57 protein-coding genes, 1 tRNA gene and 2 riboswitches (2 of these 60 cut by a window edge) are annotated in these 57,671 nt (G+C 43.6%); of the genes, 15 read left to right on the top strand and 43 right to left on the bottom strand.

The window, feature by feature from the left end:
• The 13 genes from mgtA to purC form a co-directional block, all read right to left on the bottom strand.
• A protein-coding gene (gene mgtA / locus AEQ18_RS13070) for a magnesium-translocating P-type ATPase (RefSeq protein ID WP_054116774.1) crosses the window boundary here: on the bottom strand, positions 1 to 1,748 show its 5' portion. The gene continues 844 nt to the left of window position 1, outside the view; the window shows 1,748 of its 2,592 coding nt (coding positions 1-1,748); its start codon is at positions 1,746 to 1,748; its stop codon lies off the left edge, out of view.
• Positions 1,749 to 1,934: 186 nt separating this feature from the next.
• A riboswitch (M-box (ykoK) riboswitch) is annotated at positions 1,935 to 2,105 on the bottom strand.
• Positions 2,106 to 2,249: 144 nt separating this feature from the next.
• Entirely contained in the window at positions 2,250 to 3,356 is a 1,107-nt protein-coding gene (gene wecB, locus AEQ18_RS13065) for a non-hydrolyzing UDP-N-acetylglucosamine 2-epimerase (RefSeq protein WP_054116848.1), read from the bottom strand.
• Between the two features lie 164 nt (positions 3,357 to 3,520).
• Complete coding sequence (guaC, locus tag AEQ18_RS13060) at positions 3,521 to 4,498, bottom strand: GMP reductase (protein ID WP_152911926.1); 978 nt, start codon at positions 4,496 to 4,498, stop codon at positions 3,521 to 3,523.
• Positions 4,499 to 4,704: 206 nt separating this feature from the next.
• On the bottom strand, positions 4,705 to 5,619 hold the full coding sequence (locus AEQ18_RS13055) for an aldo/keto reductase (protein WP_054116772.1): 915 nt from the start codon (positions 5,617 to 5,619) through the stop codon (positions 4,705 to 4,707).
• 129 nt (positions 5,620 to 5,748) lie between these two features.
• Positions 5,749 to 7,023, bottom strand: coding sequence for a phosphoribosylamine--glycine ligase (purD, locus tag AEQ18_RS13050; RefSeq protein WP_054116771.1), 1,275 nt, complete (start codon positions 7,021 to 7,023; stop codon positions 5,749 to 5,751).
• A gap of 15 nt (positions 7,024 to 7,038) precedes the next feature.
• Positions 7,039 to 8,574, bottom strand: a complete 1,536-nt coding sequence (purH, locus tag AEQ18_RS13045) for a bifunctional phosphoribosylaminoimidazolecarboxamide formyltransferase/IMP cyclohydrolase (RefSeq protein ID WP_054116770.1) — start codon at positions 8,572 to 8,574, stop codon at positions 7,039 to 7,041.
• A gap of 4 nt (positions 8,575 to 8,578) precedes the next feature.
• On the bottom strand, positions 8,579 to 9,148 hold the full coding sequence (purN, locus tag AEQ18_RS13040) for a phosphoribosylglycinamide formyltransferase (protein WP_054116769.1): 570 nt from the start codon (positions 9,146 to 9,148) through the stop codon (positions 8,579 to 8,581).
• Positions 9,145 to 10,200, bottom strand: a complete 1,056-nt coding sequence (gene purM / locus AEQ18_RS13035; RefSeq protein WP_054116768.1) for a phosphoribosylformylglycinamidine cyclo-ligase — start codon at positions 10,198 to 10,200, stop codon at positions 9,145 to 9,147. The genes purN and purM overlap by 4 nt, the downstream gene beginning before the upstream one ends.
• 100 nt (positions 10,201 to 10,300) lie before the next feature.
• Positions 10,301 to 11,722: an amidophosphoribosyltransferase gene (gene purF / locus AEQ18_RS13030; RefSeq protein ID WP_054116767.1), complete on the bottom strand. Its 1,422-nt coding sequence runs from the start codon at positions 11,720 to 11,722 to the stop codon at positions 10,301 to 10,303.
• Positions 11,707 to 13,935, bottom strand: coding sequence for a phosphoribosylformylglycinamidine synthase subunit PurL (purL, locus tag AEQ18_RS13025; RefSeq protein ID WP_054116766.1), 2,229 nt, complete (start codon positions 13,933 to 13,935; stop codon positions 11,707 to 11,709). The genes purF and purL overlap by 16 nt, the downstream gene beginning before the upstream one ends.
• Positions 13,928 to 14,605 carry a phosphoribosylformylglycinamidine synthase subunit PurQ gene (gene purQ / locus AEQ18_RS13020; protein ID WP_054116765.1) on the bottom strand — a complete coding sequence of 226 codons (678 nt, stop codon included), beginning with the start codon at positions 14,603 to 14,605 and terminating at the stop codon, positions 13,928 to 13,930. The genes purL and purQ overlap by 8 nt, the downstream gene beginning before the upstream one ends.
• Positions 14,602 to 14,874 (bottom strand): phosphoribosylformylglycinamidine synthase subunit PurS, encoded by a 273-nt coding sequence (purS, locus tag AEQ18_RS13015; protein WP_054116764.1) that lies wholly within the window; start codon positions 14,872 to 14,874, stop codon positions 14,602 to 14,604. The genes purQ and purS overlap by 4 nt, the downstream gene beginning before the upstream one ends.
• Positions 14,865 to 15,590, bottom strand: coding sequence for a phosphoribosylaminoimidazolesuccinocarboxamide synthase (gene purC, locus AEQ18_RS13010; RefSeq protein WP_054116763.1), 726 nt, complete (start codon positions 15,588 to 15,590; stop codon positions 14,865 to 14,867). Before purC ends, purS begins: the two co-directional genes overlap by 10 nt.
• Before the next feature lie 271 nt (positions 15,591 to 15,861).
• Here purC and AEQ18_RS13005 point away from each other — a divergent pair, with 271 nt between their 5' ends.
• The 4 genes from AEQ18_RS13005 to rsgA all read left to right on the top strand — a co-directional run bounded on the left by AEQ18_RS13005 (position 15,862) and on the right by rsgA (position 20,133).
• Positions 15,862 to 16,242: a hypothetical protein gene (locus tag AEQ18_RS13005; RefSeq protein WP_054116762.1), complete on the top strand. Its 381-nt coding sequence runs from the start codon at positions 15,862 to 15,864 to the stop codon at positions 16,240 to 16,242.
• 110 nt (positions 16,243 to 16,352) lie between these two features.
• Positions 16,353 to 16,967 carry a DUF1054 domain-containing protein gene (locus AEQ18_RS13000; protein WP_054116761.1) on the top strand — a complete coding sequence of 205 codons (615 nt, stop codon included), beginning with the start codon at positions 16,353 to 16,355 and terminating at the stop codon, positions 16,965 to 16,967.
• Entirely contained in the window at positions 16,964 to 19,003 is a 2,040-nt protein-coding gene (gene pbp4, locus AEQ18_RS12995) for a penicillin-binding protein PBP4(5) (RefSeq protein WP_054116760.1), read from the top strand. The genes AEQ18_RS13000 and pbp4 overlap by 4 nt, the downstream gene beginning before the upstream one ends.
• A 179-nt stretch (positions 19,004 to 19,182) precedes the next feature.
• Positions 19,183 to 20,133 carry a ribosome small subunit-dependent GTPase A gene (rsgA, locus tag AEQ18_RS12990; RefSeq protein WP_054116759.1) on the top strand — a complete coding sequence of 317 codons (951 nt, stop codon included), beginning with the start codon at positions 19,183 to 19,185 and terminating at the stop codon, positions 20,131 to 20,133.
• A 100-nt stretch (positions 20,134 to 20,233) separates the two neighbouring features.
• Here rsgA and purB read toward each other — a convergent pair whose 3' ends face one another.
• The 9 genes from purB to AEQ18_RS12945 all read right to left on the bottom strand — a co-directional run bounded on the left by purB (position 20,234) and on the right by AEQ18_RS12945 (position 28,260).
• Positions 20,234 to 21,532 carry an adenylosuccinate lyase gene (gene purB / locus AEQ18_RS12985; protein WP_054116758.1) on the bottom strand — a complete coding sequence of 433 codons (1,299 nt, stop codon included), beginning with the start codon at positions 21,530 to 21,532 and terminating at the stop codon, positions 20,234 to 20,236.
• 12 nt (positions 21,533 to 21,544) lie between these two features.
• Entirely contained in the window at positions 21,545 to 22,672 is a 1,128-nt protein-coding gene (purK, locus tag AEQ18_RS12980) for a 5-(carboxyamino)imidazole ribonucleotide synthase (RefSeq protein ID WP_054116757.1), read from the bottom strand.
• Positions 22,641 to 23,144 carry a 5-(carboxyamino)imidazole ribonucleotide mutase gene (gene purE, locus AEQ18_RS12975; RefSeq protein WP_054116756.1) on the bottom strand — a complete coding sequence of 168 codons (504 nt, stop codon included), beginning with the start codon at positions 23,142 to 23,144 and terminating at the stop codon, positions 22,641 to 22,643. Before purE ends, purK begins: the two co-directional genes overlap by 32 nt.
• A 315-nt stretch (positions 23,145 to 23,459) precedes the next feature.
• Positions 23,460 to 24,779 carry a nucleobase:cation symporter-2 family protein gene (locus AEQ18_RS12970; protein WP_054116755.1) on the bottom strand — a complete coding sequence of 440 codons (1,320 nt, stop codon included), beginning with the start codon at positions 24,777 to 24,779 and terminating at the stop codon, positions 23,460 to 23,462.
• A 1-nt stretch (position 24,780) separates the two neighbouring features.
• The gene (locus AEQ18_RS12965) at positions 24,781 to 25,362 is read right to left on the bottom strand and encodes a xanthine phosphoribosyltransferase (protein WP_054116754.1); all 582 of its coding nucleotides are present in this window, start codon (positions 25,360 to 25,362) and stop codon (positions 24,781 to 24,783) included.
• Between the two features lie 72 nt (positions 25,363 to 25,434).
• Positions 25,435 to 25,532, bottom strand: a riboswitch (purine riboswitch).
• Positions 25,533 to 25,599: 67 nt separating this feature from the next.
• Positions 25,600 to 26,280, bottom strand: coding sequence for a hydrolase (locus tag AEQ18_RS12960; protein WP_054116753.1), 681 nt, complete (start codon positions 26,278 to 26,280; stop codon positions 25,600 to 25,602).
• 23 nt (positions 26,281 to 26,303) lie between these two features.
• Positions 26,304 to 26,906, bottom strand: coding sequence for a glycoside hydrolase family 73 protein (locus AEQ18_RS12955; RefSeq protein WP_054116752.1), 603 nt, complete (start codon positions 26,904 to 26,906; stop codon positions 26,304 to 26,306).
• A 6-nt stretch (positions 26,907 to 26,912) separates the two neighbouring features.
• A complete protein-coding gene (locus AEQ18_RS12950) occupies positions 26,913 to 27,743 on the bottom strand; it encodes a M15 family metallopeptidase (protein ID WP_054116751.1) in 831 nt (276 codons plus the stop codon).
• 13 nt (positions 27,744 to 27,756) lie between these two features.
• The gene (locus AEQ18_RS12945; protein WP_054116750.1) at positions 27,757 to 28,260 is read right to left on the bottom strand and encodes a hypothetical protein; all 504 of its coding nucleotides are present in this window, start codon (positions 28,258 to 28,260) and stop codon (positions 27,757 to 27,759) included.
• 127 nt (positions 28,261 to 28,387) lie between these two features.
• On the opposite strand from AEQ18_RS12945, the gene AEQ18_RS12940 reads away from it, so the two are divergent.
• Positions 28,388 to 29,341, top strand: coding sequence for a Gfo/Idh/MocA family protein (locus AEQ18_RS12940; protein WP_054116749.1), 954 nt, complete (start codon positions 28,388 to 28,390; stop codon positions 29,339 to 29,341).
• A gap of 35 nt (positions 29,342 to 29,376) precedes the next feature.
• On the opposite strand, the gene AEQ18_RS12935 is transcribed toward AEQ18_RS12940, so the two are convergent.
• Positions 29,377 to 30,351, bottom strand: a complete 975-nt coding sequence (locus AEQ18_RS12935) for an aromatic acid exporter family protein (RefSeq protein ID WP_054116748.1) — start codon at positions 30,349 to 30,351, stop codon at positions 29,377 to 29,379.
• A 96-nt stretch (positions 30,352 to 30,447) separates the two neighbouring features.
• Here AEQ18_RS12935 and AEQ18_RS12930 point away from each other — a divergent pair, with 96 nt between their 5' ends.
• Positions 30,448 to 31,047: an FUSC family protein gene (locus AEQ18_RS12930; RefSeq protein ID WP_054116747.1), complete on the top strand. Its 600-nt coding sequence runs from the start codon at positions 30,448 to 30,450 to the stop codon at positions 31,045 to 31,047.
• 69 nt (positions 31,048 to 31,116) lie between these two features.
• Here the strand turns inward: AEQ18_RS12930 and AEQ18_RS12925 are convergent, their stop codons facing one another.
• The 3 genes from AEQ18_RS12925 to AEQ18_RS12915 all read right to left on the bottom strand — a co-directional run bounded on the left by AEQ18_RS12925 (position 31,117) and on the right by AEQ18_RS12915 (position 34,193).
• Positions 31,117 to 31,959 (bottom strand): SDR family oxidoreductase, encoded by an 843-nt coding sequence (locus AEQ18_RS12925; RefSeq protein WP_054116746.1) that lies wholly within the window; start codon positions 31,957 to 31,959, stop codon positions 31,117 to 31,119.
• A 176-nt stretch (positions 31,960 to 32,135) separates the two neighbouring features.
• On the bottom strand, positions 32,136 to 33,281 hold the full coding sequence (nagA, locus tag AEQ18_RS12920) for an N-acetylglucosamine-6-phosphate deacetylase (RefSeq protein WP_054116745.1): 1,146 nt from the start codon (positions 33,279 to 33,281) through the stop codon (positions 32,136 to 32,138).
• A gap of 66 nt (positions 33,282 to 33,347) precedes the next feature.
• Positions 33,348 to 34,193, bottom strand: a complete 846-nt coding sequence (locus AEQ18_RS12915) for a helix-turn-helix domain-containing protein (RefSeq protein WP_054116744.1) — start codon at positions 34,191 to 34,193, stop codon at positions 33,348 to 33,350.
• Between the two features lie 158 nt (positions 34,194 to 34,351).
• On the opposite strand from AEQ18_RS12915, the gene AEQ18_RS12910 reads away from it, so the two are divergent.
• Complete coding sequence (locus AEQ18_RS12910; RefSeq protein WP_054116743.1) at positions 34,352 to 34,531, top strand: hypothetical protein; 180 nt, start codon at positions 34,352 to 34,354, stop codon at positions 34,529 to 34,531.
• Positions 34,532 to 34,579: 48 nt separating this feature from the next.
• Here AEQ18_RS12910 and AEQ18_RS12905 read toward each other — a convergent pair whose 3' ends face one another.
• The 4 genes from AEQ18_RS12905 to AEQ18_RS12890 form a co-directional block, all read right to left on the bottom strand.
• Positions 34,580 to 35,797 carry a pyridoxal phosphate-dependent aminotransferase gene (locus AEQ18_RS12905; protein WP_054116742.1) on the bottom strand — a complete coding sequence of 406 codons (1,218 nt, stop codon included), beginning with the start codon at positions 35,795 to 35,797 and terminating at the stop codon, positions 34,580 to 34,582.
• 145 nt (positions 35,798 to 35,942) lie between these two features.
• On the bottom strand, positions 35,943 to 36,809 hold the full coding sequence (locus AEQ18_RS12900) for an ABC transporter ATP-binding protein (RefSeq protein WP_054116741.1): 867 nt from the start codon (positions 36,807 to 36,809) through the stop codon (positions 35,943 to 35,945).
• An 11-nt stretch (positions 36,810 to 36,820) separates the two neighbouring features.
• On the bottom strand, positions 36,821 to 38,038 hold the full coding sequence (locus AEQ18_RS12895) for an ABC transporter permease subunit (RefSeq protein WP_235505541.1): 1,218 nt from the start codon (positions 38,036 to 38,038) through the stop codon (positions 36,821 to 36,823).
• Positions 38,035 to 39,144: a hypothetical protein gene (locus AEQ18_RS12890; RefSeq protein WP_054116740.1), complete on the bottom strand. Its 1,110-nt coding sequence runs from the start codon at positions 39,142 to 39,144 to the stop codon at positions 38,035 to 38,037. Before AEQ18_RS12890 ends, AEQ18_RS12895 begins: the two co-directional genes overlap by 4 nt.
• A 181-nt stretch (positions 39,145 to 39,325) precedes the next feature.
• Here AEQ18_RS12890 and AEQ18_RS12885 point away from each other — a divergent pair.
• The 6 genes from AEQ18_RS12885 (at position 39,326) to AEQ18_RS12860 (ending at position 42,043) form a co-directional block, all read left to right on the top strand.
• Positions 39,326 to 39,407 (top strand) — tRNA-Leu (locus tag AEQ18_RS12885).
• Positions 39,408 to 39,659: 252 nt separating this feature from the next.
• On the top strand, positions 39,660 to 39,857 hold the full coding sequence (locus AEQ18_RS12880; protein WP_054116739.1) for a hypothetical protein: 198 nt from the start codon (positions 39,660 to 39,662) through the stop codon (positions 39,855 to 39,857).
• Positions 39,858 to 39,994: 137 nt separating this feature from the next.
• Positions 39,995 to 40,189, top strand: coding sequence for a hypothetical protein (locus AEQ18_RS12875; RefSeq protein WP_054116738.1), 195 nt, complete (start codon positions 39,995 to 39,997; stop codon positions 40,187 to 40,189).
• Positions 40,190 to 40,231: 42 nt separating this feature from the next.
• Positions 40,232 to 40,741, top strand: a complete 510-nt coding sequence (locus AEQ18_RS12870; protein ID WP_054116737.1) for a GNAT family N-acetyltransferase — start codon at positions 40,232 to 40,234, stop codon at positions 40,739 to 40,741.
• A 49-nt stretch (positions 40,742 to 40,790) separates the two neighbouring features.
• The gene (locus AEQ18_RS12865; protein WP_054116736.1) at positions 40,791 to 41,402 is read left to right on the top strand and encodes a Type 1 glutamine amidotransferase-like domain-containing protein; all 612 of its coding nucleotides are present in this window, start codon (positions 40,791 to 40,793) and stop codon (positions 41,400 to 41,402) included.
• A 38-nt stretch (positions 41,403 to 41,440) separates the two neighbouring features.
• Positions 41,441 to 42,043, top strand: a complete 603-nt coding sequence (locus AEQ18_RS12860) for a hypothetical protein (RefSeq protein ID WP_054116735.1) — start codon at positions 41,441 to 41,443, stop codon at positions 42,041 to 42,043.
• A gap of 121 nt (positions 42,044 to 42,164) precedes the next feature.
• Here the strand turns inward: AEQ18_RS12860 and AEQ18_RS12855 are convergent, their stop codons facing one another.
• The 12 genes from AEQ18_RS12855 to AEQ18_RS12800 form a co-directional block, all read right to left on the bottom strand.
• Positions 42,165 to 42,368, bottom strand: a complete 204-nt coding sequence (locus AEQ18_RS12855; protein ID WP_054116734.1) for a hypothetical protein — start codon at positions 42,366 to 42,368, stop codon at positions 42,165 to 42,167.
• A 100-nt stretch (positions 42,369 to 42,468) separates the two neighbouring features.
• Positions 42,469 to 43,338, bottom strand: coding sequence for a VOC family protein (locus tag AEQ18_RS12850; protein WP_054116733.1), 870 nt, complete (start codon positions 43,336 to 43,338; stop codon positions 42,469 to 42,471).
• Positions 43,339 to 43,468: 130 nt separating this feature from the next.
• Positions 43,469 to 44,302, bottom strand: coding sequence for a sugar phosphate isomerase/epimerase family protein (locus AEQ18_RS12845; RefSeq protein ID WP_054116732.1), 834 nt, complete (start codon positions 44,300 to 44,302; stop codon positions 43,469 to 43,471).
• A 117-nt stretch (positions 44,303 to 44,419) separates the two neighbouring features.
• Complete coding sequence (locus AEQ18_RS12840) at positions 44,420 to 45,922, bottom strand: extracellular solute-binding protein (RefSeq protein ID WP_054116731.1); 1,503 nt, start codon at positions 45,920 to 45,922, stop codon at positions 44,420 to 44,422.
• A gap of 41 nt (positions 45,923 to 45,963) precedes the next feature.
• Positions 45,964 to 47,502 (bottom strand): glycoside hydrolase family 43 protein, encoded by a 1,539-nt coding sequence (locus AEQ18_RS12835; protein WP_054116730.1) that lies wholly within the window; start codon positions 47,500 to 47,502, stop codon positions 45,964 to 45,966.
• Entirely contained in the window at positions 47,499 to 47,939 is a 441-nt protein-coding gene (locus AEQ18_RS12830) for a hypothetical protein (protein WP_054116729.1), read from the bottom strand. The genes AEQ18_RS12835 and AEQ18_RS12830 overlap by 4 nt, the downstream gene beginning before the upstream one ends.
• On the bottom strand, positions 47,936 to 48,820 hold the full coding sequence (locus tag AEQ18_RS12825) for a pectinesterase family protein (protein ID WP_054116846.1): 885 nt from the start codon (positions 48,818 to 48,820) through the stop codon (positions 47,936 to 47,938). The genes AEQ18_RS12830 and AEQ18_RS12825 overlap by 4 nt, the downstream gene beginning before the upstream one ends.
• Positions 48,820 to 49,704: a dienelactone hydrolase family protein gene (locus AEQ18_RS12820; RefSeq protein WP_442855708.1), complete on the bottom strand. Its 885-nt coding sequence runs from the start codon at positions 49,702 to 49,704 to the stop codon at positions 48,820 to 48,822. Before AEQ18_RS12820 ends, AEQ18_RS12825 begins: the two co-directional genes overlap by 1 nt.
• The gene (locus AEQ18_RS12815) at positions 49,682 to 51,013 is read right to left on the bottom strand and encodes a glycoside hydrolase family 28 protein (protein ID WP_054116727.1); all 1,332 of its coding nucleotides are present in this window, start codon (positions 51,011 to 51,013) and stop codon (positions 49,682 to 49,684) included. Before AEQ18_RS12815 ends, AEQ18_RS12820 begins: the two co-directional genes overlap by 23 nt.
• A 2-nt stretch (positions 51,014 to 51,015) precedes the next feature.
• Positions 51,016 to 52,125 carry a glycoside hydrolase family 88/105 protein gene (locus AEQ18_RS12810; protein WP_054116845.1) on the bottom strand — a complete coding sequence of 370 codons (1,110 nt, stop codon included), beginning with the start codon at positions 52,123 to 52,125 and terminating at the stop codon, positions 51,016 to 51,018.
• Positions 52,126 to 52,147: 22 nt separating this feature from the next.
• Complete coding sequence (locus AEQ18_RS12805) at positions 52,148 to 52,777, bottom strand: YesL family protein (RefSeq protein WP_054116726.1); 630 nt, start codon at positions 52,775 to 52,777, stop codon at positions 52,148 to 52,150.
• A 15-nt stretch (positions 52,778 to 52,792) separates the two neighbouring features.
• A complete protein-coding gene (locus tag AEQ18_RS12800; RefSeq protein WP_054116725.1) occupies positions 52,793 to 53,761 on the bottom strand; it encodes an ABC transporter permease in 969 nt (322 codons plus the stop codon).
• Positions 53,762 to 53,982: 221 nt separating this feature from the next.
• Here AEQ18_RS12800 and AEQ18_RS12795 point away from each other — a divergent pair, with 221 nt between their 5' ends.
• Positions 53,983 to 54,870 carry a carbohydrate ABC transporter permease gene (locus AEQ18_RS12795; RefSeq protein WP_054116724.1) on the top strand — a complete coding sequence of 296 codons (888 nt, stop codon included), beginning with the start codon at positions 53,983 to 53,985 and terminating at the stop codon, positions 54,868 to 54,870.
• A 41-nt stretch (positions 54,871 to 54,911) separates the two neighbouring features.
• Here the strand turns inward: AEQ18_RS12795 and AEQ18_RS12790 are convergent, their stop codons facing one another.
• Positions 54,912 to 57,074: a helix-turn-helix domain-containing protein gene (locus AEQ18_RS12790; RefSeq protein WP_054116844.1), complete on the bottom strand. Its 2,163-nt coding sequence runs from the start codon at positions 57,072 to 57,074 to the stop codon at positions 54,912 to 54,914.
• A 206-nt stretch (positions 57,075 to 57,280) separates the two neighbouring features.
• Between AEQ18_RS12790 and AEQ18_RS12785 the strand changes: the two genes are divergently transcribed.
• Positions 57,281 to 57,671: the beginning of a LacI family DNA-binding transcriptional regulator gene (locus tag AEQ18_RS12785; RefSeq protein ID WP_054116723.1), read on the top strand. It continues 590 nt past the right edge of the window; only the first 391 of its 981 coding nucleotides appear in the window; it begins with the start codon at positions 57,281 to 57,283; the stop codon falls past the right edge of the window.

Raw genomic sequence — 57,671 nt, 5'->3', positions numbered from 1 at the left:
GGATTGAGTTTCGCAAACAAATTGGTTGTGGCTGCTTTTTCAGCCAACTCTTCATCAGACAAGCGATCGATTTCCGTACCAAGCAAGTAACTGCCGGCTTCGATACCAACATCGTTACATACTTTTTGTGCAACGATGGCATTGTCACCAGTCAAGACTTTGACATTGATGCCATGGCCATGGAGGGAAGCAATCGCCGTTTTTGCTGATTCTTTGGCTGGATCTAAGAAGCCCATGAAACCAATCATGATCATGTCTTGCTCGTCTGAAACTGAATAGACAGCATCCGCATGGGCATCTCTTTTGACTGCGACTGTCAAGACCCGCATTCCTTGTTTATTTAATCGCAAATTGACTTGGCGCAATTTTTCCCGAATATCTTCGGTCAATTCCATGATTTGACCATCGATCTCAACATATTTGCAGACTTGTTCCATTTCTTCTGCTGCACCTTTGGTCACCATCAATTGATGGCCATCTGCATTGACAACAACGGTCAAGCGGCGACGAGAGAAATCAAAAGGAATTTCATCGACCTTCGTCACCTCTTGGAATGGTTCCGCCAGTTTGGCTTCTTCGTAGTAATTCAAGACAGCGATATCCATCAAATTTTTCCAGCCAGTTTGATAATAGGAATTCAAATACGTCATATCCAGTACCTGCTGATCCTCTTGACCAAATGGATTTAAATGTTGCACCAGCACGACCCGGTCTTCCGTGATCGTCCCTGTTTTGTCTGTACACAACACATCCATACTGCCCAAATTTTGGATCGAAGGCAATTCTTTAACGATGACTTTCTCTTTGGAAAGCGACATGGCGCCTTTGGCTAAATTACTGGTAACGATCATAGGCAGCATTTCTGGGGTCAAGCCAACAGCGACTGCAATTGCGAAGAACAATGCTTCACTCCAATCACCTTTGGTAAAACCATTGATCAAAAGAACGATTGGGAATAAGATCATCACCATTCTCAACAACAATTTGCTGACTTTGGTCAGCCCATCTTCAAAAGCAGTCTTTCCGCGTTTCGTCGTGGCATTGCGGGCAATATCCCCAAAAAAGGTGCTTTGTCCTGTCTTTAAAATAATGGCTTTTCCTTGACCACTTAACACATCGGTACCCATAAAGACCAAATCTTGCATGTCTAAGGCAGAAACATTGGTATCACTTTCTTTGATACCGGCATCGACAAATTTTTCAACGGGCATTGATTCGCCAGTCAATGAAGATTGATTGATAAATAAATCCTTGGTCCAGATCAAAATAGCATCGGCTGGTATCATATCTCCTGTTGCGAGTGTCACGATATCACCCGGAACCACTTCATCCATTGGAATTTCTCGGGTCACACCTGCCCGTGTCACAGAACAAGTATTCTCGATCAATTCTTTCAACGCTAAACTAGCTTTTTGCGAGCGGTATTCTTGGACGAATGTGATCGTCACACTTGCCAGGATCATGATACCCATCACGATCACCGCTTCGATATCTCCTGTCATAAAGGAAATCACCATCAACAAAGCCAACACCAACACAAATGGATCTTTAAATGCGCGCAAAATCATCAACCAGGCAGGTGTTGGTTTTTGGGCATCGACTTTGTTTGGTCCGTACTCTTCTAGTCGTTCTTGCGCATCCTTTTCAGACAATCCTTGGAAGGAAGTCCGCATTTCCATCAATAATTCACGTTCTGATAATTTTGCTAATAATTTCAATTCTTGGTCTTTTGATAATTTTTTCAACATACTCTTTTCCTCCTATAATTAGGAGTTGCTCGCGCCACCCCTAGTAATTCTTGGCGATGAACCTGGGTTCATCTGGGGACTGGGTGTATCCATATGAATCTTCCTTTCTGTTTGATAAGCAAGTCACTCTTGGATCACGCGCGTATGCAAAAAAATGCGCATGCTCCCAATAAGCATGCGCAAAAAACTCATGATCATTGTAGAGCTTTAGCACTATAGGGCGTAGATAGCGAATCGCTATCAGCTGCTTTGGGTTTAACCTTCACGATTAGACCTGTCCTACCAACTAAGTATCTCTCGATACTTTTGCGGCAGCAGCTTGTGTCCGTATAGGAGCCTCACCTAACAATTATTTCTTTCTATTGATACTATAAGCCAACATTTGGAGAAGGTCAACTGTTTTCAAATAAAAAATACGTTATTTTATATTCAGAACATTCAGAATAGCCATCACTTTTCAAAAACATTTGCTTATTTTCACTGTTGTTTCACCTTGATAAGTCAACGACTGCCAAAGGTTTCGGCAAGAATCTCTACGATCCGCTGACTGGTTTGTCCATCGCCATATGGGTTCTCAGCATGCGCCATTTTTTGATAAGCGGCGTGATCATCCAGCAAGCGTTTTGTTTCTATATATACACGCTCTTCTTGCGTGCCAATCAACTTCAAGGTTCCAGCTGCGACACCTTCTGGCCGTTCTGTCGTATCACGCAAAACCAACACCGGCACCCCCAAAGAAGGCGCTTCTTCTTGCACCCCTCCAGAGTCAGTCAAAATCAATGCGCTCTGATTGGCGACATTATGAAAGTCGATCACATCCAAGGGTTCTATCAAGGCAACGTTGTCGATGTTGCCTAATATCTCGCGGGCAATTTCCCGAACTTGCGGATTTTTATGCATGGGAAATACCACATGGATCTCAGGATACTCTGCTGCTATTCGTGCCAATGCCCGAAAAACTTGCGCCATTGGCTGCCCTAAATTTTCACGTCGATGCATGGTCAACAAGATTTGTTTCCCTTTGATACCAGACAATTCAGGGTGGCGATAATGGTCTTTGATCGTATAATTCATCGCATCGATCGCCGTATTCCCCGTCACAAAAATCGTCTGCGGATCGCGGTTTTCTTTCAACAAGTTCAGCTGACTTTCTTTCGTCGGTGCGAAATGCAGATCGGCTAGTACATCGATCAGTTGACGATTGGCTTCTTCTGGATAAGGGGATTGTTTGTTCCAAGTCCGCAAACCAGCTTCGACGTGTCCAACAGGGATCTGTTGATAAAAAGCCGCTGTGGCTGCTGCATAGGCTGTCGTGGTATCCCCGTGGACTAAGACGATATCCGGCCGCTCGTTTTGTAGAATGGGTTCAAGATCCAGCAATACTTTTGTCGTAATACCGGTCAAGGTTTGTCCCAATTTCATTATATCTAAATCATAATCTGCTTCGATCGCAAAGACACTTAACACTTGATCCAGCATTTCCCGATGCTGGGCTGTCACGGTCACGACCGATACAAAGCGGTCATCTGCTTGTAACGCTTTGACCAAAGGCGCCATTTTGATGGCTTCTGGTCTTGTACCAAATATGGACATTACTTTGATCGTCATCATTCACCTGCACTCTTTACAATAATTGTAATCATAGTTTACTCTGTCTATTATAGCGAAGATTGATGCAAAACAAAATCTTTCCGCTGCAAAAAAAAGCAGCACTGTCTAAAAACAGCACTGCTTGCAGTGGTCACGCGTGAGCATTCAGCAACTGAACTGAATCAAATCGTGTCGCCATTGAAAATTGAGTTTTTCACGATCACGTAGTCTACTTTGCGGATCGCTTCTAAATCTTTCCCACCGGCATACGAAATCGATGATTGCAAATCTTGCTGCATTTCTACTAAAGTATCTTTCAAAGAACCTTTGTATTGGATCCAGATTTTTTTGCCTTCTACGTTTTTCTTCTCGCCTTTTTGGAATTCTGATGCAGAACCAAAGTATTCTTTCATGACTACGCCATTTTCCACCTTCGTTTCCCCAGGTGATTCTTCGTGGCCGGCGAACAGTGAGCCGATCATGACCATCGTCGCACCGAAACGCACAGACTTCGCAATGTCGCCGTGGGTCCGAATCCCGCCATCGGCAATGATTGGTTTGCGGGCTGCTTTGGCGCACCAGCGTAACGCTGCCAACTGCCAGCCACCTGTACCAAAACCAGTTTTGATTTTCGTGATACACACTTTTCCTGGTCCGATCCCAACTTTCGTTGCATCTGCTCCAGCATTTTCTAATTCTCGGACTGCTTCAGGGGTACCCACATTACCGGCGATCACAAACGCCTCTGGCAAGTGTTTCTTGATATGTTGGATCATATTGATCACAGCATTTGAATGCCCGTGGGCGATATCGATCGTAATATAGTCAGGGACTAAGCCTTCTGCTGCCAAGTCTTCGACAAAGCGATATTCATTTTCTTTGACCCCGACACTGATTGACGCAATCAATCCGCGACTCTTCATTTTTTTGATAAAAGGAATACGCGCTTCCTCATCAAAGCGGTGCATAATGTAAAAATAGCCATTTTCAGCTAAAAATTCAGCAATCGTATCATCAATGATCGTTTGCATATTCGCAGGAACGACCGGCATTTTAAATGAATGCTTCCCTAGTGTCACAGTCGTGTCACATTCAGAACGACTATCCACAATGCATTTATTCGGGATCAATTGTATATCCTCGTAATCAAAAACTTTCATGTCAAACATAAAAATATCCTCCAAATCTTATTAAGAGTGAAGCAAGCGGTAAATGGCATCGCCTATTTTTAACGCCCACAACAATTTAAACCAGGGAACAACGAAATACAAGCATTATCAAAATATTTTTAAAAAAAAAGGGGTTAATGTTCGTTTATTACGAACATTAACCCCTTAAATTAGCCAAATTTGTGATTGTATCTGAATTAAGGCAGAATATTGCCAGCGGCTTTATACACGTCATACCACTCTTCTCTTGTTAAAACGATCTCAGAAGCTTGCGCAATCTCTTCGATACGATGCGGTGTCATCGTGCCGGCAATCACTTGAATGTTCGCAGGGTGACGCAAGATCCATGCCGAGGCGATCCCCGTTGGTGTCGTCTTGTATTTGTCTGCCAACGCAACAAGTTTTTCGTTCAATTCAGGGAACTTATCGTTATCGATAAAGACACCTTCGAAGAAGCCATATTGGTAAGGTGACCATGCCTGGATCGTCATATCATGCAAGCGGGAATATTCTAAGATTTCCCCATCGTGATCCACGCTGCCGCCATCTGTCATATTGACATGGATGCCTTGGTCGATCATACCGGTATGCATAATACCAAATTGTAATTGATTGGCCACCAATGGTTGCGACACATATTTTTTCAACAATTCAATTTGTCCTGGTTTTTGATTGCTGACACCAAAGTATTTGACTTTGCCATCTTTTTCAAGTTGATCAAACGCTGCCGCTACTTCTTCTGGTTCAAACAACGTATCTGGCCGATGTAGCAATAAAGCATCTAGATAATCCGTATTTAACCGTTTCAAACTGCCTTCAACAGATGAAATGATATGTTCTTTTGAAAAATCGAACATTTTTCCAGGAACGATCCCGCATTTGGATTGGATGAACAATGCTTCTCGTTTGGCATCTGTTTTTGCCAAAGCATCAGCAAAAATCGTTTCACATTCCCCGCCGCCATAAATATCAGCATGATCAAAGAACGTAATCTCATTATCAATGGCTGTCGTTAATACTTTGACTGGATCTTTGGCTTGATTGATGCGCATCAGACCTAAAATCACACTTGAAACCTCAATATCTGTTGGACCAAATTTTATTTTTTTCACTAAGTGTTCCTCCTTTTTACCGTACATCTCATTTTAGCACATTCTTTTGAAAACGCTATACGGATTGTGCGAAAAGCGTCAAAAAAACTGTCGATCCCAGGATCAACAGTTCTCTATTCATAGCCGCGGCTATGCTTCTCTAGATAAGCGCAGTGCTTTGTCCCCGATATCTCTGCGGTAAAACAATCCATCTAAAGACAAACGATCAATCACGCGATAGACTTCAGTTTGTGCACTGGCTAGGTCAGATGCTGTCACTTCCACCAGCATCACACGGCCACCGTTTGCACTCAAAAGTCCATTTTGATCATCATCTGCCACACCCGCATAATAGAGTTGCGCAGTTTTCGGCGCCTTTGTTGGGACCACTGATCCTGTTTGATACGCTTCAGGATAGCCTTCAGCGGCAAGGACAACACCGATAGAGGCACGATCATTCCACACAATGTCTGGTTCTTGGTTTGCCAATAACGCACTAATGATTGCTGGCAATGAGCTGTCCAATCGATTCAAAACCACCTGCGTTTCAGGATCACCAAATCGGGCATTGAATTCAATTACTTTAGGACCTTCATCGGTCGCGATCAATCCTGCATACAGAATGCCGACAAATGGCGTACCACGATCGATCATCCCTTGCGCTGCCGGGTGCAAAACTTCGCGGATTGCTTGGTCCACGATGTCTTGACTGATTTGCGGTACCGGAGAATACGCACCCATGCCGCCAGTGTTCGGACCTAAGTCATGGTCATAGGCGCGCTTATGATCTTGGGCAATGACCATCGGGTAGACCTTATCCTCTTTGACAAAGGCCAGCAGTGAAAACTCTTCTCCTGCCAAAAAATCTTCAACCACCACTTTCGCACCACTGTCACCAAACCTATTTTGTTCCAGCATCGCTGTCACAGCATCAAGGGCTTCTTCAACTGTCGTCGCTACAACGACCCCTTTACCAGCTGCTAATCCATCGGCCTTGATCACGATCGGCGCACCTTTTTCTGCAATATACGCTTTGGCCTCAAGACTATCAGTGAAGCTGCGGTAAGCAGCCGTCGGAATCTGATTCGTCTCCATGATTTCTTTGGCAAACGCCTTAGATCCTTCAATCATTGCCGCTTGTTTACTCGGACCAAATATTTGCAGGCCAGCCGCTTGAAAATCGTCGACAATGCCATTTAACAAGGGGACTTCAGGTCCGACAAAAGTCCAAGCAACTTGGTGCTCAATGGCAAATTCGATCAACAGCTGATGATCCGTTTCAGCAATGGCCACCAATTCGATACCATCTTGCTGCATCCCAGGATTGCCTGGGGCGCAGAAAACCCGCGTTACTTGCGGATCTGCTACACATTTCTTGGCAATCGCATGTTCACGGCCGCCACTACCGATAATCAATAATTTCATAAAGGTCCCTCACTTTTAATGTTTGAAATGACGGACGCCAGTGAAGACCATCGTGATACCATGTTTATCCGCCATTTCAATCGACGCTTGGTCTTTGATACTGCCGCCAGGTTGAATGATTGCTTTGATCCCATGTTCAGCTGCATAAGCAACACTATCGTCCATCGGGAAAAAGGCATCACTGGCTAGAACGGCACCTTCAATATTGCCGCTGGCTTCGGCTTGTTCGATCGCAATTTTCACAGAACCCACACGATTCATTTGGCCCGCACCGATCCCGACAGTTTGCTGTTGGTTTGCTAATACGATGGCATTCGATTTGACGTGCTTGACCGCTTTCCAAGCAAATGCCAGCGCCGCTGTTTCCTCGTCAGAAGGAACACGCTGCGTGACCACTTGCCAATCAGCCGCTGTTTCCATCTGATCATCTGGGTCTTGAACCAATAAGCCGCCTAAAACCGAAACGATCTCCGGTTCGTTGGTTGCTTCAGCAAATTCGACTGTCAACAAACGCAAGTTTTTCTTTTTCGCCAACAACGAAAAGGCATCGGCTGCAAAAGCTGGAGCGATCACGATTTCTAGAAAGATGCCTGAAAGTTGTTCGGCCGTAGCAAGATCAACCGGACGGTTCAACACAACGATGCCGCCAAAAATTGATACTGGGTCGGCCTCAAAGGCTTTTTGGAAAGCTGCGGCAATCGTATCTGCTGTGCCAATCCCGCAAGGATTCATATGTTTTAGGACCACTGCCGCCGGCGCTGTAAATTCTTGGGCAATCCGCAAAGCGGCATCCGCATCTTTGATATTGTTATAGGACAATTCTTTGCCATGAATTTGTTCAGCACTTGCGATGGAGTAGGGTACAGGCAGCGCTGATTGATAGAACAACGCACGCTGATGGCTATTTTCTCCGTAACGCAATGCTTGTTTTAATGTATATGTCTTGGTCAATGTTTCTGGCTGCTCTTCCTGGACAACGCTTGTCAGATAGTCACCGATCAACGCATCATAAGCGGCTGTATGACGAAAAACTTTGGCTGCTAAACGCTTGCGGGTCGTCAGAGTCGTTTCTCCGCTGGCCAACTCTTCTAACACAGTTGTATAATCTGCGGGATCAACGATCACGGTCACTGAGGCAAAGTTTTTGGCTGCTGATCGCAGCATGCTTGGGCCGCCAATATCGATATTCTCAATCGCTTCCGCTTCCGTGACACCTTCTTTGCTGATCGTTTCTTTAAAGGGATACAAATTGACCACAACCAAATCGATTGGTTGGATATCATGAGCTGCCATCGCTTCCATGTGACTAGCCAAATCACGGCGCCCCAATAACCCCCCATGGATCAAAGGATGCAGTGTTTTGACCCTACCATCCATCATTTCTGGAAAGCCAGTGACCTCTTCGATACCAATCGTTGGCAGGTTGGCCGCCTCTAACGCTGCTTTGGTGCCTCCTGTGGAAATGATGTCAATATCCATGTCATGCAACGCCTGTGCAAAAGCGATGATTCCTTTTTTATCTGATACACTGATCAATGCTCTTTTTTTCAAGATACTACCCCTTTTCAGTCAATTTAGCCAATACAGCTGGATATAATCGATGTTCGATTTGGTGCATTTTTTCAGTTACGGTCGCTAATGTATCGTCTTCTGTGATCCGAATCATCTCCTGTGCGATGATCGGCCCCGTATCTATGCCGGCATCGACATAATGAACGGTAGCTCCTGTGATCTTGACGCCATAAGCAAAGGCATCCGCAAGCCCATTTTTCCCGGGAAAACTAGGCAACAACGATGGATGAATATTAATGATTTTCCCACGATACGCATCCAGCAGTGTTTGGCCGATAATACGCATATAACCCGCCAAAACGATCAACTCAATCTGTTGTTCCTGTAAAAGCGCTAAAATATGCGTCTCAAAAGCCACCTTTGACGCATAAGCTTTCGGATCAACAAATGCTTGCGGTACTGCGTCTGCAGCTGCTTTAGCTAATACAGGTGCCGCTTCACGGTCTGACAACACCAAGGCTAGTTCCACATGGGGCAGTTGTCCTTTTGCCGCAGCTGCTGCGATCGCGCGATAATTGGTGCCCGTCCCGGATGCGAAAACAGCGATTCTCATAGTGCTTCCTCGATGATGCGCACAAGCGGCTGTTCTGCTGTATCCAGCGCCACCACTTGACCGATCACACGTGCCGCTTCACCTTGTTCTGCAAGCAAGGCAAGAATCAAAGGCGTGTTTTCCGGCGCTGCAGCAATCACCATGCCAATACCCATATTAAAGATCTCATACAATTCATGCTGAGGGATCTTGCCAAGTGACGCAATCAATTCAAAAATCGGCAAAACGTCCCAAGAACCTACCTGAATCTCCGCACCTAAGCCACTTGGCAGCATCCGGGGAATGTTTTCAATAAACCCGCCACCCGTGATATGAGAAAGCCCTGCAGCCAATTGATGTTGCAAAATTGGTTTCAGCGAATCTACGTATATTTTCGTAGGCTCAAGCAAGACATCGCCTAATTTTTCATCGCCCAACTCAGCAAAAACTTCATCGCCAGTTAGTCCAGCCTGCTCAAAAAGAACTTTTCTGACCAATGAATAGCCGTTGGAGTGGATGCCGGAAGATGGCAGACCTATCAAATCATAGCCTGCGTCGATTGATGCGCCAGTTACCAATTGCTGCTTCTCAACGATTCCCACCGCAAAGCCGGCTAAATCGTATTCTTCTGGTGCATACATGCCGGGCATTTCTGCTGTTTCTCCACCAATCAATGCCGCACCTGCTTGCACACATCCTTCTGCAACCCCTGCAACGATCTGTTCGATTTTGGTTGGGTCATTTTTCCCTACTGCGACATAATCCAAAAAATAGATGGGTTCCGCACCTTGCGCCACGATATCATTGACACACATGGCGACACAATCAATACCGATCGTTTGATGCTGATTGCGTTGGATGGCTAGCAACAACTTGGTGCCGACGCCATCCGTACCCGAAACCAACACTGGTTCTTTCAATTGATAAGCAGATAGATCGAAACAACCGCCGAACCCGCCTAAGGCCCCCATCACACCCAAACGTTCTGTCCGTTTGACATGCTTTTTGATTCGCTCCACTACTTCATAGCCCGCGTGAACATCTACGCCAGCTTTTGCATATGCGTTTGCCACTGATTTTCCTCCTTGCCTTCTATCCACGTGTCGATCATACCTGTTCCATACCAGATATACGACGTACGCTTCCTTGATTCACGATTCATTTATCTGATTTTCACTTGATAGATGCCAAATAACTCGCTTCATAGTCATACAAAGGTGTCGGATAGTCCCCGTTGAAATAGGCCATGCACAACCCTGAGTATGGTGCATCAAAATGCAAACCGATCGCTTCAATCAATCCAGTTTCACTCAAAAAAGCCAAGGAATCAGCTTCGATCTTTTGGCAAATCTCTGTTTCGCTGTATTGGGCAGCGATCAGTTCTTCCCGAGTTTGGATATCGATGCCGTAAAAACAAGGGTATTTTAACGGTGGTGAACCAATCCGGACATGGACTTCTTTTGCACCAGCTTCTTTCAACAGTTGGACGATCCTGCGTATGGTCGTACCACGAACGATCGAATCATCCACCAGAATCACGCGCTTGCCTTCCACCACTCCTCGAACAGCGGAAAGTTTCATCCGCACGCCTTGTTCCCGCAACTCTTGCGTCGGTTGAATGAACGTCCGCGCAATGTATTGATTTTTTACCAGGCCCAACTCATAGGGAATACCGGAAGCTTCCGCATAGCCGCTGGCAGCGGACAAGGAAGAGTTTGGTACACCAATCACCATATCCGCCTCAACGTCGGCCTCTTGCGCCAGCAGGCGACCCATATTTTTGCGGGCACGATGGACATTGACACCAGCAATATTCGAATCAGGTCGGGCAAAATAGATAAATTCCATCGCACAGATGGCTGGTTGGACATCATATGTGTACTGTTCGATCTGCACACCTTCATCATTGATGATCACCACTTCACCTGGTCGGACATCACGAATAAAGGAAGCACCAATCACTTCTAAAGCACAAGTTTCTGAAGCAATCACATATGCCCCATTGACCATTTGGCCAATCGATAATGGACGGAAACCATTTGGATCCAATGCTGCGATCATTGAATCTTCTGTGATCAACAAATACGCAAATCCGCCCTTGACCTGATTCAATGCCTCTTTGACCCGATCCATCAAATGTATATGGTTGCTTCGCCGAATCAAATGCATCAGAATCTCGGTATCAGAATTCGAGTGGAAGATCGCGCCATCAGATTCCAATGTTCTTCGCAATGTTTTAGCATTGGTCAGATTGCCGTTATGGGCCAATGCAATCTGCTGATCAAAAAATTTGAACAAAAAAGGTTGAATGTTATCCACACTGCCATTGCCAGCCGTTGCATAACGCACATGCCCGATCGCGGCCTCCCCCGTCAAACGATCCAATATACGCTCATCCGAGAACACCTCAGCCAATAAGCCAAGATCACGATGTCCAGATAGCTGCCCTTGGTGATTGGCTACTATCCCAGCACCTTCTTGCCCACGGTGCTGCAAACTATGCAAGCCGAAGTAAGTCACTCTAGCCGCGTCGGGATGACCCCAAACACCAAACACGCCGCATTCTTCATTTAAGCTTCTTACTTCATAAGACATGGTATTGCATCCTCCCATTTGGCTTTCGCCTCTTTCACAGGCACGGTCACAGTGTCATCTTGCATTCGAAATATCATGTCACCAGTCGTCGTCACTTGACCAACGTGTCGAGCAATGTTTCCTGCCAGCGTTTCAAAAGCTGCTCGGTTTTCTTTCGCTACTGATACGACAAAACGGGATTGCGTTTCGGCAAACAACCAGGTTGCCGGCATATCGAATGCTGCCTCAAATCCAAATTCACCATCGAAAGCGGCTTCAGCTAATGCGACTGCCAACCCGCCTTCTGCACAATCATGAGCACTATTGATGACACCCGCTTGAATCCCTCTTAATACACAGTCTTGATGTTTCTTTTCAATTGATAAGTCAAACGCCATTAACTTACCAGCAATATCATGGGTCAATAATTTTTGGACCTCACTGCCATTAAAATCAGGCTGCGTCTCACCGATCACATAAATCAGGTCTTCAGCCTGCTTGAACGCTTGGGTAGTGATATGCGCCAAGTCTTCGATCAAACCAACCATACCAATCACCGGTGTCGGATAAACAGACTGTCCATTTGTTTCGTTATACAATGACACATTTCCAGAAATCACTGGCGTCCCCAATGCAGTACACGCAGCTGAGATACCATCCGCAGCTGTCGCCAACTCCCAAAAGCCTTCCGGTTTATCTGGAGAACCAAAGTTCAAACAATCAGTGATTGCTAAGGGTTTACCCCCTGATGCAACAATATTTCTGGCCGCCTCTGCAACGGCGATCTGCCCACCAACCTCAGGGTCAAGATAAAGATAACGCGCATTGCAATCCGTGGTCATCGCCAACGCTTTGTTGGTCCCTTTGATCCGAACCACGGCTGCGTCACTCCCGGGACCAACCACAGTATTGGTACGCACTTGCGAATCATACGTTTCAAAAATGCTGCGTTTTGATGCGATCGTCGGTTGCTGCAGCAACTGTAATAACAATGCATCGGCAGAAACCGCTTCGGGTTCAAAGTCAGCCATCCCATGGAAGCGAGCGATCCGCTCAGGTTCTGCCATGTCTTTATAATAAGTTGGCGCATCTTCCGCTAAGGCATCAACAGGCAGGTTAGCCACTTCAACACCTTGATGGAACAGCCGGTAATTGCCATCATCAGTCACTTCACCAATGACTACGGCATCTAATTCGTATTGCAAAAACAAGGCTTCCACTTCAGCTTCATGGCCTTTTTTGACACAGATCAACATCCGCTCTTGTGATTCAGACAACATCATTTCATAGGGCGTCATATTGGTCTCCCGCTGCGGCACATCGTCCAGGTACAATATCAAACCAGAACCAGCCTTTGAAGCCATCTCGGCACTGGAAGATACCAGTCCAGCAGCCCCCATATCCTGGATGCCGACAAGAATCTCTGCATGGTCCACGATCAACGCCAAACACGCCTCCAATAACAGCTTTTCCATGAAAGGATCGCCAACTTGGACAGCTGACCGCTGCTGCTCTTCACCTTCTACAAATTCCTCGGAAGCGAATGTTGCCCCATGGATGCCATCGCGTCCTGTTTTCGCCCCAACATACATGATCGTATTACCTACGCCTTTGGCCTGTCCTTTTTGGATGTCTTTATGGTCGATAATCCCTACGCACATTGCATTGACCAACGGATTGCCTTCATAACAAGAATCAAAAGCGACTTCTCCGCCGACAGTTGGAATCCCTATACAGTTGCCGTACCCGCTAATGCCCGCCACGACTTCTTCCAATAAGTACTTCGTCCGTTGGTTGTCTAATTCGCCAAAGCGCAATGAATCTAAAATGGCGATCGGACGGGCACCCATACTGAAAATATCCCGAATAATGCCGCCAACACCGGTTGCTGCCCCTTCATAGGGTTCGACAGCTGAAGGGTGATTATGGCTTTCCGCTTTGAAAACGACAGCCAAATCATCGCCAATATCAACGATACCTGCGCCTTCTCCCGGGCCTTGCAGCACTTGCGGTCCAGTAGTAGGGAATTTTTTCAAGACTGGTTTCGAGTTTTTATAGGAACAATGTTCGCTCCACATAACTGAAAACAACCCCGTTTCCGTATAGTTAGGTAAACGCCCTAGAATATCTTCACTGATCATCCGGTATTCTTCTTCGGTCAATCCCCATTGTTCATACAGTTTGGTTTCTTTGATTGCTTGGGGTGTAGGTTCATTCGACAATAATTTATCCATTCACTGGCACCTTCCCAAAATTTTTTAAGATCGAGGCAAAGAATCGCTTGCCATCGTCAGAACCTAGCAGCGATTCCACCGCTCGTTCCGGATGCGGCATCATCCCTAAGACATTGCCTGCACGATTGCAAATACCCGCAATATTGTGGATACTGCCATTCACATTTTCCGTATAACGAAACACGATTTGCTGATTGGCCGCCAATTCGGCATATGTTTCTTCATCACAATAATAATTGCCTTCGCCATGGGCCACAGGGATCGTGATCACCTCGTCAGCTGTATATTCAGAGGTAAACGCCGTTTGATTGTTGACGGTCAATTGGACAGGTTTGCTGATAAAATGCAGTGACTCATTTCGCTGCAGTACACCAGGGAGCAAACCGGCTTCTGTCAAAATCTGAAATCCATTACAAGTACCGAAGACCGGCTTGCCTTCTTCTGCAAAACGAATCACTTCAGACATGATTGCCGAAAAACGAGCAATTGCCCCACAACGCAAATAGTCACCATAAGAAAATCCTCCAGGCAATAAGACACCGTCAAATCCTGCCAAACTATCGGCATCATGACGAACATATTCCGCTTCTGCCCCCATGATATCTTTGATTGCCCACATCAAATCGACATCACAGTTTGATCCTGGAAAGACGATAACCGCAAATTTCATACACTGACTTCCTCCAACCATGAGATTTCATACCGATACGTTTCCATATTGACATTGGCCAAAAGTTTGTCGCAGATAGCTTCGATTTCTTGTTGGACATCTGTCTCTGTTTTTCCTGCTGCAGCTGCTACCTTGATCTCAAAATATTTACCGATACGGATCGACGCAACATCTTGATAGCCCAAACGATGAACAGCGCCTTTTACCGCTTCTCCTTGGGGATCTAAAACAGAATCTTTATATGTCACATAGACTTTGACTAAATACATGATGAAAACTCCTTTTCTAATCGATTGTATACTTCTTGATACACAGGCAAGATATCACCTAGATCGCGACGATAAATATCTTTATCCAAATGATCATTGGTTACAGCGTCCCACAAACGGCAGGTATCCGGTGATATTTCATCAGCCAAAAGTAATCCCCCTTGCACTGTTTTGCCAATTTCAATCTTAAAATCGATCAAACGAATGTAGATTTGTGCAAAAATCTTTTGCAAAGTTTCATTGACTTGCAAAGCCAAATCCCGCATTCCTTCACGTTCTTCCACTGTTGCTACACCTAGATAAGCCATATGATCATCATTGATAAATGGATCATCTAGTGCATCGTCTTTGTAATAGAATTCCACGATCGGTCGAGGCAAAGGTGTGCCTTCTTCGATCCCCAATCGTTTTGAAAAACTCCCAGCCGCGACATTCCGCACAACGACTTCTAAAGGAATCATCTCCACCATTTCGATCAATTGTTCGTGTTTAGATAACTTTTTGATAAAATGACTATGAATGCCTTCCTTGGCCAACAATTGAAAAAGATAGCTGGTGATTTGATTGTTCAACGCACCTTTCCCTTGGATCGCATCTTTTTTTTGACCATTTAGGGCTGTTGCTTGGTCGAGATATTCCACTCTTAATTCGTTTGAATCAGGTTTCTTAAATAGTTTTTTCGCTTTCCCTTCGTAAAGAAGCACTTCCTTTTCCATACGCCACCTCGTTTAAGCTTTCAGATTCACACAGCAATGACACTTCTGTTGATTGATTCTATTCTAGCAACCACGCAAGAGGTGGTCAACGAATATATGGACATTTTACAGATGTTTTTCTACGAACGTTCGTATTTAACGAAATAGAAAAAATGGGGAAAATACCAGATATCCAACGCTAACGGCTGGCTTTCTCCATGAAGCGTTTACATCTGATTTTTTTCATGCTATCATTAGGTCGAGCAAGGACTATTCGAGGAGGCGTACATCTATGTGGTCGCTGAAGGAACGAGCCGATCATTTTTTGGCCCATTTGACAGATAAAGAAAGAGTGGCACTTCATAATGAATTGTTGGCTGTGAATCAAATCGTTGCACTGAATCAACAAACGAGCTTCTATGCTTTTGGTCTTTTGAAAAAAGACAGTCGTCCCCACTATCTCGAAGAACGAAAACGAGTATTGCAATACTGCAACGGGGTGAATGAAGAATTGATCATCCATCAGATCCATCGCCAGCATTTGTTTAAGCATACCTACTGTTTTCGTGTCTACTTTGACTTAGTGGAAATGGATGCATCTTTTATCGATATTTTACTGGAGCGCCTGCACAACGTACAGTCTGTCCAATCATGGACACCTAAATTTGCCTAAGTTGAAGAAAAGCTTGTCCACACAAAAATCAAAAGGTAAAGCACGGATATTTTCGTGCTTTTTTTGTTATACTAGATATACTATAGGTAGTGCAAAGAAAGGACAGAACGATGCTATTTACAAAAGAACATTTTACGATTTTTACGATCGACACGCTTGAAGAACGCATGGCGCAGATCCGCGCCCAGATCCAACCCATTTTCCAACAAATCAGCGATGCGGCACTTCCTTTATTCGAAGAACAGTGCCACGCCCCCTTTTATCTCCACATTGCCCAACACCGACGTCGAACTGTCTATCCACCCGCGGAAACATGGGCTGGAATCGGACCAAACAAACGTGGGTATAAAATGGATGCCCATTTTCAAATCGGTATCAATGCTGACTATGTCTTTGTCTGGTTGAGCGTGATCGATCAACCGAAAAATCAGCAAGAGATCGCTACTTCTTGGTTGGAAGCCCCCGATTTATTTTCGTCATTGCCTGCAGATTTTGTGATTTCCCCAGACCATACAAAATACGATGTTGTCCCGCTTAGCGAGTGGTCAACAACCCTGTTGCGGTTAAAAACAGTCAAAAAAAGTGAGTGTCAGATTGGGAAGATCTTTCCGAAAGCACAAATCGAAGACGTTACCCTGCCAGAAATTTTAGCTGTCTATGAAGCATTATTGCCTTTATACTTGCAACGATCTGGTATCAATGAAATGGAGAAGATTGAATCATGAATGAATCACGAAGAAACAAAGCCGTTGGCGTTTCCAAACGCAAATGGCTATGGCTGCTCCTCCCCCTTATGATCCTCTTGATCGGCGGCAGCTTCTATGGCTATCAAACGTACAAGACGAATCAACACTTGGCGGCGGCAAAAAAAACTTTGACCACATTCGTCAAAGCGTTGAATGAAAATGATTTTGATGCATTACCTCAATTGATGACTGAAAATAGTTTGACGGACAATGCGTACGACGACGCGCAATTGGTTGAAAAATACCAAGCAATCTATACTGGCATCGGCGCCGAGAATTATACCGCCGATGACCTGACAGTTACAAAAAGCACAGACAGTCAGACCTATGACTTTAGCTACACTGCTTCAATGTCGACTTCTTTAGGCGAGCTGACAGCATTGACCTATAAAGGTACGATTAGCGTAGATGGTACGGATGCACTGATTGAATGGTCACCTGAAATGATCTTCCCTTCCATGAGCGGACAAGATAAAGTGAGTATAACTGTTGATACCGCCACGCGTGGCGAGATCCTTGACCGCAACAATCAACCATTAGCTGAAAATGGCACCTTGTATCAGTTAGGGATCATTCCCGGAGAATTAGGTACAGGTGATGAAAAAACAGCCAACATCAAGGCGATCGCAGATCAATTCGATGTGACAGAAGAAACGATCAACACGGCACTATCACAATCGTGGGTCCAAGACGACTATTTCGTTCCATTGAGCATCGTTGACAATACAGCGGATCTGCCTACTGGCGCCTCGATCCAAGAGACAACCGGCAGGCGTTATCCCCTCGGAGAAGCCGCGGCGCAATTGATCGGCTACTTGGGAAATGTGACCGCTGAAGATATTGAAAGCAATCCTTCACTGTCCAGCAATAGCCAGATTGGCCGTGCTGGTTTGGAAGCCGCTTACGATGACACATTACGGGGCGAAAACGGTGGCCAAATCACGATCACCGATGAAGAAGGCACAGAAAAAGAAGTATTGTTAGAAAAAGACCGCCAAGATGGCGCGGACATCCAACTAACCATCGATCAAGAAGCGCAGCAAATCGCTTTTGATGCATTAGATGGCCAAGCTGGTGCAACTGTTGTTACTGAACCTAAGAGCGGTGATTTATTGGTATTGGCCAGCTCTCCTAGTTACGACCCGAATTTGATGACCAATGGTATCTCTCAAGAAGCTTACGATGCGTATGAAAATGACGAAAAACTGCCATTCATTAGTCGTTTCACTACGGCATACGCCCCTGGTTCCACTTTTAAAACCATCACAGCTGCCATCGGTCTAGAAAACAGCACCATTGATCCTGAACAATCTATGAATATTTCTGGTCTTAAATGGCAAAAAGACAGCTCTTGGGGCGATTACTATGTCACTCGAGTCACAGATGTGGCTTCTGTCAACTTGCAGCAAGCATTGGTTTATTCTGACAATATTTATATGGCGCAGCAAACCTTAGCTATGGGAGAAGATGCCTTTCGTGAAGGCTTGTCTTCCTTGATCTTCGGCGAAGATTTAGACTTGCCTTTTTCTATGAACGCAGCCCAAATCTCTAATGAGGATACCTTCAATTCTGAGATTTTGTTGGCCGATACAGGCTATGGCCAAGGTGAACTATTGATGAATCCGATCCAACAAGCGACGACCTATTCCGTTTTCGCCAATCAAGGAAAGCTTGTTTATCCCAAATTGCTATTAGACGCTGAAACAAAAGACAAAGAAGTCTTCAAGCCGGACACGATTGCACAGATCAACAATGATTTGCAGGCCGTGGTTTCGGACGCCAATGGGACTGCACATACGTTGGCCAGCTTAGGTATTCCGTTAGCTGCCAAAACCGGTACCGCTGAAATCAAAGATACACAAGATGAGCAAGGGCAAGAAAACAGCTTCCTCTTTGCTTTCGACAGCGAAGACCAAGGCTATCTCCTCTTATCAATGTTAGATAACCGGGAAGAAGGCCAATCAGCAACCAAATTGGGCCCTGATCTATTGACTTATTTGGCTGGGAAATACTAAGCCATTGTCAAGATCGTGTCAAATACCTTCAATTTTTGTATACATTCAAAAAAAACAGCGATCAATGCTGATTTTTAATTTTATTCAGAAAGGATGATGTCTTATGAAAACCATTCGTGTAATGAATCAAGTGGAGGTTTTCTGTTCATAGAACCTCCAAATATTTAGGAGGAAGATGAATGAAACAAACTGGAAGAGTAATTTTTCAAGCAAAAGATCTATCGAAGATATTGTTGGCTGACAACCAAATCGTGTTAGGCCAAGTGTCAGGAAAATTCAGAAATACACATCAAACGTTTCGTGCATTTCCGATCGTTGGCGATTTGGTCCAAGGAAGCACCCATGATACTGATCATTTTATTATCGAGGATGTACTGCCGCGACACAGTTTCTTACAAAGAAAAGTAGCTGGACAAAGACAAGACGAACAAGGAATCGCTGCAAATATCGACACAGTTTTTATAACCACTAGCGCCAATGAAGAATTTAATTTGGCGCGCTTGGAACGGTTGACCACCCTCGTTTGGGATAGTGGTGCAACACCAGTTTTTGTTTTAACAAAAACTGACTTGCGTTCAGAAAATGAAATTGCTGCGTACATTCAAAGCATGAACCAACATTTTATCGGCCTGTCAGTCATCACCAGCAATCACTGCCAAGACCCTTGTGCAACATTTATGCCTTATCTAGAAGCAGGTAAAATCGTCACTTTTATTGGCTCATCTGGTGTCGGCAAGTCTACTTTGATCAACCAATTAGTTAAATCAGCCAATCAATCGACAAAAGAGATCCGCGAAAATGATGCACGGGGAAAGCATACAACAACTAATCGCGAATTATTCGTTCTGCCGAACGGCAGCATGATCATCGATACACCCGGCATGCGAGAAGTTGGTTTAGCGACAGTATCTACCACGGCAGTGGAGCAGCATTTCCAAGAAATCCTCGACCTGGCACGCGCGTGTCGGTTCAATGATTGCCAGCATAAAAGTGAACCTAATTGTGCAGTGAAAGAGGCTCTTTTAGATGGATCCCTGGATCAAGACCTTTTCAAGCGCTATCGCAAAATGGAAAAAGAAATAGCGTATTTAAAACGAAAAGAACGATTTGATAAACTATTGAAGCATTAGAAAAAAGAGACAAACCTTGACATCTAGGTTTGTCTCTTTCATTTAATTCACAGGTGGATGTGACTCCTTCGACCTATTTAGAATCAGCGTCACTTTTGCTTTATTCCCCTAATCCCACACGCGCAAAAATCGTATCTACCTGTTTCAAATGATGACGATAATCAAAGGCATCATCAAGATCCTCCGATGATAAAATCGACATGATTTGTTGATCTGCTTCTAGTAAGGGTCTAAAATCCGTTTGCTCGTCCCAGGCTTCTGCCGTTTTAGGTTGGACCAAATCATAGGCTTCTTCTCGGGTCAAGCCATGATCGATCAATTTCAGCAACACACGTTGACTATAGATCAAACCGAACGTCGCGTTCATATTGCGTTTCATATTGTCGGGGAAGACAGTCAAGTTTTTGACGATATTGCCAAAACGATGCAGCATATAATCGATCAGAATCGTTGTATCCGGCACGATGATCCGCTCTGCCGAAGAGTGCGAAATATCTCTTTCATGCCACAAAGATACATTTTCATACGCCGTCAGCATATGGCCTCTCACCACGCGGGCCAAACCAGCCATATTTTCTGAACCGATTGGATTGCGTTTGTGAGGCATCGCTGAAGAGCCTTTTTGGCCTTTGGCAAAGAATTCTTCTACTTCGCGGGTCTCAGATTTTTGTAAGCCGCGAATCTCTGTGGCAAATTTTTCGATACTTGTCGCAATCAATGCCATAGCAGAAAAATATTCTGCATGAAGATCCCTTGGCAAGACTTGGGTGGAGATATCTTGTGGACGAATCCCTAACTTTTCGCAGACATAGGTTTCTACAAACGGCGGGATATTGGCAAATGTCCCAACTGCACCGCTGATTTTACCAGCTTCGACGCCAGCAGCAGCTCGCTCAAAACGATCCACGTTGCGTTTCATTTCTGAATACCATAAAGCAAGTTTTAGACCAAATGTAGTCGGCTCTGCATGGACACCATGGGTTCTGCCCATCATGACGGTATCTTTATACTCTTTGGCTTTGTTGCCCAATATCTCAACAAAACGCGCAAGATCTTCGCGAATCAGATCATTGGCTTGTTTCATTAAATACCCATAAGCAGTATCCACGACATCCGTTGACGTCAATCCATAATGGACCCACTTGCTTTCAGCACCTAAAGATTCTGAAACTGCACGGGTAAAGGCCACGACATCATGTCTGGTTTGGGCTTCAATCTCCAAGATTCGATCAATGTCAAATGTCGCTTTCTCACGAATCAAAGCGACATCTTCCTTAGGGATCTCCCCCAATTCGGCCCAAGCCTCATCCGCTAAGATTTCAACCTCAAGCCACGCTTGATAACGATTTTGATCTGTCCAGATCGCACCCATTTCTGGTCTTGTATAACGCTCTAACATGTCATTTCTCCTTTAATCCCAAATATTGGTTTGATATATTTCTTCCGATAAGCCGGCAATGTCATCTGACAAAATGGTGATATGTCCCATTTTGCGGCCTTTTTTGGCTTCTTCCTTGCCATAATAATGAAATTGCCAATCCGGTTTGACTGCAATCAAATCATACGTATCGGTCAAGGCTTCTCCCAGCACATTGACCATCAATGCTGGCGACAATAAGTCAACGTCTGGCAACGGCCAACTGCAAATACCGCGAATATGGGCATCAAATTGACTCATGGAACATGCCTCGATCGTATAGTGACCAGAATTATGCGGTCTTGGTGCCAATTCATTCACATATAGACCGCCACTTTTAGTCAAGAACATTTCAATCGCCAATACGCCTTGGAGATCCAATGATTTGGCAATAATATGCGCAATTCGTTTGGCTTCTTCGGCAACCTCAGGATCAATATTTGCTGGCGCGATCGTTTGATGCAAAATATTATTGCGATGGATATTTTCGACAACGGGAAATGTCGTAAATGTTTCACCGTTGCCCGCTACTAAGATCGATAATTCCTTTTCGAATGGGATCCAGGCCTCCAACTCGCAGGTTCCTTCTCGCAGCAGATTCATTGAGGGCGCTAGATCTGCTGTACTGTACAAGACATATTGGCCTTTGCCATCATAGCCGCCACGGGTGGTTTTCAATACACAAGGATAGCCAATGCTTTCGATCGCATCTTGGATATCGGTTGGGCTGATGATCGTCGCGTAAGGTGCGATCACGATATTGTTGGCTTCTAAGAAGGACTTTTCTAGTAAACGGTCTTGGGTGATGGCCAACAGGTCCGTACCTTGCGGAATGCTGGCATACGGCAAAATCGAGTTCAGCGCTTCAACACTCACATTTTCAAATTCATAGGTGATCACATCTGCACGGCGTGCCATCTCTTCTAAGGCAAAGACATCATCATAGGCAGCGACGATGTGCCAGTCTGCGACTTGTGCAGTGGGACAATTGGCTGCAGGGTCTAAAACACCTACACGAAAGCCCATTTTTTTGGCACTCATCGCCATCATCCGGCCTAATTGACCGCCTCCGACAATGCCGATCGTGCGATTAGGCATTAATGGTTTCATCAAGTTGATCACTACTTTCCATTACGATTTCTTTAAGTTTATTTCTTCGCGCGTCTAATTTCTCCGCTATCTTTAAATCATACATGGAAAGCATCTGTCCTGCAAGTAGTCCTGCATTAGAAGCCCCTGCTTTTCCGATGGCAGTGGTCGCTACGGGCACACCCGCCGGCATTTGAACGATCGATAACAAAGAATCCAAGCCATTCAGTGCTTTGGACTGAACAGGTACACCAATCACTGGTAATGTCGTTTTGGCCGCGACCATCCCTGGCAAATGAGCCGCTCCGCCAGCCCCTGCAATGATCACTTTTAAGCCATTTCCCCTGGCTTCTTCAGCAAAAGAAAACATCAAATCTGGTGTTCGATGTGCAGACACCACTTTTTTCAAATAGGAAATCTCCAACTCATCTAAGATAGCACAGCTTGCTTGCATCGTTTCCCAATCCGATGTACTACCCATGATCACAGCAACTAAAGGTTTCATTCTATCTCCTCCAAGGATCGATTTCATCTTATTCGGGTCCATCTATCGACTTCAGGTTGACCCTGACGATCATTTGACAATCGCATGTCACTTACAATCTAAATACTAGCAACCGACTGCGAAAAAGTCAAAATTTTTTCGAACTATTTTATAGATAAAATATATAATGTTCGTTTTAAACCGATACTTATGCGCAGGTCGTGGGATAAAAATAGTTTAAATCGAACTTTTTACGAAAAATAAAAAAACCAGAAGACCATTGTTGATCCCAACAACAGGTACATCTGGTTTTTTGACTGCACATAATCCAACGTGCTATATGTCTTTCGTTTCTTCAACAGCAAAAGCCAAATCGCTTTCTTTTGACGCTTTTGGCAGACCGTTAAAGACTAAATTCAGAACAATGGCTGTCAAACTACTCATGACAATCCCATTTCCAGTGAACATTTGCACTGTTTCAGGCATTTGACTGAATAATGTGGGCATCGTATTGAAACCTAAGCCAAAGCCGATCGACACGGCGATGATCAGCAGATTTTTGTCATTGGCAAAATCGACTTTACTCAACATTTTCATTCCTTGCACAGCCACCATCCCAAACATCACCAACATCCCACCGCCTAAAACAGCTTCAGGAATAATTTGTGCAATCGCACCAATTTTAGGAAACAAGCCCAAAATAATCAAAAAGAGTGCTGAAAAGAAAATCGGTTTCCGTGTTTTGATACCTGATAATTGAACCAGGCCGACATTTTGAGAGAAACCAGTATAAGGGAACGTATTAAAAATCCCACCTAAGATAACCGCCAAACCTTCTGCCCGATAGCCTCGTTTCAGATCATCCCCTGTGATGGGTTTTTCTGTGATATCTCCTAATGCAAAATAGACACCCGTTGATTCTACTAAGCTCACGATTGAAATAATGATCATCAAGACAATCGACCAAATATCAAACGTTGGTTTGCCAAAGTAAAACGGTTGGGGCAAGTGGAAAATTGGCGCATGGCTGATTGCCGACAAATCAACTAGCCCGAGGAACGCTGCCAAAATCGTTCCGCCTACAAGGCCCACCAACACGGCAATCGAACGCAAAAAGCCTCTGCCTAAAACTTGGACACCGATGATCAATGCAATGGTCACGAAACCAATCAGCAAATTGGTGCTGCTGCCAAAATCAGCGGCTGCAGCATCGCCACCGCCGATTTTCGTGATGGCGACGGGAATCAGCGTCAGTCCGATAACAGTGATCACAGTGCCAGTCACTAATGGGGGGAACAAAACTTTGATTTTTGAAAATACACCAGCGATCAACACAATAAAGATGCCTGCTGCGATCACTGCGCCATAGATGGCAGAGATGCCTGATTTGGTACCAATCAAAATTAGAGGAGAAACCGCTTGGATCGCACAGCCCAATACAACTGGCAAGCCAATCCCAAAGAAGCGGGTCACTACTAATTGCAGCAAAGTTGCCACGCCACACATAAAGATATCGATTGAAATCAAGTAGGTCATTTGGCTTTCATTGAATCCCAAACCTGTGCCGATCAACAAAGGGACAGCTACTGCGCCTGCGTACATCGCTAGCAAATGCTGCAAACCAAGGACAGCTGCCCGACTATTGGTTTCTTTCATTTTAAGCATCTCCTTCTAAAAAGGCTGCTTCTCCATGTGTCAAAGAAGCAATGCGTGCCAATGACACCACTGGAATATCCATATTCTCCAACAACGCACGGCCGGATTGGAAAGATTTTTCGATCACGATCCCAATACCAACAACTGTTGCACCAGCTTGTTGACAGAGTTCAATCAACCCTTTGGCTGCTTGGCCATTGGCTAAAAAGTCATCAATGATCAAGACTGTATCATCTTGGGACAAAAATTTCTTTGAAATCGATACCTGGCTCGTGACTTGCTTGGTAAAAGAATACACAGAAGCTGTCAAAAGTTCTTCATCCATAGTCAAGCTTTTGGCTTTTCTAGCAAAAATCATCGGTACTGCTAAGGCTTCAGCCGTATACAATGCCGGTGCGATCCCAGATGCTTCGATCGTGACAACTTTCGTGATGCCTTTGTCTTTAAACACGTCTGCGAACGTATGCCCAATCTCTTTCATCAATTGCGGATCAACTTGGTGGGTCAAGAAAGCATCTACTTTCAACACACCTTCATCCAGTACATTTCCTTGTTCTTTGATTCGTTCAACCAATTTTTCCATCCTAGCGTTCGTTCCTTTCTATTCTATCCTGAAAAAAAAGACACTTCTTTTGCAAAAGCAAAAAAAGTGTCTTCAGGCACGATTTTTACTTATAGTCCAATATTTAAGGTATTGGGTAGAAACTGTCGACCATATTTCGACGATATACAAGTAATTTTTTATGATAAAATCGATTATGCCTTGATTTGATTAAAATAGCAAGTTCAGAAACCCCGAAAAAAATAAGATTATTCTCATTTATTGTTCAGGTTTTTCCATATCACGGTAGTGATCCATTTTCTTACTGAACAACTCGCCATTTGAAGGTGGCGTATAGGTAATGGCATTGGCGCCAGCTTCGATCGTTTCCAAAATACTTTCTTCTGTGGGTCCCCCCGTTGCAATGATAGGCAGTTTGGGATATTTTTTACGGAAGAAAGCGACTGTTTCTGCTGTATCTTTCCCCGCACTGATATTGATAACTTTGACACCGGCTTCGAGTTTGGCGTCGATTTCCGTATATTTGCTGGTCACAGTGCTGATGACAGGGATGTCCACCACCTTGCAAACTTGCTCGACTGTCTTTAAAGGCGTCGGGCCATTGAGTACCACACCGATCGAACCTTGCGCTTCCGCAAACATGCTCATATAAGAAGAGCGAAACCCTTGGGTCAACCCACCCCCTACGCCAGAAAAAACTGGAATATCTGCGGCTTCAATGATGGCCTTCGTAATCGCTGGATGAGGGGTAAAAGGATAGACTGCAATCACTGCATCCGCATTGGTATTGCGAATGATCGCAATGTCAGTAGTAAAAATTATGGAACGAATTTGTTTACCGAAGATTTGAATGCCACTGGCTTCTCGGATCACCTTTGGTACTTTTACGATATCTTTGCGTAGATCCGTCGTGATTTTTGGCATAAATTTTTCTTCCATAGCCAACCAACTCTCTTTATCATTTATTGGTCAAAACGATCCAATTGATAGGTTTCGATCACAGAAATAATCTTGGCGGCATAATCAGGATCCGTCGCATATCCTGCATCTTGCAATGCCTGTGCAGCAGTCTGATAATCAGTTGCTGTCAATACATGCTCGTAAAGCGCCGGATTCCAATCAACACCATTCACAAATAGCATGGTGTGGTCATCCATTGACTCTTCCCATGAATCATAGACCCGGAAATCACCTTGAATCGTTACCCATTCTCCATTATAAAACTCTTGGGTATCTAATGTCACTTTTTTTGAATGGCCAAATGACTTAATTCCAAACAAATTATGGTATTCACTTGCTAATGTACTTTTGCCCCAATCCGATTCCAAGATAGCCTGCCCCAAAATAATGCTAGGCAAGATGCCATACCCCTTTTGCAATTCTTCAGCATGGGGTGCCAAATAATCGATGAATGCTTGCTGGGTCATTTCTGCAGCATTTTCTTGGTCGTTTTTTGGTACTGGGTCAGCCAAACTATTCAATGAGAAAATAAAGGCGATCCCAATCAGGATAACGCCTAAAAAGACCAAAGGAAAACGGCTATTCTTTTTCTTTTTTCTTGCCATTAACGATTACCGCTCCTTTACTTGGTCAATAAATTCTTCAAACGTCAATTGATTTTCTTCTATATAAGTGGCTGCTGCTACACCTACATAGCGTAAATGCCATGGTTCATAATCAATCTGTGTGATGTCATATTTACCTTCTGGGTAACGCACGATAAAGCCATATTCACGGGCATGGGCTTGAATCCATTTGCCGCCATCAGTGTCTCCAAATCGATGATCTAAGACATCCGTCGTATGGTCTTGATACCATGCTTGATCCACGACATCGATTGCCAAACCTGTATGGTGTTCACTATACCCTGGTTCAGTAAACGTCAATTTCGTTGTTTTTTCGGCAGCCTCTTTTGACTCTCCGCGAGCCATCAACGTATCAACATTGGCATCAAAGATTTTCCTTTGATAGGCCACTGATCGATAAGCCGAGACCATCACCAAAGGATAACCTGCTTTCTTAGCAGCAGCTGCCAAGTCATCATAAGCAGATACGATTCGCTTGTCAACCAAATAACCGTTACTTAGTTTTGATAACCCAGATTGTGAGATTTCTTGATCAATTTTATACTTTGGTCCAACTAAAACCATCGACCAATCACCCAAGGAAACATTTGGAAAATCATCGGTTTGACTCTCGCTTGTCCCCGTTGTGCTTTGTGTAGTTGCTTGTATAGTGGATTGTGTTGTAGATTGTGCTGCAGACGTGCTTGTTTGATTTTCTTCACGACTGTCTTGTGCAGACGCTGCCTCGTTCATCACAGCACCTTTGCCGATTTCTACCGACAAACATACCAATACGAAAAAGGACGTAGCTGCAATAATACCATAATACTTTTTCAAATAGATCCTACCTTTAATGATAAGTTTCTTCTAAATTTTCTTTCACCCAAGTCAACAGTTCAACTTTGTCATTTTTGATTTGTTGTTGCACGAATGCGGGCAAGCGAAAATTCAGAATATCGTCATAACCCCATTCATCATACGTAATACTCACCCGTAAATCAAGGTATTGGACGATTTCTTCAGATTGTGTTAATATTTCTACCTTTGCTAAATCGCTGCCAAGCCACTTTCGGGCAATCTGCGTCTTCATTTTTTTAAACTCTTGCACACCCAAATGGCGTTTTTCTGGATAAATGACTGTTTGACGAACCAATTTTTGAATCAGCATCCACTCATAATCAGAAAATAATAATTTGACTTTTTGATTCTCAGCAGGCGACAAACTGACTTTCCCAGCCTTCCATGCTTCCCATTGTGAAGCGTCGATCCCAAGTTGTTGTTCATAGAATTGGTTTTCAGATACGTATTGTTCAATGATCGTGTTTAAAATAATGGCAATTGATACGTGATGCATACTTATCCCCTCCTATCTCTTATTTTACTGAAAGCTGCAGGGAAAAGAAACTTTTTGCCTTGCTTTTTGATTATTTTAAACATTCTCAGAAGTTTGCTATACTATAAAATGAAGGAGATGATCATCTATGAAAACATACCGTTGGGGCATGATTGGTTTAGGCGATATCGCGCATCAATTTGCCGCAGGATTCCAAAGTCCAAACAGTGAATTGTATGGCGTCAGTGCCCGTAATTTGCAAAAAGTTGAAAAATTTGCTGAGCAATATAAGGTGCCAAAGGCTTACGCTACAACCGAGGATCTTTTGGCTGATCCTGCGATCGATATTGTATACATCGCGGTGCCAAATGATCTGCACCATGAATTTATTATGCAATCTTTGATAGCAGGCAAACACGTACTGTGTGAAAAAGCCATCACGACAAATGCTGATGAGTTGGCTGAAGAGTTGGCCTTGGCTAAAGAAAAGGGCTTGATCTTGGAAGAGGCCATGACGATTTTCAATATGCCTTTATATGCAGCCCTGAAAGAACAAATCAATGCAGGGCGACTTGGCAAGTTGAAAATGATCCAAGCACCTTTTGGCAGCTACAAAGATCCAGATCCAACCAATCGATTCTTCAACCCTGATCTAGGCGGCGGTGCCCTTTTAGACATCGGTACATACGCTGTATCCTTCGCCAGATTTTTTATGAGCGAAGCACCGGAAGTTATTTTTAGCGATATGAAACCATTTTCCACCGGTGTTGATGAACAGTCTGTCACGATTCTGCGCAATCCAGCGGATGAAATGGCCAATGTCACACTGACCTTCCAAGCGAAAATGCCTAAAACAGGGATCGTTGCCTTTGAAGAAGGCTATATCACCGTGGACGAATACCCCCGCGCCGATTTAGCCATGATCCATTTTCGGAATGGACAAACAGAGACGATCGCTGTTGGCGATACCAATCAAGCGTTGAATTATGAAATCGAGAATATGCTCAAAACGATTGAAGGAACGTCTGAGGGTTCCATCCACCTAACGACAGACGTGATCGAAGTCCTTGATCAAATGCAAGCTTTTTGGGCGCAACAATAAACAATACCCCCTGCATCTTGCCGGGGGCATTTTTTTTAAACTGAACGCTTATGATTTGGAGACGAATGGATTTGTTCTGAAAAATCAGCCTTCACTTCAATAAAACTTTTAAAGGTCTGTAAAAACTGAAACAATTGGGCACGATTTTCGAATTCACTGCGGGTTTTCGGCAATGGTTTTTGCCGATAATCTGCATGTAGTGCCTCTATTTTTGCCAAAATCAACTGCCCATCATTGTTTTCATGGAATGTGTCTGCTGTATAGCGCAACACGGATTGGAACGTGATCGAATAGGATTCTTCTACTTGGATATGTTGCAAGATCTCCGTCATATCCATCAACAGTCGGGCCTGTGTTAGCCGCATCGTAAAGTACGCTTCATAGTAGCCCGTGGAGGAAACCCATTGGTTTTCTTGATGTATTTTTGCTTGATACTGTCCTTCTTTGATTTGATCAAACAAGCGGACACACTGACTGGGCAATACGTCGGTGCCCGTCATAAATGATTGCGCCAAATCTTTTAAAAGACTTTTAAACGTCTGTTCTACAGCTAACTGGGCTTCGTGCAGTTTCTCTTCTCCATTCGGCATATAAAGATTAAATAGCAAGGCAAAGCCAATCCCGATGATCATCAGTAAAAAAGCATTGCCAATCAGCGGCAGTGCAAAGGTGCCTTCCATCATATAATGCGTGACCAAAACAGAATTGACCACGATACCATCTGTGAGTCCGAAGTAAACAGCCACTGGAATGAACAAGAATAGAAACAAGACAAAACCGACTGGGCCATAGCCTAAGAGATGAAAACTGATGAAAGCCAGCGCGGTGGCGATTGCCAAAGAAATCAAGCGGCCAACAGCAGTAAATAATGATGTTTTTTTCGTATTGCCAACACTCAAAACTGCAATAATACCGGCTGCTGGTGCATAGAGCAAGCCTAGACTTTGCGCTAGGTACATTGACAATCCGGCTGCGATTGCTGTTTTAGTTGTTCTTAAACCAATTTTCATTTTATCACCTCCAAAAAAGTATACTAAACATCAAGGGATAAGACTAGAATTTCTATCAACCTTTGGTTATGATAAGGTAAAGGAGGAATCACCATCATGAAATTAGGGCGGTTTCGCTTAGGGATGAGAACGATCAAAACAGCGATCGCTGTGATGCTCTGTATTCTTTTGTTTCATTTTTTGGATCGCGGTCAGCCATTGATCGCAGCTTTATCTGCTGTGTTTTCATTGCGTCAAGATCTGACCACGACTTTGTCATTCGGCCGTTCTCGAATATTAGGCAATTCGATCGGCGGTGGTACTGCTATCTTTTATTTTTTGACCAAGCAATATTTCCATCATGATTTTTTGATCGAGCTCTTGGTTTTGCCAGCATTGGTGATGTTCATCATTGTTTTATCCGACGGTATCAATAATAACTCCGGCATTATTTCGGGGATCGCCACGATGTTGTTGATCACACTAAGTGTGCCACAGGGAGAGTCGATCATATTTGCACTCGATCGGGTACTGGATACATTTATTGGTACCTTGATTGCTTTAATGATCAATTTTGTGATTCGTCCACCAGAGATTGAGAAAGAAGAAGAAATCATTGAGGATCTGGCTGTCTTGAAACAAAAAGAAGCCGATCTGCAAGCAATGCTCCACGATGTTCAGGGCGCAATCTCAGAACAAGAAAAAGACAAGCAGTAACTTGCCGCTATACGTGAAGCGCCCAAAGGAACTAGTGGCTCCTCTGGGCGCTTTTTTTTCGCTGATTGACTACTGATTCAAGTGGTCTGCGATCTCTCTTTGGGTTTGTACCCATAACGCTTGTGCTTGTTGTTTTTTATTTGGTATATCTAGTGCTGTGATCTGCCGATCCACAAAATATTGCCCCGAGATTGCCGCTACTTCTGGGCTGGTCGCCAAGTACACAGCCGTATCGGCTCCTTGTGCCGGTGTTTTGAAAAATGGTGTCAACACTTTATAAACTGCCTTGCCAAAACCAGTTTTGCGACTGACACCTAAGCTGGTTGCGACTGCACCTGGATGCAGCGCATTTACCGTGATGTCCGTATTACGCAACTGGTCTGCGAAAGCTTCTGCCATTAAGATCATCGCTTTCTTTGAACGCCCATATTCTCGCCATGGCAAGAACCCCGCCACATCAAAAAAGTCCTGGTCCTGATCTGGAACGAATTGATATGCACCAGAAGCCACGATGACGATCCTCGCATGATCTGCCCGTTTGAGCAACGGCAGCAGCAAACGGGTCAACTCATAGTGGCCAACATAGTTGACCCCCAGCATTTTTTCAAAACCATCTTTGGTGCTTTCTTTTTTTAATGTGACAACACCTGCATTGTCGATCAAGACATCGATTTTATCAAACCGACGCCGCATCTCCGTTGCCGAATGTTGGACGCTCTCTAGAGAACCTAGATCACCAATCACCAAATCAATTGCGTGATTTCCAGTACTTTCTTGTAATGCTTTTTGCGCAGCCGCCCCTCTTTCTTGCGAACGGCAGTACATAATAACATGGGCACCCTCTCTGGCCAATGCTTCCGCTGTTGCATAGCCCATGCCAGCGTTGGCACCTGTCACTACGATCGTCTTCATAAACAGCACCTCCTCTTCAGTAGTATAGCAAGCCCTAGCAAAATCTGCGAATCATAAGAATGAAAACCCTAGTTTAACAGTGTCCAAATAGGCACCTTCAACTGACATTGATCAATAAAAAAACGGCCAGGCAATACGCCTGACCGCTGTTTGTGCTTGATCCAAATAGGTGCAGATTATGCTTCGTATCGGCACACACCATCTAAATAAGTTGCTTCCACGTTCATTTCTGCATCCAAAATAATAAAATCAGCTGCTCGACCTGCTTTGATCATGCCGCATACATCATCTATTTTGCAACTGATCGCTGGAACCAACGTCGCCATCATGATCGCTTCTTGCGGCGTAGCGATCCCCCAGTCAACGACATTCTTGATGGCTTCTTTCAATTTCAAAATACTGCCGGCCAAGTTGCCTTCTGCCAAACGTGCTGTACCGTCCTTCACGACGACAGGGAATTCACCTAAGACATAATCACCGTCTGGCATGCCACCAGCCATCATACAATCTGTGATCAATGCCACATGATCATGTCCAGCTTTTTCCATCAAGATTTCGGCTGCTTGCGGATGCACATGGTGCCCATCACAAATCAACTCAGAAAAGACTTGATCCAATGACAACAACGCACCGACCATGCCTGGTTCACGGTGGTTCAACCCGCGCATGCCATTAAAGGCATGTACAAAAACACTCGCGCCTGCTTCAACAGCAGCTTGGGCTTGTGCCAAAGTCCCATTGCTATGGCCTAGGGCAACCACCACACCTTCTTCCGTCACAGTAGATACAAACTCACTGACACCTTGACGCTCAGGTGCTAAGGCGATTTTTTTGATGATGCCGCCTGACGCTTCTTGCCACTCGTGGAATGTATCTAAGTCTGGATCGCCAAAGTAAATCGGGTTTTGTGCCCCTTTATGTTCTTCGGTGAAGAAAGGTCCTTCAAAATAAATCCCTTGGATTTTGGCACCGTTGACATCGTCTTTGACTTGACCAATCGTTTCCGCAACATCCCGCAAGCGTGCTTTGCTTGACGTTAATGTAGTTGGTAAAAATGAAGTCACGCCGCATGACAGTAACCCTTCTGACATCGCTTTGATTCCTTGGGCATCATTGTCCATGACATCATGATTCATATAGCCATGGATATGTGTGTCTACCAGACCAGGTGCTACCCATTTGCCAGAATAATCGACTACATCTGCGTTTGCTGGGGCTTTTTCAAGAATCGCACCAAACTTTCCATCTTTGATCTCTAAATAACCGGGTCCATGCACTGCCGATTTCAAAAAGAATTTATCCGCATATATATATTGATTCATCTAGATCGCTCCTTCTTTCTTTCTCCTTTAAAATTACTCTTATTTGCCGGAGAAGTCAAGAAAGGTCTACACCATTTTAGCAGATTGCCGAATATCAACGACTGCCTGATACAATTGAAAACTCTTATTTGCGGCCTGCTCTTCTTTAAGAAAAGTTAAGACTTGTGCTTTGATTTCAAATAACTCTTCTAGGAAGTAAAAACTATTCTTTTCTCTTGCCAAAGCGATACCTTCTTCAATGATTTTTAAAGAACGGCAAAGCTCCCCTTGCTCCTTCAAAAAAACAGCATAATTATAATATACTTTTGTCAATGTTGTTGTTAAACGTTCCGGCGGCAGGGCTTGCATACTATCATAGGATTTCTCTAAATTTAAACGGGCATCCGCAAGCTGCTGCAGATCACTATAGACACGCCCCATACAGCTAAGGAGGCGAATCTCCATCACAGAAACATTGGTTTTGTCTTGTTGATACGTATAGGATAAACCTTTTTTCAAAGACACAAGTGCCCCTTCATAATCTTGATCAATAAAATAAGCGCAACTGCCCAAATAGTAATAGTACATTTGCATATCTGTATCTAAATACAGGTAATGCTTGATTTGTTTGTCTTGCAGCTTTTCTAGTAAAGCTTGATATCGTTTGTGGACGAAATGAGATTCTATTTGCGCAAACACTTGATTGGATTGGTTGATTTCTTCTGAGTGGAGCATCATTACTTGATCCAGTGTTACGCCTAAACGCTGACAAATTTGATACATCACCCAAACATTAGGGAGTTCTTCATTATTTTCGATACGGCTCAAGACACTTTGCGAACAGATATCTTGGGCCAGCATTTTTTGTGTCATTTTACGATTTTGACGAATTGAACGAATGATCTGACCAAACGATTCCTCTTTTTTCTTCATGCTTTTCCTCCGGGGGATCTTAAATAGAACGGTTTTATGTTCAAAAATGCGAATTCGCATTTTTAATTTTCTTTATTTTAGCACATAATAACAAAAAGGAAAGCAATTTCAACAGTATCTTGTTATTTTTCAACAATTTTAAAAAATGAGGTGTGCATATGACGATCGATAGTACGATCTTTTTTACATGGGAAGGCAAAACTTATGAGGCAGTCGTTGAAAGAGAATATGAGAATTCAGTCCTCGTCCAGGTCAATGAACCTAGTTCAGAAATGCTTGAGAAGTTTACCAATCGCATGATCATCAGCAAAAAAAAATGTCAACAGACAATTGAATAACAAAAAGAGCTGCCTTCTTATCTTTGATCTAGGAAGGCAGCTCTTTTTTTATTTTTGACGATAGCTGGCTAAAAATTGGGTCATCTTCTCAGCCGTTGTTTTCAAATCATCCATATTAGGCAAATAAACGATGCGGAAATGGTCTGGCTGCTGCCAGTTAAATCCGCCGCCATGGACCAACAAAATATGATGCTCATGCAAGAAATCTAAGACAAACTGCTCATCATTGGTAATATTGAAGCGTTTGATGTCTATTTTAGGGAAAATATAGAATGCCGCCTTCGGTTTGACTGCAGACAGTCCAGGGATGTCATTCAATGCTTGATAAATGAATTCTCTCTGTTCATAGATACGGCCACCAGGAAGCAGCAAGGCATCAGAACTTTGATAACCGCCTAATGCAGTTTGGACGATTTGCTGGGACAATACATTGGAACATAATCGCATCGAAGACAACATGTTCAAGCCTTCGATATAGTCTTTGACATTGGTTTTATCACCACTCAAGACCATCCAGCCGACACGGAAACCAGCCACGCGATGCGATTTAGACAAACCACCCAATGTCACAACAAATCGATCAGGTGCTAATGTAGCAATAGGCACATGGACGTAATCATCCATAACCAAACGGTCATAAATTTCGTCAGAAAAAATGATCAAATCGTGTTCTCTTGCTACATCAACGATTTGCTGCAGGATTTCTTTAGGATAGACCGCGCCTGTTGGATTATTAGGATTGATCAATACGATGGCTTTGGTTTTGCTAGTGACTTTCGAACGGATATCAGCAATATCTGGATTCCATTCTGATGCTTCATCACAAATATAATGCACCGGTTTGCCCCCTGCCAAAGAAATCGAGGCAGTCCATAGCGGATAATCTGGCATCGGCACCAAGATTTCATCGCCATTGTTGCATAAGCCCTGCATACACATAGTGATCAATTCAGACACACCATTGCCGGTATAAATATCATTGATCGTCACATTAGGAAATTCCTGTAATTGATAATATTGTTCAATGGCTTTACGCGCCGAAAAAATGCCTTTCGAATCGGAATACCCTTCCGACTCACGGACATTCATGATCAAGTCGCGAACAATTTCATTCGGTGCTTCAAAGCCAAATGGCGCTGGATTCCCCGTGTTTAATTTCAAAATACTGATGCCTTCTTCTTGCATGCGATCAGCTTCTTCTAAAACAGGGCCGCGGACATCATAACTGACCCCTTCAAGTTTGGACGATTTCGAAAATTTCTTCATATAGTTTTCTCCTTTAACCGGTAGGTCAACGTATGGTTATTGGTTCTCGTCGTTGATCTCTTTTCAGATTGCATTTATTATAGCAAAAAGTTTTCCCAATGGCGAAATTTTTTTGAAAGCCTTTTGGAGATGTCCTTGGGCTGTTTCAAGAAAAGTGCAGTAAATACAATTCTTGCAATGCCATATGTCCCACCGAAAAATCACTGAATCCGGCAGCCAAGAACTTTTGGATCCACCCTTGATCTGTCAGTTCGATCAAATAGAGCTGTTGCTGCAAATCGATCGTCACTGAAGTCAATTCAGGAAATGTCACCAGAAAATCAGGCGTCGAGATTTTTATATAGACTGGCGTATGCTGCAGCGATTTTTGTCCTAAATACTCATGCTTGATTTTGCCATCTTTCAGAAAAAGCACACGATCTGCATAACTATCAAGATTGGTCAAAATATGAGAAGCAATCAACAGGCATTTGTTTTGTTCTCGCAAGCTACGTAAAACATCTGAAATCAACGCCACATTGGTCGGATCTAATCCATTCATGACTTCATCCATCAGCATATAAGGCGTATCCGTCACGATTTGCATCGCAAAACACAAGCGCTGACGCATCCCCAAAGAATAGGATTGGACGGGACGTTTGATATATTCTGCCATGTGCAATGCGTGGATCGTCTCTTCTACCAGAGATGCCTCCGATTGCCACATCCGCTGATATAACCTTAAGTGATCCAAGCCACTCAAATCTTGATAGAGATCATTTTGATCAGGAAAAAAAGAAATCTGCTGATGGGCAAACGCCTCTGCTTTTTTGGTTTGATATAACGGTTCTTGATCAAGATAAACTGCGCCAGCACTAGGGTGAACAAAGTGCATCAACACATGAAGCAATGTTGACTTGCCTGTTCCATTCGGTGCGACTAGACCAACAATTTCTCCTGGTGAAAAGGATAATGACAAATTATCCAATACCGGACGATCATACTGGACCGTCACATTCTTCAGTTCTAACATCTTTCATCCTCCTAAACGAAGCGAAATGTTTTGCTTTTCAGTTTAAAAAACAAGCCAACTTCTATCAACAACCAGACGCCACCAAACCACAGCAGCCCTTTTGACAACGTAAAACCGCTGGAACCAAAGTAAAAACGACTATAGCCTGAAAGAATGCTGCCCACATCTTGATAGAGATAAAAATTGTTGGTACGATCCAAAAAGGCACTAAACCAACGATGCTGGAAAATCAAAGGTGTGACCAAACAAAAACCAATCAGCACCAAATTCACCACTTCGGATCGCAACAGCATACTTAACAGCAAGATCAGTCGGGTATAAATCAATTGTATCACTAGAAGTGCGCCTACACATTGAAGCAAAAACACACCAACAGATTGTGTCGTGAAGGCCTCCATAGAAGAAATGGGATATCGGGCATCAACATCTGCCGAAAAAATCGCCACCGGCAAGCTGCTCGAGCCAAATCCGAATTGCAGACCCGTGCCCAACCAGATCACCCCCAACGTGCTGAGCATCATGATGAGGGAGCAAAGCATCACCGCCGCTGTTTTTACCCAAAGAATATCTTCAGCTGCTACCGGAAACGCTAGGAATAAGGATCGATGTTTTCGTTCTTTCAATAAACTATCGATAGCCAAAAATAAAGTCCCGCTCAAAAATAGCAGCGGCAATCGATCCAACAGCCCACGATAGACCGTCTGAATGCCGGTTTTTTGTTCCATGACGGCTTGTGACAACTGCGTGGGTGATAACTGACTATAGCTTTCCATCAACCGGGCTGTAGCTGCGTAACCAAAGAGACCGTCATATGCCGCATAATAGTTTTTATACGTATAATAATCTGCTGTGAAAAAAATCGATTGGTCATCCGTATATTGTAATGCCACTTGATACCATTGACTAGTAGCCGCTGCATACCCTTGCCAATCATCTGCTGCCAACGCATCAAGACGCGCCTTTTCGGCTTGATTCCATGGCGTGAAGGCCGCAACTGCCAAACCTGCCGACCAATGTTCTGAGGTATCAGCTGCTTGCTCGTCTAAGTATGCCTGACGCACCTGATAGCGTTGGCTCATTTCCGCTTGATCCACCCGCTCGATTGGCCGATAACTTTGTTGCTGGAAGCAAAAAACAACTGCATAAATCAGCAACAAACAAAAGACACCGATCGTCTTTTTGCTGCGGAGCAACTGCCGCAACTCGAATAAAAAATAGTCTTTGATCATCGTCCACCTCGCAAGAGCCATTGTTTTTTATCCGCCCATAAAATCAAAGCTAGCCCACAGAATATCATGGCCAAAGTGATGACCCAACTGCCGTAAACCCCTACTTGACTGCCAGACTGCCACGCGAAGGCGCCAGTATAAAACGGTTCGATCCGTAAGACCGCAAGTGGTGCAAAGAGGATATTATGAGCAATTGCCAGATAACCGAAGCCATAAAGCAGTACCAAGATAAAAAATGACACATAACGATTTGGCACCACAATATTGGCCAAATACCCCATGACTTCTGCCAGCAGGATCAGTAGGACCAACGATATCAAACTAACTAGCAAAAACTGAAAGAAGGGTACCGCCTGCCAATCACCTTGTAGATACAAACTGCTGGGATACTGCCAGTCACCCATTGAACCAATCAAACCCATACATAAGACGACACCAACCAAAAAAGACAGCACGATTGCCAGATTGTTCACCAGCTTGACCAAGATCTTGCTCCCCATTCTTACTGGAAAAATCTGCGGATACGCACGGATCAACGAAAAATGCCTTCTCTCTTCTAGTAAATTGTCACTTGCCATGAAAGCAAAAAAAACAAAGCCAATATTCAGCAAAAAAAGTAACGCCAATGACAACGCCGTTTGGGCATTATCAGCCGTTAAAACCGGTGTTTTCTCCTGTTGGATCAATGCTTGATAGAAGACCTTCTGTTGATTGATCAACCAGACCGGTTGCAAAAAATCATCCTCTTCTAATGGCGCTTGCCACAACTTCAGCTGGACATCTGCGATCGCAAGACTCGTTTCATTAAATCGCGGATACATTTCCATGATCAAATTCGATGATTGTCTTGTGGTAAGATTATAGTTCGTCAAAACCAAATCATACAGTGCTTGTTCTTCCTCTGTGCCGTTTGCACCATTTTGATATTGATTGACTAATCGAGACGCTTGCGCTTGCTCTGCCATGGTCGTTGCCGAAAGCTGAATCGGATCAACCAACTTTAAATAGAAAGAAAAACAAACCCCAATACAAAACGCACCTGCAAGACAAAGATAAAAAAAGCGCTGTTTAAATGATTTGATCAACAAATTATAGAAATACTGCATAAGTGCCCCCTTTCACTTTAATCCTTATACTATCAGCATACCGTTTCTCTGCCAAAAAACCAATCGAAAACGTAGAAAAAACACTTTTCACTAATTTTTAAAAGCGATTGACAAACCCGTGAACAATCGGGTAAGATATTTTTTAGATGTTGAATCGATTGGTTTGACTATCATTGATAAAGCAGATGTGGTGGAACGGCAGACACGCACGCTTGAGGGGCGTGTGAGCTTAGCTCGTGTGGGTTCAAATCCCATCGTCTGCATATAGATAGATAAGCAGATTACTTTGGTAATCTGCTTTTTTCGTTTCCTGTATTATGGTCATTCCTTTCAGTAGATATCTTTCTATTTAAACAAGCAACCCTTTGATCTAACCTATCCATAATTTTTTTCACGCCCCACTTTGCCCCCTACCTTCACAAAATTTCTAAGATAAGCAATCCAGATTTTTCATACTTTAAAAATAAATATTTATGCTGTCATTTATTTATGGTATCATCAGGTGAGGTGATTCTATGTATTTTATCAAAGATCTATTTGCTTTTATTGGTCTGATCAGCTTGATCGTCCTGGTATGCCAAAAAAATAAGTTCTTTTCATCACTCAGTCCAATCCAAAAATGTTGTTTTATTCTCTTAGGTATTTCTGTATCGGTACCTGCACTCATTGATTTTTTCAATGGATTTGCCCATGGTTTTTGGGAAAGCTTATAACCTGTGAAGCCATCTTTGATGGCTTTTTTTGTCAAAGCAAACAATAACGCCAATCAATTTATAGGCTTATTTCTGTCGTGTTGGCTATCTTTCTCTATGCTATACTGTATCTATCACTATCTATCGGAGGTGAACAAATGGACAAAATCAAAGAACTTGCTCTAGTTATCCCTTTATTTATCCTTTTCTATTTTGTTCTCTGTCTGGTTGTTGCTGTGGTGATCAGTCTTAGCCGCTTTCTGCTTACACGTGAACCATTTTTGGAGAATCTCAAAGAATGGTTTTTAACACTATTTTTAGAGATATTGAACCCTTTTAATTATTTTTTTTGATGATCATCATCAATATAGTTTGTACCTGAAAGGAAGTTGCAGATGCCCATCTCATTCATTGCTGCAAAAGAAAATGACTTGCTTAACATCTATGCGATTCAAAAAATAGCCTTCCAATCAATATATGACACCTATCACGATGTAAATACTTCTCCATTTAGAGAATCAATGGCGCGTTTGAGAAAAAAAATGATCCACCCAAACAATCATTTCTTTTTGATCCAAAAAAATGAACAAATCATCGGGTTCATCAAAATAACCACGGATGAGGAACAAGAAGTCATAAGAATTGCACCGATTGCCCTCCTTCCTGCTTACCAGAATAAAGGCTACGGAAAAATGGCATTGCTTAAAGCAGAAATGACTTTTCCTGCTAGAAAAGCCATTTTGAGCACCATCAAAGAAGAAGTGAAGTTGGTCAAATTTTATCAGTCTTGTGGTTATGTCATAACAAGAGATGAACCTTCTGATATAGAAGGTATGCATTTTGTTTATTTTGAAAAAGAACTATCAGGCTTTGACCGTAACATAGCAGGTGCAAATCAAAGGTAATAGTATTTCATTCATCAGATAAAAATAAAAGAAAAATGTGAGGTATTCCATGAAACAATTATTTCTATCGGCTTCTTTTGTCGATGCAAAAAAACAATTTACTGAATATATAAAGACAGTTTCACAGGAAAAAACCGTGACTTTCATTCCGGCAGCTAGTCTAGTTGAAGAGGTGACTTTTTATGTTGATGACGCACTAGCTCTATTCAAAGAATTGGGCTTTGTGATTGATATACTAGATTTGACAGTCGCTGCACCAGAAGAGATTGCAACCACTTTGCAAAAAAACAATTTCATTTATATCTCTGGCGGCAATACTTTTTACTTGCTAGATATATTGAAAAAATCAGGTGCTTTTGCACTGATTCTACAGCACATTGCGGATGGAAAAATCTATGTCGGCGAATCTGCCGGCAGTGTCATCGCAGCCGAGTCGATTGATTATATCGCAGAAATGGATGACAAAAGCAAAGCCCCGATTGCGTCTTCCTATCCTGGCCTAAATTTGGTGCCCTTTGCGATCGTTCCGCATTATCAAGCAGAGTACTTTGCGGAAAGCGCGGAGACGATCTTGCACAAGTATCAAGCAGATTATGCGTTGATTCCCCTCAAAAACGAGCAAGTGATGATCGTTGACGGTGCCCATACAGAAATACGCTGATCTTTCTTGCTGTCAATCAACCACAAAGGAGTGAATATATGTCTTTTATTGTTCTGATTGGTGCACAAGCAGCCGGAAAAATGACTGTGGGACGTGAATTGGAGAAAAGAATTGATGGTAAATTATTGTTCAATCATCAAACACTGGATATTTTTGCTGGCTATTTAGGCTATATCCCGCAAATATTTGCGTTATCCAATCAACTTCGACTTGATTTATTTCAATCATTCATTGACAACATACCGAACAATCCAGTAAAGTCCATTATTTTTACTGTTCTGATCTATTTCGACCAAGTCGAAGATATCACTTTTTTACATCAGATCACAGACATCTTTCTTGCGGCACAAGAAGATGTTTATTTCGTCGAATTGGTGACGGACTTAGCTGTGCGCTTGCGCCGCAATATACATCCTGAGCGATTAGCAGCCAAACCATCTAAAAGGGATCTTGTTTTCTCAGAATCTGAGCTGATAAGCGCGCATGCTGCCCATCGTTTGGAAAGTAAAACCGATGAATTAAACAAGGAATTCCCAGGTGTCCGAACATTACGGATCAACAATACAGATATGACACCTGAAGCGACTGCGTCATGGATCATTGACTATTTCCAACTGTCTGAGTCATCAAAGGAAAAGTAATCTTCAGTCACTGCGCAGCGTTGGGCAGCCTTTGCTTTAGCTAAGCCGATTCCATCAACCACATAAAAAAACAAGGTGTTGCAGACGCAACACCTTGTTTTGATCATTCTCTTCTTCCTATTTATACGCAGACCTTTTTACATACGCTCTCTAGTATTCTCAGCCCACCATAGATACCGATCATGACAATGCCTGTAAAGGCAAAGTAAGCGATCATGATCAACGGTGAGATCCCTGTTGTCATGAGTTGATACCCTTTAAGTGAAAAAAACAACATCGAGCATACGAGAAAAATCAGATGAAACCACTGTTCTTTGCTTTTCATTTTGTGACTCCTTTGATTGCTTTGTTTCATTTGTTCTATTTATTTCATTTTCTCATATCTCTGGCCAGATGACCTCATCCTTTAGTCTGAATCTATCCAGCTAATTTTCAACCGTTATTTTTATCAGGATACCATTTGGATCAAAAAAACTGATCTGTTTGTCAGTGGCTACTTTATATGCCGCGCCAACTTCGTCCAAATGCGCTTTAAGTCGTGATAGTGCCGCTTGGTCCGGCACCACAAAACTATAATAAGCCAATCCTAGATCATTTGCCTCCATCGCTGGTGTATGTTGTCCCATCCAAATATTGGAACCAATATGATGGTGATAATCGCCAGCCGCAAAGAATTTGGCTTGGGCACCAAAATTACTGGTCAAGTTCAAGCCCAAAACTTGGGTATAGAAGTCCTCAGTTTTTTGTAAATCAGCCACTTTCAAATGTACGTGACCGACGATTGTGTCTTCTGGGAAATGGCTTTGTTTGCGATCTGCAGCATCTACGACACCTTGTGCATCCATTTCGATGGTGATACCCACGATTTCGCCATCCTCGCGAATATCCCATTCTGAGCGTGGTTTATCACGGTATACTTCAATGCCGTTGCCTTCTGGATCAGTTAAGTAAAGTGCTTCACTGTATCCGTGGTCGCTGGCACCATCTATTGGTGCTTTGGTTTCGATGTAATGGATCAGTGTATTTCCTAAATCTTTGCGGGTTGGCAATAAGAAAGCAACGTGGAATAAACCTGTTTTTCTTGTTAATGGTAAGGGATCGCTCACTTTTTGCAGTGTCAGTAATACATTGTTTGTGGTGCCTAAATCAACTTGATCGGCTGACTGGTGTAAGACAGTCAATCCGATGATTTCTGCGTAGAAATCGCGCATTTTTTCCAGATTGGCCACTTTTAAAGCGACTTTGCCGATATGGGTCGTCGCATTGATTTGAAATGTTGGTGTAATCGTGTTCATAAATGATTCCTCTTTTCATTTTTATTTATCTTACTTGTTACTTACATTGTAACACTAACTTTTTGTAAGTAAATAAAAATGCTCATGGTCTGATGGTCTTCTCTCTTCTCAATGCCCTTCCTGAAATTTCTCACCGATTGCATGCAGACAGTAATGCAAGCGCGCGCGGGAGCGTCGCATCTGTTGTCCCTTCCAAAACGACATAACAATAGGGTTTATAACGTGCAACGATAGCTAGAATTTTTTGATACTGGATACAGCCTTCCCCTAGTGGCACCACCTGCAGCTGACTATCAGTGATTCGATAGTCTTTCAAATGCAAACAAACGATCGAATCGCCAAAACGAGCAAAGGCTTCTTCTGTGATCGTTGCTTGCATAGGGTAATCATCGCTTGTGATCAAATTGGTCGGATCAAAAATGATCCCCAAATATGCTGAAGGTACCCGTTCTAGCAATAACTCGATTCGATCGAGAGAATACAAAGGATGGTTTAACCCTGCTTCGATCCCTACCATCACTTGCTGCTTTTCCGCATAAGCCACCAACCGTTGGATCACCCCCACCAAATCTTCAAAGGCAGCGTCGCTGAAATTCTCTTCGGTATACCCCATTTCCGGCAAAACTGAGCCTGTTTCTGAGGCAACCATTGCGGCACCGAAGTATTTGGCATGGGCTAAGTATCGTTCAAAACGCGTCAATAGCGCCTCGCGTTTCTCAAGATCTGGATGGATTAGATTGCTGTAACAGCTGAGTAAAGCGATTTGGATACCTTCAGCTGCAAATGTTTGCTTAAAAAACGTGCCGAGTCCTGGATTCATTGTGGTCAAATCACCTATGTCAGGAAATGATTTAGTCATAGCAAACTGGACATTGTTCAGTTGATAATGGGCGATTTTTTTGGCTAAATCCTTTGGTGTGGGGCAATTCTTCATATCGTGTCCGCGAACTGCATATTGAAACATATAGATTCTCCTCCTTCATTTGTTGATTGAAGCTGCAAAAAAGACCAAATGGTGCGGGAAACCCATTCGGCCTGCTTGCATTCACCTATTTTTTTTGTCAATCAATCACGCTTGCATTTATTGTTGTGCTTGATAATCAGCTGTATACTCTTCGATGATTTGATCGCCGCCGTTTTTGCGGAAAGTTTCGACTGCTTGATCAAAGCCATCCATGTCGATCTCGCCGGTCATGTATTGGTAATAAGCATCCGCCACGCCTTCGATCAAACTAGACCACGATTTGTCATAGGTTTCAGAAGTCAAGGATTGTGCGGGGTTAATGACTGCATATGCTTCATTTTCAGCGATTTTTTCATTGGCTAAGTTGACATACGGGTTGCTTGATGGGAAAACTGTCACCAATTCCGATGGGCGAGAAGAAGAAAATGGTTGGACTTCTTGCTGCCATTTTGTATCATCTAAACGGACATAGACACCATCGTCGTCGATTTCATAATGCTCCCCTTCGATTCCTTGGGTCATCAATGTGAAGGGCTCCTCGTCCATTAAATCATTGATGAATTGCAAAACAACCTTCAGTTCGTCTTCCGTTTTCACATTGTCTTTGGGAATCGCTAACCAGCCGCCCATCCCGCCATTGGTATCTGAAAGGATCCGGCGTTCGATATCGCCATAGGTGATATCATTGATCAATGCCCATTCCATATGTTCTTCAGCCGTTCCTGCGGCTTCGTCCACATAGTTCCGAACTTCTTGCAACCCGCTCAGCACGATCCCGCCTTTGCCTTGAACAATATAGTTCTTCTGATCGTTTTTGGCCATAACAGCAAAGTCGGAATTCATCCAGCCATTGGCATAAATATTGCGGAACCATTCCATCGCTTCTTTGTATTCTGGCTGCATAAAGGACGGCATCACTTCGTTGTCATCTGTGATCGTGAACCAATTGTCCGCTCCGAAATAACCAGACAACGAACGGAAGCCAACATTAAATGATTCATCCCGTTCGACAAAACCAACGGTGTCGTCTACACCATTGCCATCAGGATCATCTTCTGTAAATGCTTGGGCAACTTTTTCAAGCTCTTCCAATGTTGATGGCACCGCTAAGCCCAAATTGTCTAACCAATCTTTACGGACCAAAACACCGTATCTGGCAATGGGTTTTTGGTAAGGTACACCGTAGATTTTCCCATCGATCCGAGAGGACTCTAGGCGATCTTCGGAGATGTTGGCGAGATTCGGATAATCTTTAAGATAAGGTTCAACATCCCAGAACATACCTGAAGCCAATGAACTGCGGACAGTGGTATTGGTGATTTCCGCTAAACTCACGATATCAGCCAACGATTTGGATGCCAAAGCCGCATTCAGACGTTCCGTTTTTGAGGCATCTGGCACCCAAGTAAAGTCGATATCCACGCCCGTATACGCTTCTAGTTTTTCAGTGACTTCTCCAGATGGCGGTGCAGCGGTATGCAGCATGGCCATCCAGGAAATACTGGTTTTTTCTTCCGCAGCAGCCGTACCTTCCGTGCCGCTGCTGCTATTGCCATCCCCACATGCTGCCATCAATAAACCTGCTGCGCATAATAAACCTGCTAACTGTTTCTTCTTCATTCTTTAACCTTCTCTCTTTATATGATAGAAACGCCGAACGATCAACATTTCTCTTGATACCTAAAATAAGCAAAATCTGCATAACTACCTGAGAATTGGTCGAGATCTTGGGCACATAGGCCGATAAAATTCCCCGTGAAGCCACCGGATAGAAAGAGGATCGATTGTGCCGGCAGCCTTTGCCACCCTTGATCTTGACGCCACATGAACTGCCCCTGACTGCCCTCAAGCACCACCTTCAGCTGAACTGGCTGATCTTTGAGGGGCACACAAGTATCAAACAGTGTAAAATGCCCTTTTTCATTTTTCATCAGCCGCAAAACACGACCCTTGGTTTCATCATAGGTCACATAGAGGTACAGATAATTTTCTTCATTCAAAAACAACACCAGACCTGCCATTTGATTGAAATGACTTGGTTTGTAGTCCATCAACGTTTCCGCTTCAAAACAAAGATCTTTTTGCCTAATGGCGAGCAAATGATTGTCAAAATGTGACTGCAACGATTCTCCTGCCATCAGCCTTAAATATCCAGGCCGCTCCTTCAAACGACACCATTGCTCATGAGGAACCAGCCGCCGGCCATTCCACTCCGGCAGTAATGTTTGCGCGAAGTCATCTGTAAACACCTGGGCTTCTTTGTGGACATGCGTTTCAAGAGGCAACTGCAGATAACGGTCAGGGATCGTATCGCCATTTTTCACACGCAACCAGCCCAGCGTATCCCAATAAACTTCTTGCAAAGCCGTTTCTCGACCTAAAATAGCGGCGCCTTCAACTGGCCGTGTCATCAGATAACTCATAAACCATTTGCCTTCAAGCGTCTGAACCAAACTCCCATGTCCCGTGCATTGGAAAGGAGAATCTTGTCGGCCGTTGGCAGACATCATTGGGTTCTTAGGATCGATCTCGTATGGTCCAGTGATCGCTCTACTGCGGCAAACTGTGACCGAATGACCGCTGCCGGTGCCCCCTTCTGCCGTCAACAGATAGTAATACCCTTGATGGTGATAGAGGTGGGGTGCTTCTGTTTTGGCTAGATCCGTCCCAGAGAAAATGTTTGTTTTCGGTCCAACAAGCCCTTCTGTTTCCTTATACTCCTGCATCACGATCCCCACAGATTTATTCGGTGTTGTTTTCCGGTAGTCCCACAAAGCATTCAATAACCATTTGCGTCCGTCTGGATCATGATAAAGTGAGGGGTCAAATCCGCTGCTATTCAAATAAACAGGACTACTCCAAGGGCCGGTGATACTTGGGGCTGTCATCAGATAATTACGACAATCTTTGAAAGGACGCGTCGTGTTGCGAACATTCGTAAAGACACAATAAAATGTTCCTTGATCATAGCTGATTTGCGGCGCCCAAATACTGCAGTCTTGGGCATTCCCTCTCAAATCGATTTGGTCAACAAGCAGATCGGTGCAATGTGTCCATTCAGCTAAATTTGTGGAATGGTAGATGCGAATACCCGGCAACCATTCAAAAGATGAAACTGCAATATAATAATCACTCCCTACGCGCAGGATGCTCGGATCTGGGTTAAAACCTGGCAATATTGGATTCTCAATCGTGATCATTCATTCAAACACTCCTTTTGAGAAAAAATTTTTCGTGGTTTAGGTTTGCGGATCAGGCATAATGCAGCTGCTGCAAAGAATAAAAAGGCAATTGGAAAAGCCAAATATTGGGTCCCGACCAAACAGATCAGACCTGCAAGGACCAATATACCGGCGGCTGCTTTGCGGTAATTGCGGTACGTGATCAAGGAATTGGCCACAACCACTAATAGGATCACAATCAGCAACGTAAAGCCAAACCAGGCACCCAGTGTTTTGAATTGTCTAAAGGCTTCTTCCTCTGGCATCTGATTAAAAACTGCAGGAAAAACCGCTGAAAATAATGTACTGAATTGCGTCATGGTGATCTGGTTCATCACCAATGTGAATCCCCCTAAAAAGACAATCGACAAACCAATGCCCATCCAGCCTAACCATTGTTCAATACTTTGTTTCATTCTAGCCTCATTCCTTTCATATCGATCCATGCTGCCCGTTGCTGTGCCTTTGCGTACGTACAATGATGTTCGATAAAACTGACGTACTGCCGCTGTTCAGTTTTCCCCCAATCACTCCAACCCTCTTGCGCAAGAGCCCCATCGAAATGACAAGTATGAAATCCTACTTTCGCAGGAATACGCCAAGGTCGGCCAAGGAGATACGTTTTTGCACCAGTGATCTGGCAATTGTTAAAGACAAACCCCTTTGCTCCTGGCGATGTCGCTGCTGCCGTCAGATAATTGTTTTGCGCGGTATGCTTGCAATGCAGTCGGCAGCGATCAAAATACGCATTGCCGCCGCCAAAAATCACATCAACTGTTCCACGGATTACGCAATTGCTAAAAAAGCGCGCTTGCTGCGGGTAGGATTTCTCAAGCCAAGGGCTGATCAAAGGCGTGCCTTCTTTGGTCAATTGCGGTAAAGGACCTAAACAAAGAGTGTCCTGATAACCATCAAAACAACAATCCACAAAGTACATCTCGGTCCCTTCCAAATAGACAGCCACAGCTTGCCCAACTTGATCGCCCGGACCAGCAATATTTTTGACAGTGAGCCCTTTTACCACGATATCGTGACCATTGACAAATAATGTCGCTGTTTGAAACGTTCCTCTTGGGACGCCTTGCAACAATTGAAATGCCGCTAGGTCAGACTGCAGGACTGTATCCGCCTCGCAGAGGATCGTCAGATGATCATGGTAGATTTTGACTGTTTCCAGATACACACCACTAGCCACATATATCGTACAGCTCAACTTGCCTTTGGCTGCATGATCAACAGCCGATTGGATGCTGACAAAGTCATACATGAAGGGATCTTTGCCAACAGTACACGTCATTATCCTAGGTGTTTTTTCAAAAAACGGCGCCACAAGCCTCTCATCTCCTCGGTTTCTTCATGTCCGCCGATCAGCTGCTCTGACTGCCAATGGGCCGGACAATGCATGTCTTGATAGACCTTTTGCAAGTGTTGATCAAGGGTTTTGACACCGCTTGTTGGGCAGCCTTTATCAGCAATCCCAACCAAACTTAATCTCGGTCTCGGAGCGATCCATTGTTGGATTTCACCCGTCGTCCAATCCGACAACAACCCAGGCAAATAATAATAAAAGCCATGTTTATCGAGACTGTTTTCTTCAATCAGTGCGTGATAATCGACTTGCGCGGCGATGTCTACCACTACCCGAACACGAGGATCAACGGCAGCCAACCACCAGCTCATTAAGCCCCCCATTGACATGCCAATCGTTGCAATCGATGCTGCATCGATTTCTTTGCGCGAAAGCAGATAGGTCAGAAACTGCTGATTGTCATAAATCCGTTGCCCCCATAAAGTCTTGCCTTGCAAGAGGAAACGCTTGAACAGCTGGCTTTCGCCACGCCTACGCGCACCAAACCCCCACATATCAATGCAGCCTACGGCATATCCGTCTGAAATCAGCGTTTCGAGAAAACTAGGTGTGTGCAAATATTCCGCACCGGTAAGCAACTCTGATTTGCCATTGTCAAAGTCACCGCCATGGGAATGATTGTACACCACGCATGGTACTGGTTGCGCTGCATGGGGATAAGCAAAATATGCCGGAACCCATTCCTCTTGATTCAGTCTTAACACCAGATGTTCCAAAGTATAGTGTTCAGTGGTCGTGATGGTTTGGCGGATCACTTCTGGTCCAGCTTTCATCGCCGGCCCTAGACAATCATAGATCGTGGTCATCCTGATGGACACCTTCCAAATCGATCGATCGTCCATTCGCAAAAGAGCGACTGACTGTGATATCGCTTCCCTGTTCAACATGAAAGGCTTGTTTGACACCTTGCAGATCGATCCGATCAAACTGGATGTTCTTCGCAAAACCCAAGAAGAACCCTTCATTGGTCATGTCTTCAATCCCGGTCATCATCGCAGGTTTGCCCGGAATCGGGTCATCTGCCATCGATACCGTAATATCATGAAAAGTGACTTCAGAGATCGATCGCTCTGCCAATCCATAAATAAAACCAGCTGCCGCATGGACGTTGCGCGCAGTAATATCTGCGAAATGGATCCGTCTGAAATGGGGTGTGTCTTCCGTGATGGGATACGGCTGTTTATCCCAGACATATTTTTCTTTGCCTCGTGGTCCGCAGAAATAATACAAATTCAATGTAAAAGGACAAACCACTTGGTCCATGACCACATTGCTGACACGAACATCTTCTATGATGCCGCCGCGTCCCCGACGAGATTTCAAGCGAATACCACGATCGGTTTCTTGGAAGATACAATTGCTGATCGTCACATTGCGAATGTCGCCGCTCATTTCACTGCCGAGAACAACAGCACCATGGCCATGAAGCATTTGGCAATTGCTGATGGTGATATTTTCGCAAGATATTCGTTCAGCTGTATCTTCTGTTCCCGACTTAATGGCAATACAATCGTCCCCTACATCAATATGGCAATTCGTGATGCGGACATTTTTACAGGATTCTGGATCAATCCCATCCGTATTTGGTGAGTCAGCAGGATTCTTGATCCGAACATTATCAATGGTGATATCTTGGCAAAGGATTGGGTTCACTGTCCAACTAGGTGAGTCGATCAAATAAATATCTTTCAGATTGATCCTCTGACAGCAATCAAAACTGATCAATTTAGGGCGAGGATACGCGAGGTCTTCAGGATGTTCACGAAAAAGTGTCCACCATTTCTGCCCCTGACCATCAATGGTACCAAAACCTGTAACAGCAATATTCTCGGCATTTTCTGCATAGATACATGAGGCATAGAGTGCCCGCTTGACCCCTTCCCAACGGGAGGTCACAACTGGATAATCTTGAGGGTCATCTGAGAATACCAATCGCGCCCCACTCATCAGATGCAGCTCAACATTGCTTTTTAAAAATAAAGCACCCGTCTGATATGTGCCGGCCGTGAATGTTAGGCGTCCGCCACCATGCGTAAATAGTTCATCAATTTTTGCTTGGATCGCTTCTGTCATTTGACCATTCGTTTTCCTTAATTGCTTTTCTTGTAATTGAATGTCCATCTTTATCCTCCCTTTGCTAACGGCTGCAGCAATAAACTCGCTTGTAAAAAGGCGCCGTACCCTTTGAAATCGTTGGTAATGATCGGTTCACTAATATAATAGACGAATGAGCCATCTCGATTATCCGGTCCGCCTAGTCCTGCTACTTCGCAGTTTCTGATCAAATTAAGCCAGCCTTCTTGGGTAATAAAAACAAATGCATCAATGATGCCTTGATATGTTTCTTCAACAAAAGTTTGCCATTGTGGTGAAATCACGCCTAGCTGAATTGCTTTTGCCGCGGCATAACAGATCATCGATGAAGCTGAAGCTTCCAGGTAATTGCCAGTTTTTTCGCCTTGGTCTACCACTTGGTACCAGACATGTTCTGCTGAGCGAACATTGACCAATGCTTGCAACGTGTGTGCAAACATCTCTGCCAACAATTCTCTTGCTGCACCAGATGGCAGCAGAGCCATCGTATCCACCAATGCCATCATGAACCAGCCAATGGAGCGGCCCCAAAAATGAGCGGAGCAGCCCGTTTCTGGGTTTGCCCACGGCTGACTCTTCGTTTCATCCCAGGCATGGTAGAGCAAGTTGGTTTTAAGATCACGGGTTTGTTGATAACAATGCACAAACTGCTGGATCACATCCTCCAGATCAGATTCTTTGCCAAAGGTTACTGCATATTCGGCTAAGAAGGGTGCCCCCATATACAAGCCGTCTAACCAGACTTGATTGGGATAGATTTTTTTGTGCCAGAAACTGCCCTCTTTGGTGCGGGGCATTTCTTGGAGCTGTCGGTACAAAAGATCTAATGCCAGCTTATATTTGGTCTCTTTTGTCTTTTTATATAGTAGAAATAAAAGCTTACCATTGTTGATATAGTCAATATTCATCGCATCGAAGGCATATCCTCGGATCGTGCCATCTGTTTGCAGATAGAAATCCATGGTTTCTTTGATGTAATCAAAATAACGTTCATCATTGGTTTGGCGATAGGCCTCTTTGACACCTTGCAGCACGACCCCAATATCATACGACCATTTGCCATGATATCTTTTTTCTTTCGGTAATAATTCGTAGCGTTGAAACAAGGTATCTAACGCAATTTGCGCATAATTCGTCATAATCATTGTTATTCCTTTCTTGTTATCTGATCATCGTGTTTGCAGTATGAGCACTTTTGGTATGAATATCGTTGATGATTTTTTGCGCTGAAGTGGCGATAATAAGCCCAAATACACTGACGCCTGCACACACAATCAGGATGGGCAGATAGGTCGCGATCAGTAAATAACCTGCGACCAAAATAGACCAAGTGATGATCGAGTAATGCAAATATCCAAAACCTAACAACAAGCTGCCTGTCAAAATAGCCTTTATGGAAGGGTAATTCACTGCCGCCATAATGCTATAGACATTCATGAACATAAACAGCAAGGCAACCAGAAACAGCAGATTGGCGATTTGGATAAACCAAGAACCTGCATTGAACAGATTCGTGACAACGATACCCATCGATAGACCGATCAGCCAGCTGATCAACACGGATTGCCGGAAGCGCTCTTTGCTATAATAGAAGAATTGACGAATCATCGGTGGCTGTTCTTTCAAGCGCAACCATCGATCATAGGTTTTCATCAAGGCATACGTAGCAGGTCCGATGCCAAAGACGACGCCGCCCAACAGTGTCACACTAAGCCACAGAAATTGCAGCAGAATCACGCGATACACAGCAAGCAAGAGATCATTGACTCTTATTATTTTATCAAGATTCATCAGGGCACCTCTTTCTTAATAGATCCCGTCTTCACCGATTTTTTTGGCCAAACGATTGGCAAAGACCACTAAGATCAGACCCACAAGGCCTTTAAACAACCCAACAGCAGTTGAATAACTCAGTTGACCATTTTGGATCCCGGCGGTAAAAACAAAGGTATCAAAAATCTGTGCAACTTCTCGATTCATCGAATTCATCAACAAGAACATATGCTCGAAACCCATATCTAAAATTGATCCGATCTTCAATATCAACAGCGTAACGATCGTTGGTCGAATACAAGGCAATGTGATATGCCACATTTTGCGCAACTTGCCTGCGCCATCCATATCAGCAGCTTCATATAACTGTTCATCGACATTGGTGATGGCTGCCAGATACACGATCGTTCCCCAGCCGGCACCTTTCCAGAGATCTTGGAAAATATACATCGGCCGCAACCATGCTTTGCTGGTCAAGAAGGCAATGCGTTCACCGCCAAAACTTTCAATAATATTGTTGATCACGCCGCCTTCAGTCGTCAGTAAAACATAGAAAATGGATACCACGATCACCCATGACATGAAATGCGGTAAGTAGATGATGGTCTGGATACTTTTCTTCAAACGTCGGTTATTGACTTCATTGAGTAACAGCGCCAATAAGATTGGAAACGGAAATGAAATGGTGATGTTCAAGAAGAACATGATCAATGTATTCCGCATCAGCATCATAAACGTGTCTTCTGTAAACAAACGAATAAAATGGGTCATGCCCACAAAAGGGCTGTCTAAAATCCCCAAAAAAGGTTGATAATCTTGAAAAGCGATCACTAATCCACCCATTGGCACGTATTTGAATACAACGAAATATAAAATGCCAGGTAATAGCATCAAATACAGTGCTTTGTTTTTCTTGATTTGCGCCCATTTCTTCTTTTTCATTCGTTCTTGTAATTCTTTTCCCGTCGGTGGTGAAAAAGCCGTGTCTATTTTTGTTTCCATAGATAGTCCTCCGATGTCTTTTTGATTTATTTGATGTGTTCATGTTAGCTTGAAAGCGTTATTCCGTATATAATCATTTCTCCACTTGTGAAAATCACCACATGATTATCCTTCAAATAGATAAAACGTTTACATGTAAAACTGATTATATACGTTCTTTCTTAGCCATGTTACGTTTTAATTACTATTCATCACTAAAAAAAAAACGGAGGAAACCAATCATGCAGCAAACGAAGAAAAAAAAGTACCATTCCAACAGTGATCGACTTGTTCAAGGATTTATCATCGGTTTTTTATTGCTATTCACTTTGATGTGTCTGATCCCTTTCCTGAATATTCTAGGCAGTTCATTTGCGACACCAGCAGAGATTGCAACGAGAACATTTATTATCATTCCTAGAGAGTTCACTTTGAATGCATATCGCTACATTCTTTCCACACCCACGATCTTTCAAAGTATCGGCGTGTCATTGATCGTTACGATCACAGGAACATTCCTATCTATGGTGCTAACAGCATTTATGGCTTATGCCCTATCACGTAAATACCTTCACGGACGAGGAATCTTCAATTTTATTGTCGTCTTTACGATGTTGTTCAGCGGTGGGATGATCCCCACGTTTATCCTGGTCCAAAGTCTTGGGTTGATCGACTCGCTTTGGTCATTGATCTTGCCTAGCGCAGTCAGTGCCTACAACATGATCATTATGCGCAACTTTTTCCAAGGGATCCCTGATAGTTTAGAAGAATCAGCAAAAATGGATGGCTGCTCTGATTGGGGTGTCTTCTTTCGGATCATCCTGCCGCTCTCTCTTCCCTCGATTGCAACAATCTCGCTCTTTTATGCGGTCAGTTATTGGAACACCTATCAATCAGCGATCCTCTATATCAATGATTCTGCCAAATGGCCAATCCAAGTGTTATTGCGACAGATCGTGATCGTGTCAAGTGGCATGAATGCTGATGCAACCAGTGTCGATGTCGTGCCACCCGCGCAATCTGTCAAAATGGCCGTGATCATGGTCGCAACCATGCCAATGCTGATTGCTTATCCCTTTGTACAGAAATATTTTGTCAAAGGCGCAATGGTTGGTTCTGTTAAAGGGTAATCAAAAGAAACCTTTCCGCTATTGGAAAGGTTTCTTTTTGTTTAGCTGAATTTTTTGCGATATTCTCCTGGGGTGACTGATTCTTTCTTCTTGAAAAAGCGAATAAAATTTTGCGAGTTGGTATATTTCAAACGTGCAGCAATTTCTTTGATTGTCAGCTCTGTTTCCTCTAACCATTTTTTGGCTATCTTCAAGCGATAATTTTGCAAGTAATCTGCAAAGGTAACAGCCATTTCTTTTTTGAAAACATTACTCAAATAATTGGCGTTGTAGTGCAGCTGCTCCGCCACTCGATCCAAAGATAGTTCTTGGTCGTATTGCTGATGGATCAACAACACCATTTTTTCCGACAAAGAACGAATTTCTTGATCCGTCTTGATTTGAATCGTTTCAACAATAGGTATGACGAGTTCCGCATAAATACTTTGCTCAATTTTATACAAATGGTTTTGATTCAAAACCTGCTGATAAACGTTTCGACTCTTTTGCAGACTCGTATGATCGGCGCCTAACAACTGACCTAAACGGATAATATTGTTGATCAATTGAAAGAAAGCACTCTCGATCGCCATTGGATTCTTGTTGTCTTGAGTGATTTTTTTGACGACCTCTGCGTAACTTTCTTTGATCAGAGAAGAATCACCACTGCGCATGGCGTCCAAAAAGATACCCTCAGCATCCGTTGGATACTGGATGGCCGCAGATTTGTCAAAGCGCGTCGCAATATCATCGTAAAAGATGATGACCTCTTCCCCCAGATTCAATCGGTAACGTAATGACTCCTCCGCATTCTTGACAGCTACTCTTGTCCATTGCAATGACTGGAAGGTATCAGAGAGGCCGATGCTGATTTTGATCTTCAAATAATCTTTGGCAGCTTTTCTGATTGCCTGACAATACGCAAACATATCACTTTGGTTGCGTTCATGGGCACCTCTCAAGAGTGTCCCTTGTAATTCTTGCTTATAAATAATTGGTTGCAATCGCCTATCGGCTGGAATGATTTCGGCCACCAGATTTTGAAGCGCCAGTAAAAAGACATCGCCATGGATCGGATCACGACCGCATAAATCATCGATTTGGATCAGCATGACCCTAAAATGATCGTTTTTGGAAACCTGATAGCCAAATTGCTGCAGTTTCGACGGAATATCTTTTTCTGCAATACAGCCACGAAACAGATTTAATGAAAATAAAGCAGCCAATTCTGGTTTCTGTCGATCCATTTCACCTGTGAGGCTTTGGTTGTCATTAAGGATTTGATTGATCTCCGAGATCACTTGATTGACTTCTAATTTTTCACCAAGCTTTTTCGATTTCAGCACTTCACTGATGCGATTGATGGGTGAAGTGGCGATTCTAGCAATGCGATAAGCCAAGAAAGCCAATAATGCGATCAATAGGCAACCGATCCCAATCAAACTGATACGAAATGACCCAATGATCGTTGATACTTCTTGAGGTGCTAAACGCATCACATAGAACCACTGATTATACTCAGATTGCGTATAAACGTATGTCTGCTGTTCCTGCCCTGTGAGGATACCTGTCGATGGATGATCGCTGATCATATCACCAACCAATTGCCCATCGATCGTATCCCCATCGCTAAATAGAATCACACCTTCTGAATTGACAATATTGAGAAAGGAATCGGATTGATGTGCCACCAATTTGGCGATTGCTTGTTTGTTGATCTCAGCGATTCCTAATGCCTGGGTATCTTGACTAAACACTGGCAAGGTCATCACCATTCTTAAATGCTCTTGACCTGACTGCCAGTCAATATAGCGCTCTTGGTTGCCCATGGTTTGGTACGTCAGAATCTCCTCGTCAGTCAAGTGTTTGAGTGATCCCTGATCGATCGTCCATGCTTTATCGACATTGATCAGTTGATAACTGGCCTCTTCAATCCCCATAATACTGATATAGGCCAATTGCGAATTGATGTTTTGCACATCTCGAAACTGCATATCTGCATAATCGGTTTGCAAATTTTCTTTGAAACTTTGCGTGTTGCTGTAGGTCGAGAAGGCATATTCCACCATTTGTATTTTGTGTTCCAAATTGTTCTTGACTTGGTTGACTGCTTCACGATGCTTTTGCAAAAAGGTTTGCTGAACATTCGCATACGTCCGGTGATAAATAACGCTGCCAAACCCAATAATTAAAACGCTTCCAATTATAAATACTGAAAAAAACATTTGCTTGAATAATGTACTTTCATTTTTGAGCCTAGTCACCAATCTTATAAGCCCTCCCCTGTTTCACTTCTTCATACGTTTATACTACCATATATTCCAAACTGTGCCTATGTAAAAAATATTTTTTTCACGTGTGCATGTTTGGTATATTGACTTTTATACGATAAAGTTATATGCTAAAACAAATGAAAGGTGGAAGCATTTTCATGGTCACAATCAAAGATATTGCCAAGGTAGCTGGCGTTTCTCATACCACGGTCTCCCGTGCATTAAATGACAGCCCATTGATCAAACCTGCGACTAAAAAGAAAATCAACGAGATCGCAGAGACATTAAATTACATACCGAACGTCAATGCCAAGAGTTTAGTCAATCAAAAATCATACATCATTGAATTGTTTTTTTCACATCTTTCCAAAGGAACCTCTAATAGCTTTTTGGGTGATGTCATTAAAGGGATCAACGATACTTTACCCAAAGAATATAGTTTAGCCGTCCATGAGCTGCAAGAAGTGTCCCATGATTTTGACCATTTGAATCGGATCGACGGTGCCATCGTCATGAGTCAAAGTGACCAGGATGATGCCTTTATCGAAG

Origin of the sequence: Enterococcus sp. RIT-PI-f, assembly GCF_001297065.1 — a bacterium.
In the GTDB taxonomy this organism is placed as follows: Bacteria; Bacillota; Bacilli; order Lactobacillales; family Enterococcaceae; genus Enterococcus_D.
This window is presented reverse-complemented; position numbering and strand designations above follow the sequence as displayed.

Excerpts from the sequence above, each read along its gene's own strand:
- wecB (WP_054116848.1), bottom strand. The coding sequence starts at position 3,356 with ATGACGATCAAAGTAATGTCCATATTTGGTACAAGACCAGAAGCCATC.
- guaC (WP_152911926.1), bottom strand. The coding sequence starts at position 4,498 with ATGAAAGTTTTTGATTACGAGGATATACAATTGATCCCGAATAAATGC.
- purD (WP_054116771.1), bottom strand. The coding sequence starts at position 7,023 with ATGAAATTATTGATTATCGGTAGTGGCGGCCGTGAACATGCGATTGCC.
- purN (WP_054116769.1), bottom strand. The coding sequence starts at position 9,148 with ATGAGAATCGCTGTTTTCGCATCCGGGACGGGCACCAATTATCGCGCG.
- purF (WP_054116767.1), bottom strand. The coding sequence starts at position 11,722 with ATGTCTTATGAAGTAAGAAGCTTAAATGAAGAATGCGGCGTGTTTGGT.
- purL (WP_054116766.1), bottom strand. The coding sequence starts at position 13,935 with ATGGATAAATTATTGTCGAATGAACCTACACCCCAAGCAATCAAAGAA.
- purQ (WP_054116765.1), bottom strand. The coding sequence starts at position 14,605 with ATGAAATTTGCGGTTATCGTCTTTCCAGGATCAAACTGTGATGTCGAT.
- purS (WP_054116764.1), bottom strand. The coding sequence starts at position 14,874 with ATGTATTTAGTCAAAGTCTATGTGACATATAAAGATTCTGTTTTAGAT.
- purC (WP_054116763.1), bottom strand. The coding sequence starts at position 15,590 with ATGGAAAAGGAAGTGCTTCTTTACGAAGGGAAAGCGAAAAAACTATTT.
- AEQ18_RS13005 (WP_054116762.1), top strand. The coding sequence starts at position 15,862 with ATGTGGTCGCTGAAGGAACGAGCCGATCATTTTTTGGCCCATTTGACA.
- AEQ18_RS13000 (WP_054116761.1), top strand. The coding sequence starts at position 16,353 with ATGCTATTTACAAAAGAACATTTTACGATTTTTACGATCGACACGCTT.
- pbp4 (WP_054116760.1), top strand. The coding sequence starts at position 16,964 with ATGAATGAATCACGAAGAAACAAAGCCGTTGGCGTTTCCAAACGCAAA.
- rsgA (WP_054116759.1), top strand. The coding sequence starts at position 19,183 with ATGAAACAAACTGGAAGAGTAATTTTTCAAGCAAAAGATCTATCGAAG.
- purB (WP_054116758.1), bottom strand. The coding sequence starts at position 21,532 with ATGTTAGAGCGTTATACAAGACCAGAAATGGGTGCGATCTGGACAGAT.
- purE (WP_054116756.1), bottom strand. The coding sequence starts at position 23,144 with ATGAAACCTTTAGTTGCTGTGATCATGGGTAGTACATCGGATTGGGAA.
- AEQ18_RS12970 (WP_054116755.1), bottom strand. The coding sequence starts at position 24,779 with ATGAAAGAAACCAATAGTCGGGCAGCTGTCCTTGGTTTGCAGCATTTG.
- AEQ18_RS12965 (WP_054116754.1), bottom strand. The coding sequence starts at position 25,362 with ATGGAAAAATTGGTTGAACGAATCAAAGAACAAGGAAATGTACTGGAT.
- AEQ18_RS12960 (WP_054116753.1), bottom strand. The coding sequence starts at position 26,280 with ATGGAAGAAAAATTTATGCCAAAAATCACGACGGATCTACGCAAAGAT.
- AEQ18_RS12955 (WP_054116752.1), bottom strand. The coding sequence starts at position 26,906 with ATGGCAAGAAAAAAGAAAAAGAATAGCCGTTTTCCTTTGGTCTTTTTA.
- AEQ18_RS12945 (WP_054116750.1), bottom strand. The coding sequence starts at position 28,260 with ATGCATCACGTATCAATTGCCATTATTTTAAACACGATCATTGAACAA.
- AEQ18_RS12940 (WP_054116749.1), top strand. The coding sequence starts at position 28,388 with ATGAAAACATACCGTTGGGGCATGATTGGTTTAGGCGATATCGCGCAT.
- AEQ18_RS12935 (WP_054116748.1), bottom strand. The coding sequence starts at position 30,351 with ATGAAAATTGGTTTAAGAACAACTAAAACAGCAATCGCAGCCGGATTG.
- AEQ18_RS12930 (WP_054116747.1), top strand. The coding sequence starts at position 30,448 with ATGAAATTAGGGCGGTTTCGCTTAGGGATGAGAACGATCAAAACAGCG.
- AEQ18_RS12925 (WP_054116746.1), bottom strand. The coding sequence starts at position 31,959 with ATGAAGACGATCGTAGTGACAGGTGCCAACGCTGGCATGGGCTATGCA.
- nagA (WP_054116745.1), bottom strand. The coding sequence starts at position 33,281 with ATGAATCAATATATATATGCGGATAAATTCTTTTTGAAATCGGCAGTG.
- AEQ18_RS12915 (WP_054116744.1), bottom strand. The coding sequence starts at position 34,193 with ATGAAGAAAAAAGAGGAATCGTTTGGTCAGATCATTCGTTCAATTCGT.
- AEQ18_RS12910 (WP_054116743.1), top strand. The coding sequence starts at position 34,352 with ATGACGATCGATAGTACGATCTTTTTTACATGGGAAGGCAAAACTTAT.
- AEQ18_RS12905 (WP_054116742.1), bottom strand. The coding sequence starts at position 35,797 with ATGAAGAAATTTTCGAAATCGTCCAAACTTGAAGGGGTCAGTTATGAT.
- AEQ18_RS12900 (WP_054116741.1), bottom strand. The coding sequence starts at position 36,809 with ATGTTAGAACTGAAGAATGTGACGGTCCAGTATGATCGTCCGGTATTG.
- AEQ18_RS12895 (WP_235505541.1), bottom strand. The coding sequence starts at position 38,038 with ATGATCAAAGACTATTTTTTATTCGAGTTGCGGCAGTTGCTCCGCAGC.
- AEQ18_RS12890 (WP_054116740.1), bottom strand. The coding sequence starts at position 39,144 with ATGCAGTATTTCTATAATTTGTTGATCAAATCATTTAAACAGCGCTTT.
- AEQ18_RS12880 (WP_054116739.1), top strand. The coding sequence starts at position 39,660 with ATGTATTTTATCAAAGATCTATTTGCTTTTATTGGTCTGATCAGCTTG.
- AEQ18_RS12875 (WP_054116738.1), top strand. The coding sequence starts at position 39,995 with ATGGACAAAATCAAAGAACTTGCTCTAGTTATCCCTTTATTTATCCTT.
- AEQ18_RS12870 (WP_054116737.1), top strand. The coding sequence starts at position 40,232 with ATGCCCATCTCATTCATTGCTGCAAAAGAAAATGACTTGCTTAACATC.
- AEQ18_RS12865 (WP_054116736.1), top strand. The coding sequence starts at position 40,791 with ATGAAACAATTATTTCTATCGGCTTCTTTTGTCGATGCAAAAAAACAA.
- AEQ18_RS12860 (WP_054116735.1), top strand. The coding sequence starts at position 41,441 with ATGTCTTTTATTGTTCTGATTGGTGCACAAGCAGCCGGAAAAATGACT.
- AEQ18_RS12855 (WP_054116734.1), bottom strand. The coding sequence starts at position 42,368 with ATGAAAAGCAAAGAACAGTGGTTTCATCTGATTTTTCTCGTATGCTCG.
- AEQ18_RS12850 (WP_054116733.1), bottom strand. The coding sequence starts at position 43,338 with ATGAACACGATTACACCAACATTTCAAATCAATGCGACGACCCATATC.
- AEQ18_RS12845 (WP_054116732.1), bottom strand. The coding sequence starts at position 44,302 with ATGTTTCAATATGCAGTTCGCGGACACGATATGAAGAATTGCCCCACA.
- AEQ18_RS12840 (WP_054116731.1), bottom strand. The coding sequence starts at position 45,922 with ATGAAGAAGAAACAGTTAGCAGGTTTATTATGCGCAGCAGGTTTATTG.
- AEQ18_RS12835 (WP_054116730.1), bottom strand. The coding sequence starts at position 47,502 with ATGATCACGATTGAGAATCCAATATTGCCAGGTTTTAACCCAGATCCG.
- AEQ18_RS12830 (WP_054116729.1), bottom strand. The coding sequence starts at position 47,939 with ATGAAACAAAGTATTGAACAATGGTTAGGCTGGATGGGCATTGGTTTG.
- AEQ18_RS12825 (WP_054116846.1), bottom strand. The coding sequence starts at position 48,820 with ATGACGTGTACTGTTGGCAAAGATCCCTTCATGTATGACTTTGTCAGC.
- AEQ18_RS12815 (WP_054116727.1), bottom strand. The coding sequence starts at position 51,013 with ATGGACATTCAATTACAAGAAAAGCAATTAAGGAAAACGAATGGTCAA.
- AEQ18_RS12810 (WP_054116845.1), bottom strand. The coding sequence starts at position 52,125 with ATGACGAATTATGCGCAAATTGCGTTAGATACCTTGTTTCAACGCTAC.
- AEQ18_RS12805 (WP_054116726.1), bottom strand. The coding sequence starts at position 52,777 with ATGAATCTTGATAAAATAATAAGAGTCAATGATCTCTTGCTTGCTGTG.
- AEQ18_RS12800 (WP_054116725.1), bottom strand. The coding sequence starts at position 53,761 with ATGGAAACAAAAATAGACACGGCTTTTTCACCACCGACGGGAAAAGAA.
- AEQ18_RS12795 (WP_054116724.1), top strand. The coding sequence starts at position 53,983 with ATGCAGCAAACGAAGAAAAAAAAGTACCATTCCAACAGTGATCGACTT.
- AEQ18_RS12790 (WP_054116844.1), bottom strand. The coding sequence starts at position 57,074 with ATGTTTTTTTCAGTATTTATAATTGGAAGCGTTTTAATTATTGGGTTT.